Genomic DNA, 55,834 nt, shown 5'->3' with positions numbered 1-55,834 from the left:
CCGTTGTGCCAGCGCCTCGGCCTCTTCCAGGTAGTGGGTGGTCAGCAGCACACCGCAGCCTTCGGCCACCCGCTGCCGGATCGCCCGCCACATCGCCTGCCGCGCCTGGATGTCCAGACCGGTGGTGGGCTCATCGAGGAACAGCACGCGCGGGCGGCCACAGATGGCAATGGCGAACTGCACGCAGCGCTGCTGCCCGCCGGACAGCTGGCCATAGCGGCGCCGGGCAAGGTCCTGCAGGCCCACACGCTGCAGTACGTCCTTCAACGGCAGCGGATCCGGATAGCAGGCGCTGGCCTGCGCCACCAGTTCATCCACCTGCAGCATCGGCGGCAGGCTGGTGCTCTGCAGCATCACGCCAAGGCCGAGCCGATGATCGCGTTGCTGCGGATCGCCGCCCAGCAGCTCGACCTGGCCGGCGTCGGCGCGGCGCAGGCCCAACAGCACGCTGATCGCGGTACTCTTGCCGGCACCGTTGCGGCCCAGCAGGGCCAGTACCTGGCCAGCGCGGACCTGCAGGTCGATACCGTGCAGGGCGGTATGGTCGCGGTAACGCACCTGCACCTGCTGCAGGCGGGCCAGCGACGGAGCGATCGGATCCATGGGCAGTACCGGTAGCGGGGACGTTGCCATCCTGTGCTGCCGTGGTCACGTTTCGCAGTTGCTGCCGTCAATGACATCGGATGACAGCTGTCACTGCCATCGCCGATGCACCTGCCTTCATGCTGTGCCGCACGCTCCACCGCCGGAACCGCCGCAGTCTGCCCTTCCGGTCACACCCGCCCGAACGCCTGTGATGGAACGAATGAACGCTTCTGCCGAGCTGTTGAAGGAACTCCGTATCGACCGCAAGTCGCCGCCGCCGGCCTCCAGTGGCGGCAGTGGTGGCAGTGGTGGCCACCGCTGGCTGTGGATCGCCGTGGTCGTGATCATCGTGCTGCTGGCCAGCGGTGCGTTCGCACTGTTCGGCCGCGCGCCCACCGTGGAAGTGGACACCGCACCCGCCGTGGCCATCCAGCAGGGCAGCGCCAGCAGCTCGGTACTCGATGCCAGCGGCTACGTGGTCGCCCGGCGTATGGCCACGGTGTCGGCCAAGATCACCGGCAAGGTGCGTGAGGTGATGATTGAAGAGGGCATGCGGGTGGAGCAGGGGCAGGTCATGGCCACCCTGGACCCGATCGATGCCGACGCGCAGCGCAGCCTGTATGCCTCGCAGCTGCAGTCCGCGCGCAGCCAGGTGGTCGGCCTGGAAGCCCAGCAGAAGCAGGCCGCCGCCGAGGCCAGCCGCCTGCAGGCGCTGGTCGGACAGCAGCTGGTCTCGCGTTCGCAGTACGACCAGGCCGTGGCCCAGCGTGACAGCCTGCGTGCGCAGCTGGAAACCGCACGGCGCAACGTCAAGGTTGCCAACGACCAGCTGTCCATCGCCGACCTCGGCGTGGACAACAACATCGTGCGCGCGCCGTTCTCCGGCGTGGTCACCGCCAAGGCCGCGCAGCCCGGTGAGATCGTCTCGCCGCTGTCGGCCGGTGGCGGCTTCACCCGTACCGGCATCGGCACCATCGTCGACATGGAATCGCTGGAGATCGAAGTCGAGGTCGGCGAAGCCTTCATCGGCCGCGTGCAGCCGAAGATGCCGGTGGAAGCTACGCTCAACGCTTACCCGGACTGGAAGATCCCGGCCGAGGTGATCGCCATCATTCCCACCGCTGATCGCGGCAAGGCCACGGTGAAGGTGCGGGTGGCGTTGAAAGTGAAAGACCCGCGCATCGTGCCGGAGATGGGCGTGCGGGTCAGCTTCCTGGAACAGGCGCAGCCGCAGACGGCAACCAGGCCGCAGGGCGTGCGCGTGCCGGGCGGTGCCGTGGTCCAGCGCGAGGGCGCGTCGGTGACCTTCGTGCTGGGTGATGACACCCGCGTGCAGCAACGCACGGTCGAGGCCGGCCAGGCGATGGGCAAGGACCGCCAGATCCTCAAAGGCGTGAGCGCCGGGGAGTCGGTGGTGGTCAATCCGCCGGACACCCTGCGCGACGGCACCAAGGTCAAGCAGAAGCAAGCGCAGTAACGGTCCGGCGCCCGCGTGGCGCCACCGGCAGTACCGCTCGACGGCACCACCCTTCGGTTACGCCCGGCCCACGGCCGGCGCGATGTCCCGTTTCCCGCCTTTCGTGGAGAACCACCCATGTCGACCCTGGTTTCACTGCGCAACATCACCAAGACCTACCAGCGTGGCCCCGAAAAGGTGCAGGTGCTGCACGGCATCGACCTGGATATCGCCAGCGGCGATTTCGTCGCGCTGATGGGCCCGTCCGGTTCCGGCAAGACCACCCTGCTCAACCTGATCGGCGGCCTGGACAACCCCACGGGCGGCGAGATCAACATCGAAGGCGAGCGCATCGACCAGATGAGCGGCGGCCAGCTGTCGACGTGGCGCAGCCATCACGTCGGCTTCGTGTTCCAGTTCTACAACCTGATGCCGATGCTGACCGCGCAGAAGAACGTGGAACTGCCGTTGCTGCTGACCCATCTCAACGCGGCGCAGCGCAAGCGCAACGCCGAGATCGCACTGACCCTGGTCGGCCTGGCCGACCGCCGCAGCCATCGCCCCAACGAACTGTCCGGCGGCCAGCAGCAGCGCGTGGCGATTGCCCGCGCGATCGTCTCCGACCCGACGTTCCTGATCTGCGACGAACCGACCGGCGACCTCGACCGCCAGTCCGCCGAAGAGATCCTGGGCCTGCTGCAGCAGCTCAACCGCGAACACGGCAAGACCATCATCATGGTCACCCATGACCCGAAGGCCGCCGAGTACGCCACCCACACGGTGCACCTGGACAAGGGCGAGCTGGCCGACGCCCCGCTGGCCCACTGACGGAGGCCACAGCGATGAAATACTTCTCGTTGGTATGGGCGCAGCTGTTCCGCAGCCGCACCCGCACCCTGTTGACCCTGTTGTCGGTGGTGGCCGCGTTCCTGCTGTTCGGCATGCTCGACTCGGTACGCGTGGCGTTCTCTTCCGGTGGCAGTGTGGAAGGCGCCAACCGGCTGGTGACAGCCTCGCGCCTGTCGATCACCCAGTCGCTGCCGATCCGCCTGGAAGCGCAGATCCGCCAGGTCAGCGGCGTGCGCGATGTCACCTACGGCATGTGGTTCGGCGGCATCTACCAGGACCCGAAGAACTTCTTCCCCAACTTCTCGGTGGCGCCGAACTACTTCGATGTCTACCGCGAACTGCAGATCGACCCGGCGCAGCTGCAGGACTGGCAGCAGACCCGCACCGGTGCGATCGTCGGCGAGACGCTGGCCAAGCAGTTCGGCTGGAAGGTCGGCGACACCATCCCGCTGCAGGCGACCATCTTCCCGCGTGGCGGTAGCAACGACTGGCCGCTGGAACTGAAGGGCATCTACCGCTCGAAGGATCGCGCGTTGGCGGCCAACGAAGAACGCCAGTTGATGATGAACTGGAAATACTTCGATGAGTCCAACGACTACATCAAGAACCAGGTGAGCTGGTACACGGTGACGTTGGACAACCCGGAGCAGTCGTCGCGGGTGGCACAGGCCATCGATGCGATCTCGGCCAACTCCGACCATGAAACCAAGACCCAGACCGAGTCGGCGTTCCAGCAGGCGTTCGTCAAGCAGTTCGCCGACATCGGCATGATCGTCACCTCGATCATGGGCGCGGTGTTCTTCACCCTGCTGCTGTTGACCGGCAACACCATGGCCCAGGCGGTGCGCGAGCGCGTTCCGGAACTGGCCACGCTGAAGACGCTGGGCTTCAAGGACAGCACGGTGCTGACCCTGGTGATGGTCGAATCGGTGCTGCTGATCGGCCTCGGTGGACTGCTCGGCATGGGCCTGGCGGCGCTGATCCTGCCTGCCATCAGCCCGAAGAGCATGGGCATGCTGCCGCCGCACGTACCGACGCCGACCTGGCTGGTGGGCATCGTCCTGATCGTGGTGATCGGCATCGTGGTCGGGCTGCTGCCCGCACTGCGCGCCAAGCGCCTGAAGATCGTTGACGCGCTCGCCGGCCGCTGAAGAGGACACCGACATGAACAAGCTCAAGAAGTGGCTGGGAAACGCGGTGACCGTGCTGTTGCTGGCCGTCGGCCTGGCCGTTTGGATCGGCCTGCCGTGGATCGGCGTGCTGGTGATCGCGGTGCTGGTGGGATTGTGGCTGGCGCTTACCCGCAGTGGACGGCTGGCACTGGCCGCCACCCGCATCGGCATTGCCAGCCTGCCGCAGCGCTGGGGCGCATCCTCGGTGATCGTGGTCGGCATCGCCGGCGTGGTCGGTGTGCTGGTGGCGATGCTGGCGATGGGCGAAGGCTTCCAGGCCACGCTCAACAACACCGGCGATGACACCACCGCGATCGTGCTGCGCGGCGGTTCGCAGGCCGAGACCAACTCGGTCATCACCCGCGAACAGGTGCCCACGCTGTCCACCCTGCCCGGCATCACCCGCGATGCGCAGGGGCGGCCGCTGCTGTCGCCGGAACTCTCGCAGGTGGTCAACCTGGTGTCCAAGGCCGATGGCACCGACGTCAACGCGCAGTTCCGCGGTGTAGGCCCGCAGGCGTGGGCCGTGCATGACAAGGTCAAGATCGTCGAAGGCCGCCGGTTCGCCGCCGGCCTGCGCGAGATCGTGGTCGGCCAGGGCGCCAAAAGCCAGTTCCGCGACATGGACGTTGGCAAGACGCTCACCCTGGGCAACCAGACCTGGACGGTCGTGGGTGTGTTCGCTACCGGCGATGCGCATGACTCGGAACTGTGGACCGACGCTGACACGCTGGCCACCACCTACCAGCGCAGCGCCTGGCAGTCGATCAGCGTGCGCACCGACGGCAAGGCCGGCTTCGAGCAGTTCAATGCCGCTGTCGCCGCCGATCCGCGCCTGAAGCTGGACGTGGAAACGACCCGCGTCTACTACAGCAAGCAGGGTGGCGGGTTGACCAAACTGATCGACATCCTCGGCAAGGTGATCGGTACCATCATGGCGGTAGGCGCGGTGTTCGGTGCACTCAATACGATGTATGCCGCCGTGGCCACGCGCGCACGCGAGATCGCCACCATGCGTGCGATCGGCTTCCGTGGCCTGCCGGTGGTGACTGCAGTGATGCTGGAAACCATGCTGCTGGCCCTGCTCGGTGGCCTGCTGGGATGTGCGGTGGCGTGGCTGCTGTTCAACGGCTACAGCGTGTCCACCATCGGCAGCAACTTCAGCGCGGTGGTGTTCAAGTTCCATGTATCGCCGGAACTGTTGTGGAGTGGGTTGAAGTGGGCGCTGGGCATCGGCCTGGTCGGCGGTTTGTTTCCGGCACTGCGCGCGGCGCGGCTGCCGATCACCACGGCGCTGCGCGAGACCTGAGCATCACGCATTGATTGATTGAGCGTTGTGCAGGGGACGGGGCGAAGGCTCCGTCCCTTTTTTTGTTTGTGCGCCATCCACGCATGGCGTGGATCTACCGATGCGGCACGTGCGAGATCCAGTAGATCCACGCCATGCGTGGATGGATGCATGCGCACTCGCATCACTACAGATTGCGCAAACACCGCCGCTATCGATGCCTCTGCCCATCGCAGACACAGCACGCGTGACGTTGCGCACAGCACACCTGTGGATTGTTGGTTGCGATTCATTTTCGCGGCGTTACAGCGCACGCGGACAAACAGTTACCAATGAAAACACTCTAGAATCCGGCCCCCACGTTGGTTTGCAGCACCCCACGCGTCCATAGAACGGACGCATGTTTTTTCTGAAACACGAGATTTCACGGATGTCCCTGAAGACCACCCCGCTGCGCAACGCGATCATCATCGCGCTGGCCGCCAGCTGCACCACGCCCGCCTTCGCACAGGAAGCCGGCGATACCCCCACCAACCTCGACCGCATCGAGATCACCGGCTCGCGCATCCGCCAGGCCAGTGTCGAGACCGCGCAGCCGGTGGTGGCACTCAACCGCGCCGACATCGAGAAGAAGGGCTACGTCAACGTCGCCGACATCCTGCAGGACGTCACTGCAGCCGGTGCACCGAGCCTGAGCCGTTCGTCCTCGCTGAGCTCCTCGCGCGATTTCGGCGGCATGTATGTCAGCCTGCGCAACCTCGGCCCGGAACGCAGCCTGGTGCTGATCGACGGCCGCCGCATGGGCGTCAGCGCCGGCGGTTACTCCGACCTGGCCTCGATTCCGTCCGCCATCGTAGAGCGTGTGGAAGTGCTGACCGACGGCGCTTCGGCGCTGTACGGCTCGGACGCCATTGCCGGTGTGGTCAACATCATCACCCGCAAGAACTTCGACGGTGGCGAAGCCAGCGTCTACGTCGGCCAGTACGGTGAAGGCGACGGCCAGAAGCGCTCCTACAGCGCCACCTTCGGCAAGACCTTCGACCGCGGCTGGTTCAGCGTCGGCGCCGAGCGCACCAAGGAAGACGAAATCCTCGGCGATGCGCGCGAGTTCAGCCGTTACCCGGGTGGCCCGCGCCACGCCGACGACGTCGACGCGCTGAGCCCGACCACCCAGTGGGGCACCGTCACCGTCGGTGGCAAGCCGCTGACCGTTGGCCCGGGCGGCGACCCGAGCAGCGCTGGCAACTTCCACACGCCGAACCCGGCCGATGGTGCCAACGCCAAGACCAACATGAGCCTGCTGAGCGGCCTGGAGCGCACCTCGGTGTTCGCCAACGGCGGCTTCTCGATCACCGACAATCTGCGCATCGTCGCCGACGCGCTCTACAGCAAGCGCGAGTCGACCAAGCACCTGGCCGGCTACCCGTACTCGGTCTCGGCCGCACAGTCCCGCAACGGCACCCGCGCTGCGCTGTCCAAGGACAGCACCTTCAACAAGTGGGGCCAGGACGTGCTGTTCTCGCACCGCACCGAAGAGCTGCCGCGCGGTACCGAGAACACGCTGGAAACCAAGCGTGCCAGCCTCGGCCTGGAAGGCAGCTTCGAAACCGGTTCGCGTTACTGGGACTGGAACGTCAGCTACATGTACAACCGCAATGAAGGCGAGCGCGTCGGCACCGGCAGCATGTACCAGCCGCACGTCAACCTGGCCGTCGGCCCGTCCTTCATGGACGGCGGCGTTGCCCGCTGCGGTACCCCGGGTGCGGTGATCGCCGGCTGCGTGCCGTGGAATCCGGCTGCACCGATGGGCTACACCGGCCCGGGCTCGCTGGGCAACCAGGACGTGCAGGACTACCTGTTCACCCGCTTCGTCGACAAGATGCGCAGCACCACCAAGGTCGCCAGCGCCAACATCTCCGGCTCGCTGTTCACCCTGCCGGCCGGCGACATCATGGGCGCGATGGGCTTCGAGCATCGCAGTGAAGAAGCCAGCTACACCCCGGACCTGATGGTGCAGAAGGGCCAGATCGCAGGCACCACCGGCCAGCCGACCCGTGGCGACTACTCGCTCAACGAGGTCTACCTGGAAATGCAGGTGCCGCTGCTGGCCGACATGGCCTTCGCCCGCGAGCTGTCGCTGGACCTGGCCGGTCGCTACACCGACTACAACACCTTCGGTTCGACCACCAACAGCAAGTTCGGCCTGAAGTGGAAGCCGATCGACAGCCTGCTGGTGCGCGCCACCTACGGCACCGGCTTCCGTGCACCCACCGTGGACGATCTCTACGGCGGCGCAGTGTCCAGCCGCGATTCGTTCACCGATCCGTGCGATACGAAGTTCGGCATCGCCGCCAGCAGCTCGACCGTGGCAGCACGCTGCCAGGCGCTGAACGTGCCGGCCAACTTCCGTCAGCAGACCGGTTCGGACGGCAACCTTGCCAACCGCCCGGGCCAGCAGGCCACCTCCGATTTCAACTCTGGTTCCAACGCGGAACTGAAGCCGGAAACCGCCAAGACCTGGACTGTCGGCCTGGTCTACAGCCCGGAATTCGTGCAGGGCCTGGACGTCAGCCTGGACTGGTGGAAGATCCGCATCGACAACGCCATCGTCGGCGAGTCGGCCACCGACATCCTCAACCAGTGCTACGTGCAGGGTGTGGATTCGGCATGCGGTCGCTTCACCCGTTCCACCGCTGCGGCCACCCGTGGCCAGGTCTCGGCGCTGGATCGCTCGCTGGTGAACGCCGGCTACCGCGAAACCGCCGGCTATGACATCGGTGTGCGTTACCGCCTGCCGGAAACCGCGTACGGCAAGTTCGCCATCAACTGGAACACCACCTACACCGACTACCTGGAGCAGCGCAACGACAGCGCCGCCACCACCCCGGTGGAACAGCGCGTGGGCTGGGCCGGCGACTTCCGCGTACGTTCGACCTTCAACCTGGATTGGCAGTACGGCAACCTGGGCATCGGCTGGACCGCCCGTTACTACTCGGGCATGAAGGAAGCCTGCTCGTACGATCTGGGCGGTGGCCCGGACTGCAACATGGCCGACTTCGTTTCGCCGTATACCGATGCACAGCCGAGCCGCAAGGTGGGTTCCAACACCTTCCACGACCTGCAGGTGCGTTACAGCCTGCCGTGGGATGGCACCGTGTCGCTGGGCCTGAACAACGTGTTCGACCACCAGGGTCCGATCATGTACAGCCAGCCGAACAGCAGCTTCACCTACTACGGTGGCTTCGATATCGGTCGTTTCATGTACATGAAGTACCAGCAGCGCTTCTAAGCCTGCAACCGCGTTCCCGCCCCGGCCAACTCTCTCCTGGCCGTGGATGGAAGCAGAACGGCGCCCCTCGGGGCGCCGTTCTTTTTTGCGGGGGTCAGAGCCCTGCGCGTTGCGCAGGGATCCGACCCCGCGCCGCGCGCATCGCACGCACGTTGTCTGCGACGAACAGGATCAACCCGGCCCAGATCGCCGCAAAGCCGATCGCCTTGCCGGTGTCGAAGGCCTCGTGGAAGAAGAACACGCCCAGCAGCAGCTGCAGGCTCGGTGCGATGTACTGCAGGATGCCAACCAGCGACAGCGGAATGCGCTTCACCCCGTAGGCGAAACCGATCAGCGGCACCGCCGTGACCACGCCACCGAAGATCAACAACAGATCGTTGCCCCAGCCCCAGCCACCGAAGAAGCCGCCGCCATGGCCGTTCTCGGCCCACAGCGCAAAGCCCAGCGCCGGCAGGAACAGATACAGGCTTTCCACGCCCAGCCCGGCCACCGGATCGACCGACACCAGCTTGCGCAGCAGCCCATACAGGCCGAACGAGCAGGCCAGGCCCAGCGCGATCCACGGCGGCGTACCCGCATCGATGGTCAACCAGGCCACGCCCACCGCAGCGATGGCCACGGCCACCCATTGCACGCGGCGCAGGCGCTCTTTCAGCACCAGCACGCCCAGCAGCACGTTCACCAGCGGGTTGATGAAGTAACCCAGGCTGGTCTCGATCACGTGACCGGCATTGACCGCCCAGATGTACAGGCCCCAGTTGAAGGCAATGGTCAGGCTCGATACCACCAGGATCGGCAGCGCGCGCGGTTGCGCGGCGATCTTCTTCCACCAGCCGAAGCGCGAGGCGATCAGCAGCCAGGCCACCACCAGCACCGTGCTCCAGATGATGCGGTGGGCGATGATCTGGAACGACGGCACCTCGTTCAGCAGATGCCAGTAGACCGGCACCAGCCCCCACAGCACGAAGGTGGACGCGGTAACCAGCAGACCGCGGCGCTGTTCTTTCTCGTCCATGCTCATCGCTTGCGTGTCCTTGCCATTGTCAGTACCACCACACCCAGAAGTATCACTGCCATGGCCAGGAAGTCGCGCCAACCGAAACGTTCGCTGTTCAACGCCGCACCCAGCAGCACCGCGATCACCGGATTGACGTAGGCATAGCTGCCGGCCAGCGCCGGGCGTACGTTCTGCAGCAGCCAGACGTAGGCGGTGAACGCCACGATCGAACCGAACACGCACAGGTAGGCCATCGCCAGCAGGCCACCGGTATCGGGCAGCGTGGTGGGGCGCTCGCCGACGACCAGGCCGATCAGCACCAGCAGCACACCGCCGCAGATCATCTGCCCGGCGGCCGTCATGAACGGGCCCGGCAGGTCCTGCCCGCGTGCCCACACCGAGCCGAACGCCCAGCCGACCGGTGCGATCAGCAGCAGCACCAGCCCGGTGGGCGATGCAGTCAGGCTGCTGCCGGCGTTGAGCCAGACCACGCCGACGAAGCCGACGGCGATGCCCAGCCATTCGCCCTTGCTGGCGTGCTGGCCACGCAGGGCCGAGAACAACGCCATCCACAGCGGCACCGAGGCCACCGCCGTGGCGGCCAGGCCGGATGACACCTCGCGCTCGGCCAGCACCACCATGCCGTTGCCCAGCACCAGCATGGTTACGCCCATGATGGCCAGGTTGCGCCACTGCCGCAGGGTCGGTTTCGGCATCTTCCAGAACAGGCGCAGCGCCAGGTACATCACGCCGCCGGCAATGATGAACCGGCTGCCGGAGACCATCGTCAGTGGCAGCGCGCCGCCATGCAGGGCCTTGGCGATACCCAGGTAGGTCGAGCCCCAGACCACGTAGACCAGCAGCAGCGCCAACGCGACAAGGCCACCCCGGGGGGCAGCCGTAGACGGAACGGGGGGAGCCGACATGACACACCAGGGAGCCGGGGGAAGACGGATTTTAGGACGTTTTGGTTATGGTCCGGCAGCCCATGTGATGGCACGCTGTCATCCACCCATGTCCCGCCCGCCCTTCCGGCACCCGGTGTTGACGTGGAATGCAGTACTCAGGAGGCTGGCCGGCAGCGCACTGCGCGCCCCTGGCACCGATCTTTCCCGCATGGACGCACCGCATCGAGGATCCCCACCCAGATGAGCACCACGTCCCAACCCGCCGTACCCGCCAGCGATGGCGCCGCCCTGCGGCGTTCCATCTCCAACACCCTCAAAGGCTCCGCCGGCAACCTGGTGGAGTGGTACGACGTCTACGTGTACTCGGTGTTCGCCGTGTACTTCGAATCGCAGTTCTTCTCGCCTGAAGACAAGAACTCCACCATGTACGTGTGGGCGATCTTCGCCGCGACCTTCCTGATGCGCCCGATCGGCGCATGGTTCTTCGGCCGCTTCGCCGACCGTCACGGCCGTCGCCTGGCATTGACGGTGTCGGTCACGCTGATGGCCTTCTGCTCGTTCATCATCGCCATTACCCCCACCGCTGCCAGCATCGGCATCTGGGCAGCGATCATCCTGCTGTTCGCGCGTCTGCTGCAGGGCTTCGCCACCGGTGGCGAGTACGGTGCCAGCGCCACGTACATGTCCGAGGCCGCCATTCCCGGCCGCCGCGGCTTCCTGTCCTCGTTCCACTACGTCACCCTGGTAGGCGGCCATGTGCTGGCCCAGCTGACCCTGTTCGTGATGCTGACGTTCTGGGCCAAGCCGGAAATCTCCGAGTGGGGCTGGCGCATCGCCTTCGGCATCGGTGGCATCGCCGCTGTAGTCGTGTTCTGGCTACGCCGTGGCATGGACGAGTCGCTTTCGGAGTCGTCCATCGAAGCCGCGCGCGAGGGCAAGGACAAGAAGTCCGGCTCGATGTACGAACTGTTCGTGCACCAGTGGCGTCCGCTGCTGCTGTGCTTCCTGATCACCGCCGGTGGCACCATCGCCTTCTACACCTATTCGGTGAACGGCCCGAAGATGATCCAGAGTGCCTTCGCCGGCAACGATCCGATGACCGGCACGCTGATCAACCTGGGTGTGCTGGCCTTCCTGATGGTGTTGCAGCCGGTGGGCGGCTGGCTGTCGGACATCATCGGCCGCAAGAGCCTGCTGGTGTTCTTCGGCGTAGGCGGCGTGCTGTACAGCTGGTACCTGATCACCCAGCTGCCGCACCAGCACGATGCCACCCTCGCCTTCCTCACCCTGGCACTGGGCTTTGTCATCCTCACCGGCTACACCTCCATCAATGCCGTGGTAAAGGCAGAGCTGTTCCCGACCCACATCCGTGCGCTGGGCGTGGGCTTCGGCTATGCATTGGCCAACTCGCTGTTCGGCGGCACCGCGCCGCTGCTGTACCAGGGCGCATTGAAGACCGGCCACGTGGACTGGTTCGCCATCTACGTCACCGCGACGATCGCGGTATCGTTGGTGGTCTATGTGTTCTTCCTCACCAACAAGGGCCCCAACTGGCTCGACGGCACCCGCAAGTAAGCGCGCCGTAGTGATCGCGGCCACCGGTGCAATGCCGGTGGCCGCCGCTTCTCCTGCCATGCCGCTGGTGTGGCTCGCACTGGGTCTGGGCGCAGCAACCCTGCTGGCATGGCTGATCCGCCGGCCCGGCGCCCAGGCGAGTTGGCCACGTATCGGCTTCGGCATTGCCCTGCTGGCGTTCTGCGCTGCGCTGGTGCTGCAGCTGGCAGTGGATCTGGGCAGCGGTGCCAGCACCCTGCATCTGCGTCTGAGCCGGGGTAGCAATCCTGCACCGGTGGCCGGCCTGCGCACGATGGTGGTGTGTTACGTGGCCGCGCTTGTGGCCGCCGGCTGGGGTGCCTGGAAGCTGCTGCGGAAGACGTGGTAGCGCCGGCCGCTGGCCGGCATCTGCGCATCCCTTCGGAAGGTTCATGAGGTTGCCGGCCAGCGGCCGGCACTACCACGCGTTCAGAGGTTAACGGCCAGCGGCCGGCATTGCCCGCGCGTTCAGAGGTTGCCGGCCAGCGGCCGGCATTGCCACGCGTTCAGAGGTTAACGGCCAGCGGCCGGCATTGCCCGCGCGTTCAGAGGTTGCCGGCCACCGGCCGGCATTGCCCGTACGTTCAGAGGTTGCCGGCCAGCGGCCGGCATTGCCGTGCGTTCAGAGGTTGCCGGCCAGCAGAGGCCGGCATTGCCGTGCGCTTACCGGCGCGCGGCTTCGCTCTTCTCGCGGGCGCCGTGGAATTCCGATTCCTTTTCCCACTGCGGCCAGCGACGGCTGTTGGCCAGCTCTGCGCCCAGGTCATAGACCAGCAGGGTATCGGCCGCGTGACCCGCCGGATCCCAGCTCGGCGTCCATGCATCGCAGGCCTGGTGGTAGCAGTCGGCGAAGTACTTCTCGCGCAGCGCGCGGCCTGCGTCGACACCGCCGTCCAGCTTGTCCAGGCCCGGGCCGATGGTGATCGCCGGCACGCCCAGGCGGGCGAAGGCGAAGTGGTCGGCACGGTAGAAGAAGCCAGCTTCCAGATTCGGGTCCGGGCTGTAGCTGCGGCCACGGGCCTTGGCCACGCGTTCCAGGTCGCCTTCCAGCGACACCCGGCCCTTGCCCCACGACGCAATGTCACGGGTGGCACCATCCGGGCTGAACATCTCGATGTTCAGTACCGCAGCGGTCTTGTCCAGCGGCGCCAGCGGGTGCGCGGCGTAGTAGCTGGCGCCCAGCAGGCCCTTCTCTTCGGCGGTCAGGGCGACGAAGTACAGGGTGCGCTGCGGCTGCGGGCCAGCGGCGAACACACGGCCCAGTTCCAGCACGGTGGCCACACCGGTGGCGTTGTCGATCGCACCGCGGCGGATGCGGTCGCCCTTGGCGTCGGCCTGCCCAATGCCGAAGGCATCCCAGTGCGCCGAGAAGATCACCGCCTCGTCGGCGTGCTCGCCGCCGGGCAGCTTGGCCACCACGTTGCGGGTCACCACCTGCTCGCGCTTGAGCGCGAAATCGACGCTCAGCTTCGCGTTGTCCAGCGCAACCGGACGGAAGTCCGCGCTCATCGCCTTGCGCTTCTCGGCATCGAAATCCAGGCCGGCGTCGGCGAAGATCTGTTCGGCCAGCTCACGCTGCATCCAGCCACGCAGCGGCGTGTGCTGGGCCATCGCTTCAGCCTGGCCGCGCTCGATATCGAACAACGGCGAGGTGCCCGAACTCTTCACCGTGGCCCAGCCGTAGGCGGCCGGTGCGGTCTCATGCACGATCAGCACGCCTTCGGCACCACGGCGCGCGGCTTCTTCGAACTTGTAGGTCCAGCGGCCGTAGTAGGTCACCGCCTTGCCATCGAACGCACCCGGCGCATCTGCTTCAAAATCGGCGTCGTTGATCAACATCACGGCGATCTTGCCGTGCAGGTCCACGTCTTTGTAGTCGTTCCAGTGGCGCTCGGGCGCGTCGATGCCGTAGCCGACGAACACCAGCGGCGCCTCCTTGATCTGCACGCGCTTGCGCGGCTGCAGGCTCTGCAGGGTCACGTCCACGCCATTGGCCAGCACACGCTTGCCGCCCTTCAGGGCGAGACTGGCCTTGGCCGGGCCATCCAGCTGTGCGCGCACCAGCGGCACTGGCTGCACCCAGCTGCCGTCCACGCCACCGGGCTGCAGACCATAGCTGCGGAACTGCTCGATCAGGTACTGCACGGTGCGCTCTTCGCCTTCGGTGGCCGGTGCACGGCCTTCGAATTCGTCCGATGCCAGCACGCGCACATGACGCGACAGCGCCTGCGGATCGATGCCGCCGCCGGGCAGGTCATTGGCCGCATGGGCCAGGCCACCGACGAACAGGCAGGACGACAGCAGCAACACGCGCATCGGGTTCACGGCAGTACCACGGCAGGCTTGGGAATAGCCAGAGTGTAACGTGACAGTGCAATGACGGCGCGGGTTGCACGCGGCGTCATTCACACGTGGCGTGGATCTACCGCGACGCGCGGTCCAGCCAGCAGGCCAGGCCCTGTGCGTTGAGTTCGATATCCATCGCGAGTACCTCGGTTACCGCAGCTTGGTCCAGTGCGCAGCCATGCTGCTGTGCACGCTCCAGGTACAGCGCCTGCAGCGCGGCCAGCAGGCAGCGATGACGGTCGGGACGTCCGTCGCACTGGCGGCCGATTGCCGCCATTGCATCGATCTGTTCGAACAGATCTTCGGCCAGCTTTTCGACCTGTTCGACACGACCGTAGTGGGTGAGGTACATCGCCTGCGGCGCGTAGGCGAGCATGCGTTGGATCGACGTCTTCATCGCTTCCGGGTCGAACTGCACCGGCGATGAGGTGGGGAAGATGAAAGCGCCCTGCGCACTGTCCAGTTCGCGGTAGGAGATACCGAAAGTATCGCCGGTGAACCAGCTGCGGCTGCGCGCATCCCATACGCAGTAGTGGTGCAGCGCGTGGCCCGGGGTATGCAGCAACACCAGCTCGCGGCCTGCCAGGTCGATGCGCTGGCCGTCGTCAGCCACCACCACGCGATGCTCGGGAATCGCTTCGACGCGGCCATAGCTGCGCGCGATTTCCTCGGCGCCATAGACGGCGGTGGCGCCGGCGATCAGCCGGGTTGGGTCGATCATGTGCGGCGCGCCGCGCGGATGCAGCACCGCACGCGCATTCGGCAGCTGCTGCATCAGCAGGCCAGCGCCGCCGGCATGATCCAGATGCACGTGGGTCAGCAGCAGCCAGTCCACCGCCTCCACACCCAGCCCGTTGTCCGCCAGGGCCTGCAGCATCGCCGGCACTGACAGGCCGGTACCGCAGTCGACGAAGGCAGCACGGCCGTTTTCGATGATCAGGTAAGCGGCATCGAAATCAGGCCGTTGGAAACCGGTATCGATGGTGTGGATGCTGGGATCGGCGGTCATCGACGCGCACCTGGCAGGATCGGGAACAGATGCCCATGGTAGGCGCGCCGGCATGGCGTGATCGATGCGGCTTTGGTCGGATGGTGCCGGCCGCTGGCCGGCAACCTCGAGATAGCCATGGTGAATGCAGTTGCCGGCCAGCGGCCGGCACTACCGATCAGCCTCAGCGCAATGCGAACCGCGGGCGCAGCAACAGGGCGATCACCAGCACCGCCAGGAACGCGCCATAGGCATACAGCACCGCCAGCACCTGCGGCCAGATCGGTCCGGCGCCCGGCTGAACCAGACCGATGTGGTGGCCCCACAGCATCGCCACGATGCTCAGGGCGAGCGCAAGCGCCAGCGTGGTGCCATCGAACAGTCGCCGCCGCGCGGTACGCGGCTGGCGCGGGAACAGCCAGTACAGGCTGCCCAATAGAATGAACCAAGGCAGGAACAGCAGCAGCGACAACCAGGCCATTGCAGACTCCATGTCATCGCGCCAGGGGCGCGCGGACATCATGCCATGGCCGCTGTTCCCGGGTAGTGCCGGCCGCTGGCCGGCATCCCCAGCGCGCCGGGTGATTGCAGTTGCCGGCCAGCGGCCGGCACTACCTTTTTACGCTTCGCGCAGCACGGCCAGCGCCGCAAGCACCGCCTCGACTTCGGCTTCCAGCTTGAACAGCTCACTCTGCAGCTGGTCGCCCTGCTCGGCCTGCTTCAGCACGGCGATCAGCTGGCCGGCATCGCGCGGCGAGTCGAAGCCTTCGCTCTGGATCAGCAGCGTGCCGTCCCCTGCGGTCAGCTTGAAGTAGAAGCGGCCATCCTTCTCGCGGTACTGCTTGAACAGCGGCGGCGCGGCGCGAGCTTCACCGGCATCTTCGCTGGCGATGTCGCCTGCATCGGACAGATCACGCAGGCCCACCGCATGGCGCAGCTCTTCCAGCAGCGGTGCGGCCAACTGCTCACGCAGCTGCTGGCCACGGCGCTTGAGCAGCGCTTCGATCTTTTCCGGCTCGGCCATCAGCGCGTTGTAGCGCTCGCGCAGCGGCGACAATTCGCTGTCGATGCGCTCGAACAGCTGCTGCTTGGCATCGCCCCAGCCGATGCCGTCGGCGAAGGCCTTGGCGAATGCGGCGGTCTGTTCCGGGGTGGCGAATGCCTGGTACATCTGGAACAGCGCCGAACCTTCGGTGTCCTTCGGCTCGCCCGGTGCACGCGAGTCGGTCAGGATCGAGAACACCAGCTTCTTCAGCTCCTCGCGCGGCACGAACAGCGGAATGGTGTTGTGGTAACTCTTGCTCATCTTGCGGCCATCCAGGCCCGCCAGCGTTGCCACCTGCTCGTCGATCACCACGTCCGGCAGCGGGAAATACTCCTTGCCGTAGACATGGTTGAAGCGCTGGGCGAAGTCGCGCGCCATCTCGATGTGCTGGATCTGGTCACGGCCCACCGGCACCTGGTTGGCCTTGAAGATCAGGATGTCGGCGGCCATCAGCACCGGGTACATGAACAGGCCGGCGCTGACACCTGCGTCCTCGTCCTGGCCTTCCTCACGGTTCTTGTCCACCGCCGCCTTGTAGGCATGGGCGCGATTGAGGATGCCCTTGCTGGCGATGGCGGTCAGGAACCACATCAGCTCGGTGGTCTCGCGGATGTCGCTCTGGCGGTAGAACCACACGTGTTCCGGATCCAGGCCACAGGCCAGCCAGCTGGCAGCGATCTCCAGGGTCGCGCGCTGGGTGCGCTGCGGGTCCTGCGACTTGATCAGGCTGTGCAGATCGGCCAGGAAGAAGAAGCTCTCGATGTCCGGCGCGCGGCTGGCCGCAATGGCCGGGCGGATGGCGCCAACGTAATTGCCCAGGTGGGGCGTGCCGGAGGGGGTGATGCCGGTAAGGACTCGGGTCGTCATGACTGCGTGCGGAAACCTTCTATGAACGGAGCCAGTTTACCGTGCACACGGTCAACCCCGTCAGGGCCCCCGGCACGTTCATTCACCCAACCCCGCTGGAGACGCCCGATGAAACGCCTGCTGCCCCTGCTGCTGATCCTGCCCCTGGCCGGCTTCCGCCCGGCCCCGCTGCCCCCACCGGTGTACGAAGACGGCCCGGTGCGCGTGGCCCTGGTCGACCGCGACCGCGGCACCGAGTTGCGCAGCTACCCGGCCGACGGCCAGCGCTGGGTGGCCGGTGAGCGCGGCCATCGCTATGCGGTGCGCCTGTACAACGACAGCCCGCGACGCGTGCTGGTGGTGCTGTCGGTGGATGGGGTCAACGCCATCTCCGGCGAAGATGCCGATCCCTCGCAGACCGGTTACGTGCTCAACCCCGGCCAACGCGCCGACATCACCGGCTGGCGCAAGACCCAGGACGAAGTGGCCCAGTTCGTCTTCAGCAGCCCCAGCGGCAGCTACGCCAGCCGCACCGGCCGCCCGGACAACGTCGGCGTGGTTGGCGTAGCAGTGTTCGAAGAGGCGCGCCGCTGGTACCCGCGTCCGCAGCCGATCCTGCGTGATCGCGCCGGGCCGGCACCTGCGGCGGCCGAAGCCTCGGCGGCCGCCGACGCCAGCGCCAGCCGCATCGAAGGCTACTCGGCCAAGTCGCAGGCACCGGCGCTGGGCACCGGCCACGGTGCACGTGAGAGTTCCTCGGTGCGCGATACCGATTTCGAACGCGCTACCCGCAGCCCGGCACAGGTGCTGCAGCTGCGCTACGACAGCGCGCGCAACCTGCGCGCACGCGGCATCCTGCTCGATTCGCCATCGCGCCTGGACCGCCAGCCGCAGGCCTTCCCCAACCGCTACGTGCCCGACCCGCCGGCACGTTGATCGCCACACAGCGCAACGCCCGCACCTTCCGGCGCGGGCATTGTCTGTGGGGGCAGAACGTGGGCGTGCGTCGCCCGGTTACTTGTAGTCCGGATAGTCCTTGCTCACGCTGTCCTGGAAGTCGCGGACTTCTTTCTCCGCGCGATCCTTGGCCCAGCCATAGCGCTCCTGCAGGCGGCCCGCCAGATACTCGGCATTGCCCTCGGCCACATCGAAATCGTCATTGGTCAGATCGCCCCACTTCGCCTGGGCCTTGCCCTTGAGCTGGGACCACTTGCCGGAAATGATGTCTTTGTTCATTGCTGAGGCTTCCTTGGAATGCAACGGCGTTGTTACCGTGCATGCAGCTTCCCGCAATGGCTGTTGAAGCACGGTCAACCGACCATGAAAACGCTGCTCACCTGCTTGAATGGTTCACTACCCATCGACACGCGGCGTCCACACCTGGCAATCGCGCATGAAAAAAGGCCGGGAAGATCCCGGCCTTTTCCGTACTGCGCACCACCTCAGGCTCAGTTGCCCTTGGCAGCATCCTCAACCTTCTCACCAGCCTTCTGCACGTCCTTGCCGGCACCGGCAACGGTGTTGCAACCGGCCAGCAGGGCCACCGAGAACATCGACAACAGCATCAGGGCAACTACGCGCTTCATGGGCTTCTCCTTGGGTTTGCCGCTACACCGCTCAATCACGGGGTTCGGTTGTATTGATCGGGGCGGCAGGCTGGTTCGAAGCCAACACTGCCGCGTGAGGTGCAATCTGGCGGGAGGGGCGTGGAGCGCGTGTGAACGGTTCGTCCAACCGTTCAGGCTGGTCGCTCTCAGTCGCGCATCAGCGTCGATTTTCCGAACAGGCTTTCCACCAGGTCCACGGCCAGTTCGGCGGTGCTGTTGTGGTTGTCCAGCAACGGATTGAGTTCGACGATATCCAGCGAGCCCATGCGGCCGCTGTCGGCGATCATCTCCATCACCAGCTGCGCTTCGCGGTAGTTCACCCCGCCCGGCACGGTGGTGCCCACACCCGGGGCGATGCTCGGGTCGAGGAAATCGACATCGAAGCTGACGTGCAGGTGGGTGTTCTCATCGATGCCGGCCAGCGCGGCTTCCACGGTGCGCTTCATGCCGTTCTCGTCGATGTAGCGCATGTCGTAGACATCGACCTTGTGGGTCTTGATCAGGCGCTTCTCTTCCGGGTCCACCGAACGGATGCCGATCTGGTGCATCTGCGAAGGCTTGATGGCCGGCGAGGTGCCACCCAGCCTGGTCAGCGCATCCGGGCCGAGGCCGCACAGGCAGGCCACCGGCATGCCGTGGATGTTGCCCGACGGGGTGACATCGCTGGTGTTGAAATCCGAATGCGCATCCAGCCACAGCACGCGCAGGTCCTTGCCCTGCTCGCGGCACCAGCGTGCAACAGCGGTGATCGAACCGATGCCCAGGCAGTGGTCGCCACCGAGCATGATCGGCATGCGCCCGGCCTGCAGCTCGGCATAGCTGGCTTCCATCAGCGCGTGGTTCCACGCCACCACTTCGTCCAGATGCCGGTAGCCCTGCACCGGCGCGGTCCACGGGTTGCGCGGGCCGTCCAGGTTGCCGAGGTCGCGCACGTCCACGCCTCGCGCTTCCAGTGCTTCAGGCAGGCCAGCCACGCGCAGGGCTTCCGGCCCCAGCCGGGCGCCGCGATGGCCCGCCCCGATGTCGGTGGGGACGCCGATCAGGGTAACGGCGGGATGATGGGCCATGGGTGCCTCCTGCGAACGAAAAAGAAGCACAGTCTAGCCAGACGCATGTGACACCACTCGCGGCGGTGCAGCAGGGGATGGCGCCGCCATGGCGCACATGGACGACGGGCAACCACGGGTAGGTCTTCCCCAGCCTTGTGGATCAGAAGTTCTTCCGCCTGTGATGGGGTTCTCCCCTGTGACGCATACAGCTCTATCGCTTTCCCTTCTGCACAGCGAAGGTGCTCGCCCCAAATTGGAGGCAAGGATGTTCCTGCGTTGAATCGAAGAAAACCCTCACCCAGCTTCTCAACGCCACTCAGCAAGTGCTTGTGTATCGGCATGCTCACGGTGTTTACGGCGTCCTGCTCGGTATCCGGGGCCGACACCTCCTCGGCAAGGCAGGCGCGACTTCTGGAGTTGGAGGATGCGGCTTCAACCCATGAAATGGCCGATCCGAATACTGCAAGGACCGAGGCACAGCGGTCCACCGCGACGGTCAATGCGCGCATCGCATTGGGACCCAAGGCGTTCCTGATCGACATCAAGAGCCCCGAGTACAAAGGAGATGCCACAAACTACATCAACGAAAGAATACAGCGATCAAAAACAGGCGACAGCCAGGCAAGCTACGAAATACACGCAAGGGTTTCCAGCTGCAAACGCGCCCTCGATCCCGGTGACGACGGCGAGTACAAGGTGTACTCATCCATGGGTCTTGCCGAGCAGTTCTCGAGGCGTATCGAAGAAGAAATCGAGAACTGCAAGACGATTGCCGAACGAACCGACATTATGGGAGAAAACTGGCTTTCACTGGCAGCCACCCAAGGGTCGATTGAAGCCCGACTGATGTACGCCCAGAACCCTCGTGCGGCCATCGGCGATCTCACTGAAGTCCTGTCAGATCCCAGCAGGCTGATCGACTATCGCCGGAACGCTGTGGAGTATCTGAGTGAATCTGTTTCTTCAGGGAACGTAGATTCGATCGAAGCTCTCGCAAACATCTATGACAGAGGGATAGTCGCCGAGCGCTCTTACACCAGGAGTCTCGGCTACTGGATGGCCCTGCAGCGCGTGCATCCAAGCCAATACTCCGCGGAATCGATAAGCCGCCTGTCCAGCAGCATGCAGACAGAGCAGATCATTCGTGCACAGGAACTGTCAAAAGAAGTCTACCGATCATGCTGCGAATGAGCCGCGGCTGAAAGAGTTCACAAACCAAGAACAGACAGGCGGTTAACTTAGATGAAAGTAAAGATACTTATTGCAACAGCCGCAATCGTAGCGGCAAGCGTGGCACTTCCATTCGCCCATGCGACCTGGCCCATCGGCAACGCTTCATCCGTCTTCGGCCCAGCGTCATGCACGCAATGCCGTGGACAAACCCCACTTCCAGATACAGCTACCAGAGCGTTTCTGACCAGATATACGCAGGTGACGAACAAAAACAACTCTGGAACCTTCAAGGAATCCATCCAACCAGGATCCAAGGTCATCGTCTGCAACGCGTCCCACTGCGTGACTTACCAAATGACCGATAGCCAGGACTGGAATGGAACTTCGCGTGAGCCGATCACAACGAGCCCACCCCCTCGCGGCGGCGGGAATGGCAATGGCGGTGGAGGAGGCGGCGGCGGAGGTTACACCGGGCCCATCAGCGGCGGCAGCTACGGCGGCGGCGGCGGCGGGTCCGGCAAAGTCACAGTCGGGCCGGCCAAACCGTCCCGCCCCACACACGAGGATTGATGGAACTACGTGATAGCGTCATTGGCCTGCTTCTGCAGGCCAATGTACGCGCGAGCATCCACATGCCCGACCGCCAATCATGGGACGCAGACTCAACGCCGCTTGATCGGCGTCACGCTCTGCACCCGGCCGTCGTTGCGCATCATGCACAGGAAGCGGCCATCGGGATAATCGATGATCAGCTCCTGGTAATCGGTTCCGACCGGCACCTGGGTCACCAGCGTGCCCTGCGCGCCTTTGCTTGCGTTGCACGAACCCAGCGCAGTATCGCCCGCTGGCGCGTTGGCTGCGGCCTTGGACATGTTGCGGAACACTGCGCGGCAGCCACCGTTGACCCACACCGAATGCCGCGACAGGCCCCAGTTGCTGCCCTGCTCGCAACGGGTACGGCTGAGCTGGCGAACGATCTCCACAGTGCCACGCGTGTCCATGTCACAGGACACCTGGCGCTGGTCGGTGGATTCGCAGGTCACTTCCCGTGGCAGTGCCGCATCGTCATCGCGATCCTGATCCCGGTGGTGCCTGCCGCCTTCTGCGGCCGCAGGCGTGCCGCCGCTGACCTGGCAGATGCCGTTGGCGCCGCCGCGCCCGGTGTAGCTGACCTGCGGCGTGCCGTCGTCGCTGGTGCTGATCGAAAGCGTGGTGCCGCTGTTGGTATCGCGTGCCTCGAAGTAGCGATCGTTGAAGCGCTTGAGTGTGGCCTCGCGGCCCTGCACATAGACCGGCCCGCCTTCGTCGGCGTGCACGTCGATGCCACCCGGGCAACTGGCGTTGAAGAACGGCACGGCGGCCATCGCCGGTGCTACGAAGGCGCTGGAGAGTAGCGCGACGGTCAACGACAGGCGGTGGTGGCGCATGATCGGCTTCCTGGCAAGAGGGTGCAGAAAGCACCAGTATGGGGGCTGCCGGAGTTGCTCTGTCGTGAGGAACATCAAGCTACCGATCACCGGCCGCAGACCACCGCAAGCGGGCCAGCGCTATCATCGGGGCATCACATGGACGTCCGGTACACACATGACCGCCCTGCCCTTCGACCACGCGCAGCAACAGCTGCTGGCGCTGCAGCAACGCATCCATGCGTTCAATCTGGACAGCGCGGCCGAGCATGAACTGGACATCCAGGACCCGGCCAGCCCGCTGTGGGAAGCCCTGCAGGAACGGGTGACCGTGGCGCCGTTGTACGGCGGCCTGCACGTGGAGTTCTTCGGCAACCCATGGGAGGAACCGTTCGCGTGGACGCTGGCCTGCCTGTCCGATCCGCGCGTGGCCGATGCAGTCATGTCCCTGTCGTTCACCGGCCCGGACGAGGGGGCCAATGGCACGCGCGAGTGGGAGTTCACCGCGCTGCTGGACAGTGATGTGCGTTTCCCACGCCTGCGCTCGTTGTCGATCCGCCCCACCGAGCCGGCCGACCACAACATGTCGCTGGTGCAGCGCGCGGGCACCATCATGGAAGAAGACGGCGAGATCGCCCGCTTCGTTTCCAAGGCGCCGCACCTCAGCGAACTGGTAGTGCCGAATGCACCGGATCCCGCGTTCTTCGAGGTACCTCTGCCGCACCTGCACAGCCTGCGCATCGGCGGTGGCTCGGACACCCAGCGCTTCATCGACAACCTCGTCGCATCACGTAACCTGCCTGCCTTGGGCCTGCTGGATTTCAGTGAATCGACGGAGCTGCAGTTCTCCTGGGCCGACGCGCGCGAGCCTGATGCGGTCACGTCTTTCGCGGCCTATGAGCGCTTGTTCGCCAGCGACGCCTTCGATGCATTGCACACCTTCCGGCTGCGCAACAGCGCGTTGGATGTGGCGCAGCTGCAGACGCTGCAGGGCATGCGTCCGCGGTTGTCGTTCATGGTCATCCAGGCAGCAACGGGCGGCTATGTCAGCCATTTCGCCAGGGATGTCTTTCCGTGGCGGCACCTGGTGCCGGGTGATCCGGGGACGCGTTGATCGCCGCGCGGGTGCGTATGATGGTTGAGTTGGCCGCTTGGGGACGCGGTTAAGTTGGCTTGACACGCCACGCCGGCGTTACGCCGCACGATTGCGGCACTACGGCCTGTTTCAGGCTCCAACAGTACGCCGCGCAGAATGTCGTTTGTGCCTCGGGATTGGCCGCGACAAGCCAATTGCGATAATTCATTTTTCCTTTCAAACAGCGCGATGCCATCGGAACAATCGACTGGCAGCCCGTGATTCTGCCTGCGCATGATGAACTGCCACCGAAAACCAGTGGCCGGGACTTCCAAGCCCGTGCAATCGAAGCTGTTTACGCTTGTCAGCCGGCGTCGCCTCTTGCGGGTGGCGCCGGCTGGCAATCCGTCTGCTGCCTTATGGCGGGCGGTGCGTGGGGGCCTTGCGCCCACCGGCTCATCGATTCCCGGTCTTGGAAGCCACGCATCGCCCGCCACCCTCTGCCGGTGGCGCCTCCGCTGCACCCGAGGATGCCCACATGTCCGCTCCTGACTATCCCTACCTGACCGCCACGCTGGGCGACGCCGCCGAACGCCTGCCCCCCGAGCTTGCGCAGCCGTTGGAAGCCGCGTTCGCCGCCGCCGTCGATGTGCCGGACCCGATCACGTTGCAAGGCTGCCTGCAGCGCATCCGCAACGGCGATGGTGCCGACGGTCAGCCGTGGCGCGGGCCAACGCTGACACCCGGCCAGGGCATGGCCATGGCACGCGCAGACCGTGCAGCTGCCGGGCTGACCACCTTGCTGGAAATATTCCACGCCGCCGAACGCGTGCGGGTGGATGGAGAAGACGGACAGCAGATCGGCGACGGAACGCGCGAAGGGCTACTGCTGGCGTGTCGGGGGTTGGCGGAGTACGTGGAGCTGCAGCTGCATGCGGCGTAGGCACACAGGCGCGAGACTGCCCCAGGCAACAAAGGGGCAATTGGCGTTAGCCAGGAGGTGGTGCCGCTTATCCGAATCGAACGGATGACCTACTGTTTACAAGACAGTTGCTCTACCAACTGAGCTAAAGCGGCACAGGGTGAAACGCCGACGGCAGCGCCGTGGTGGGGGGATTCTAGCGCAGCCGGGTGCATTCCAGCGACCGTTGCTGCGCGGCGCCACTGCGCTGCTGCGCCTGGGCCGGTTCGGCCGCAGCCGCCAGTTGCGCTTCCAGCCACCATTGGCCGGCATCACCACTGGCGACCAGACGCGGCTGGAAGCCGGCGGCCTGCACCGCGGCCATGCGCCGTTCGGCGCCCTCGCGGTTGCGGTACTGGCCCAGCGCAATGGCGTTGGTCTCGTCGCCCTGGCTGATGATGTAGTAGTCGCTGAGGCCGGCGGCGACGATGCGCTTGACCGTGGCCTGCGCGTCATCGCGGCTGGCGGCGGCGGGCAGCAGCACGCGGTAACGGGCGCTGCCGCTGGCGGCGGGCTGCTCGCGCAGGCGTGCCTGGCTCAGCAGGCTGCCGGCACGGCTCTGCGCGGCCGTGGCGGCGGCACGGTCCGCAAACGGGCCCAGTGCCAGGCAGCGCGGCGGTGCGGCCGGGGCTGCGGGCTTCTCCGCCACCGGTTCCGGCGCTGGCGTGGCGACGGCGGCGACCGGCTCGGGCGCCTTCATCGGTTCGGCCGGCTTGCTGGCCGACGTCGGAGTCGCCGGTGCCGGTACAGGCGCAGGCGCAGCGGCCACTGCAGTAGCCGGTGCGGCCTCACGCTCCACCAATGCTTCCGTGGGTGCCGCTGCAGAGACCTGCGCTGCCACGGCGGCATCGGTCCCGCCGGGCAGCCAGCGCAGTTCGGCCACGCCGGTCGGGTGCGGCGGCAACGGCGCGCGCGCCGGCTCATCGCGCAGCAGCCACCAGGTGGCGACACCAAGATTGAGGATCGCCAGCACGACGATCAGGGCACGGGTCAGCATGCGCCGATACTAGCCTGCGGGCTGGTGCACCGCCCAGCGGGCGAGGCCATCCAGCACCAGCGACGGGTGATAGTCGGCGCCGTCCAGCAGCGGCATCAGCGCGGGCGCGCCACCGCCATGCACCAGCAGCGACGGCATCACGCCCAGCAGCGCCTGCGCTTGACGGGCACTGCGTTCGACCAATGCAACGGCGGCACCATCGCAACCGGACGCCAACGCATCGGCAGTGTCGTTGGCGAATTCGCTGTAGTCACCACCGCTGGCCGGCAGCTGCACCGCGCGCGCGTGCAATGCCTCGCGCATGGTGGTCGGCGAGGCGGAAATGCGGCCGCCGTGATGTTGTCCATCGGCATCAAGCAGGTCGATGGTCAGGGCGGTGCCGACACCGACCACCAGCACCGGCCGTTGTGCCTTGGCGGCGGCAAGCAGGGCCAGGAAACGGTCGACACCGAATTTTTCCGGCTTGGCGTAGGCAATGCGTACGCCTGCACACTGGGCGCTGGTGCGCACCACATGCACGTGCTCGAAGCGGCGCTGCAGCTGATCCAGCATGGCACTGGTCAACGACGGCGCGGCGACGCTGGCGACAAACGCGGTTTCACCACTGGGCAGGCTGTGCGGCGGTTGCCCGGCCATGCCTTCCGCACCATGCGCCCAGGCCTGTACGTCGCCGGCGCGATCGCCGTGCAAGGGGGCAAACTTGAAACGCGAATTGCCCAGATCGAACAACCAGTCGCTCATGCTTTTCTCACACTGACTTCGCCGGCATGCAGCAGGCGCTCGCGGCCATCGATGTCCACGCGCAGCGCGCCGTCATCGGCCAGGCCGAGCGCGGTACCGTGCTGCCACTGGCCATCCAGCTGCACGCGCACTTCGCGCCCGGCCAGCATGTCGAACGCTGCATAACGCGGCAGGAACGGGGCCAGCCCTTCGCGATCGAATTCTTCCAGCGCCGGCAGCAAGCGTGCCAGCACGGCGGCTACCACCGTGTTGCGATCCACCGATGCGCCGGCCAGCGTGTCCAGGTCCACCCAGGGCTGGGTGATCTGTTCGGCGAAGGCCGGCGGCATGTGCACGTTGATGCCGATACCGATCACTGCGCGCGCCGGGCCAGCGTATTCGCCACCGCCCTCGGCCAGCAGGCCGACCAGCTTGCGGCCATCCACCAGCACATCGTTCGGCCATTTCAGCTGCGCCTGCGCGTAGCCAAGGTCGTGCAGCGCTTCGGCCACGGCGACGCCGGCGACCAGGCTCAGGCCAGCCAGTCGACCCAGGCCACCCTCGAACAGACGCAGCACCGACAGATACACATGCGCGGCCAACGGCGAGGCCCAGGTGCGGCCACGACGGCCACGGCCACCGGTCTGGCGCTCGGCCAGCAGGACGCTGACACCGCGCTGGGGCGCGCTGCACCGCAGCAATTCGGCGTTGGTGGAGTCCACCGTCCAGGCCACCTGCAGGTCGTGCAGCAGCGCGGCGGCGTCCTTGGGCAGGCCGGCGCGGATGGTCTTGGCCTCCAGCAGGTCGACCGGCCGGGTCAGCCCGTAGCCCTCGCCTGCGCGCCCTTCCACCTCGACGCCGGCGGCCCTAAGCCCTTGAATACGCTTCCAAATGGCGGCCCGGGTCTGGCCCAGCTCACGGGCCAGGGCGTCGCCGGACAGGCGACCGGCAGCGAGTTTGGCCAGCAGTTGGCGATCGTCCACGGCAGCTTCCACAAGGTCAGAACGGAATTATGCGGGAAAGCCGCCAACGACGCCCGCCAGGCCCGGTTCCGGCGGGCTTCCAATCTGGCGCCGGGTTCGGGCTAGAATCGAGAGCTCACCCTCCCTTAACGTGGATGTCGTCAATGCGCCGTTATGCCCATTGCCTGATCCTGCTGACGATGCCCTTCGCGGCGTCTGCCACAGCAGCGCTTGATGACAGCCGTGGCGCCTGCGTCTACTCGGCGAGCGATGCGGCCTCGCAGCGCACACCGACCACGGCGCCTGCCGCAGCTGCCGCCAAGCCGGTGCCGGTACGCCCGGCCGCTACCAGCAGCGGTGGCGGCGGTGACGACGATGTACTGCAGCGCATCCGCGCGCCGAAGTGGCACAGCTACCTGCCGGGTATGTTCCGCTGATCAAGTCGTTGCTGCAGTGGTTGCGGCCCACGCCGCGGCCGATTGAAGACGCACACTGGAACGATGCCTGCCACCGCGCAGCGTGGTTACGCGGCCTGGACGACGAACGGCGTAGACGCCTGCGCGCGCTGACCACGCGCTTCCTGCATGAGAAGACCATCTCCCCGATCGGCGAGCTGCAGCTGCAGCCGGCCGATGGCGTACTGCTGGCCGCGCTGTGCTGCCTGCCGCTGCTGGAGTTCGGTGAGGTGGGGCTGGAAGGCTGGTCGCAGCTTATCGTCTACCCCGATGCATTCCGCGTGCATCGCAGCCACATGGATGCCGCCGGCGTACTGCACGAGTGGGATGACGAGCTGATCGGCGAGTCGTGGGACAGCGGTCCGTTGATTCTTTCGTGGGCCGATGTGCAGGCCGACCTGGCTGCACCGCACGAGGGTTACTGCGTGGCCGTGCATGAGATGGTGCACAAGCTGGATGGGCTGGACGGTGCGATGGACGGCACGCCGCCGTTGCCGCGTGCGTGGCAACGCGAGTGGGCCGCGGACTTCCAGAAATCGTACGACGCGTTCTGTGCGCAGGTGGATGCGGGTGTGGAAACGCTGATCGACCCGTACGCGGCGGAAGCACCGGAAGAGTTCTTCGCGGTGGCCAGCGAGTACCACTTCTCTGCGCCGGATCTGCTGGCGGAAGCGTTGCCGGAAGTGGCTGCGCATCTCAGGCGGTTTTACGGCGAGCCGCCGGTGATCGAAATACGGTAGTGCCGGCCGCTGGCCAGCAACCTGGCGATGCCACCGAAGATCATGAGGTTGCCGGCCAGCGGCCGGCACTACCGTTTGAAGGTGTCGGCGAGCGACCGGCACGGCCGTTTGAAGGTGTCGGCCAGCGGCAGGCAGTACCCGGTTGCGTGGGCTTACGGCCCTGGCGGCAGCTGCACTTCGAAACGGGCGCCGCCCAGCTCGCTGGAACGGGACACCTGCAGCTCGCCGCGGTAGTCCTTGATCAGGTCCTGCACGATCGACAGGCCGATGCCGTGGCCCTGCACGCGCTCGTCGCCGCGCACGCCACGCTGCAGCACCTTGCCGATGTCTTCCGGGGCGATGCCCGGGCCATCGTCATCCACTGCCAACAGCAGACCGGCGCGACGTGCGTTCGGCGCCGGCAACGGCTGCGCGGTCAGCAGCACGCGGCGTTTGGCCCACTTGAACGCGTTCTCCAGCAGGTTGCCCAGCAGCTCCTGCAGGTCACCCGGTTCGCCGTGGAAGCGCGCGGCCGGGTCGATGTCGAATTCGCACAGCACGCCCTTCGACGCATAGACCTTCTCCAGGCCGCGCACGATTTCTTCGGCGTTGGATTCGATCGGCAGCGGCGCCGAGAACAGCTTGTGGCCTGACGAGGCCGCGCGTGCCAGCTGGTAGGACACCAGGTTGTTCATGCGTTGCAGCTGCACGTCCAGTTCTTCGCGCAGCGCGCCATCGCCGGCACCGCTGTCCATCTGCGTGCGCAGCACCGCGATCGGCGTCTTCAGGCTGTGTGCCAAGTCGGCCAAGGTATTGCGCTGACGCTCGAGATTCTCACGCTCGCCCTCGATGAAGGCATTGATGCTGTCGGTCAGTGGTTCCAGCTCGCGCGGGTGGCGCTCACTCATGCGCTCGGTCTCGCCGCGCTGGACCTTGGTCAGCTCGGTGATCACCCGCCGCAACGGGCGCAGGCTCCACTGCAGAATGACCGTCTGCAGCAGCAGCAGGATCAGGCCGATACCGCCCAGGTAGAACCAGACCCGGCTGCGGAACACGCGCAGCTGCGCGCCCAGCGCGCGCGAGTCTTCCATCACGTAGATGGTGTACGGGAATTCGGTGGCCGGGTCGGCGTCGGCATCCCACACCAGGCCCAGGCCATAGCGGTACACCGAGCCCTGGCTGCCGTCGATCTGGATCATCGGCAGCGGGCCTTCGAATACTTCCTGGCGCGGAGCCAGCAGGCCGCCGCCAACGGTGGGCAGCATCGGGCCTTCGGCGGACATGGAATTGCCCTTGCCGTCAGGCATCACCACCTGAAGGTACAGGCCACTGCCCGGCACGTCGAAACGCGGATCCGGTGGCTGCTCGCGGATGTACAACGAGCGGTCGCGGGTGAAGTCGATGCCGGCCGCATAGGCGGTGGCGTAGTTTTTCAGGCGCTCACGCAGGTTCGCCTTCGCCGTATCGGCGAAGGCGGCATCGAGCGCGTAACCGGCCAGGGCCAGGAACGCGACCAGACCCACAGACGCGGCGAACATCTGGCGCGCCTGCAGAGAGCGCGGCCGCCAGCGTCGGAAGAACCACAGACGGCCGGACATCGTTTATCGCCTGCTGAAGGCCTCAGCCCTCGTTGCGCGGAATCGCGAAACGGTAGCCACGACCGCGCACGGTCTCGATCGGCTTCAGTTCGCCATCCGGGTCCAGCTTCTTGCGCAGGCGGCCGATGAACACTTCCAGCACGTTCGAGTCGCGGTCGAAGTCCTGCTGGTAGATGTGCTCGGTGAGGTCGGCCTTGGAGACCAGTTCACCGGCATGCATCATCAGGTACTCCAGCACCTTGTACTCGTAGCTGGTGAGGTCGACATTGCTGCCGGCCACGCTGACGGTCTGCGCTGCCAGATCCAAAGCAACCGGACCGCATTCCAGGGTCGGCTTGCTCCAGCCGGCGGCGCGGCGCAGCAGCGCGTTGACGCGAGCCAGCAGCTCTTCCACATGGAACGGCTTGACCAGGTAATCATCGGCGCCCTGCTTCAGGCCCTCGACCTTGTCCTGCCAGCTCGAACGCGCGGTCAGGATCAGCACCGGGAACTTCTTGCCTTCGTCGCGCAGGGCCTTGATCAGCTCCATGCCCGACATCTTGGGCAGGCCAAGGTCGATGATGCCGACGTCGAACGGTACTTCGCGGCCCATGTACAGGCCTTCTTCGCCGTCCTGCGCTGCATCGACGGCAAAACCTTCGCGCTTGAGCCGGGCTGCCAGGGTCTCACGCAGCGGGGCTTCGTCTTCGACCAGAAGGATACGCATGAACTCTCCCTAGTGTGCTGGGTGCGGCCCGGAGGCCTGTGGGTACGGGTTGATAGCGACAACTATCCCTGTTCAGGGGTTATCGCCGCGTAGTGATGACATATCCGACCGCGGCGTGCGCGGTTGTGAACGTGCCGGGGCGGGGTCGTCCATGTAGCGGACCCGACCGCGGTCGTCCATGTATTTGACCCGGTTGATGTCACGACCATCGAACGGGACCCGCTCGGCGCCCAGGATGTGGCCACCGGTGGTGCGCTGTACGCGGCGCACGGCATCGGACAGCGAGCGCTCGTTGTTGGCCGCACGGCCACCCCGCTCCATCATTTCAGCACGCCCCTGCTCCCGCTGCGGATCCTGCGCCAGCGCCGAAGACAGCGGGGCAGCCGCCAGGACCACGCAGGTGGCCAGGGCAAAACAGCGGTGGAAGGGAGCGGAAGACATCGATGCGATCCTAGCCGAGCACGGCGATTCGTTCAAAAGTCGTAAATCCGGGCACCGGAATGGAACCCGGCGTTTTACAAATCTTTTGCAAATTCTTGGTTTCGGGCGGTGAATCCGGTCTGAACTTTTCCAGACGCTACGACCAGTTGTTCAGCTAAGTGAACATTCGGGACGAAACGGACGCCCTTGTCAAGTCAGGAATGTGACTGACGTCACGCAGCGGCGCGATCGGCTTCGCGCTCGGTGACCGACAGTGCCTGCTCGATGAGCGTCCAGTCGGCGCCGGGGCGATGGGCGCCCTCGCTCAGCACCTGGCGGAATGCGCGGCCACCCGGCTGGCCATGGAACAGGCCGAGGATGTGGCGGGTGATGTGCTTCAGGGCCAAGCCCTCGCCCAGGCGGGCTTCGATGTAGGGGCGCAGGGCGCGCAGCAGTTCACCGCGCGGTCGCAGCGGCGCGCCGGTGTGCAGGGCCTCCAGCTGATGCAGCAGGTAGGGGTCGTGGTAAGCCGCGCGGCCGAGCATCACGCCATCGACGTGCGCAGCCTGCGCCTGCACCGCCTCGATGCTGGCCAGGCCACCATTGAGCACCACTGGCAGCGCCGGGCGCTCCTGCTTCAGCCGATGGGCCCAGTCGTACTTCAGCGGCGGAACCTCGCGGTTCTCCTTCGGCGACAGGCCCTTCAGCCAGGCATTGCGGGCGTGCACCACCACCATCGCGGCGCCGGCATCGACCTGACGGTCGACGAAGCTGGCGAATACGTCGTAGTTGTCATCCTCGTCCACGCCCAGGCGGCACTTCACCGTCACCGGGATGTCCACCGCCTCGACCATGGCCGATACGCACTCGGCCACCAGCGCCGGCTCGCGCATAAGGCAAGCGCCGAAACGGCCGGCCTGCACGCGGTCGGACGGGCAGCCGCAGTTGAGGTTGACCTCGTCGTAGCCCCACTCCGCGGCGATGCGCGCAGCCTGTGCCAACAGGGCCGGATCACTGCCACCCAACTGCAACGCCAACGGCTGTTCGCTGGCATCGAAACCGAGCAGGCGCTGGCGATCGCCGTGGATCACCGCGTTGGCGTGCACCATTTCGGTGTACAGCCGCGCACCCGGTGCCAGCAGGCGATGGAACACCCGGCAATGGCGGTCGGTCCAATCCATCATCGGGGCGACGGACAGGCGCAGGGAATCAGCGTAACGGGCGGTGGCGGACGTCATCGGGCGGTTGATCGTGGAGACTGGCATTGCCAGTGAGATCAATAGTTTACACCGGGCGGATGAATGGCGGCGGGCAGCCGGGAATGCCGCCCGGGTTGCTGCTGCCGGCCTTGGGTGGGGATACTCGGTGCGCGCGTTCCTGCTGCACCGAACCTGTTGGAAGGGAAGCCACCATGAAACCAACTGCATCCTCGCTGGCAGGCGTTGGCCTTGCCTGCCTCACGCTGCTGGCGGCACTGGCCCTGGGCAGTGGTTGCAGCAGCGTCCGCGACGCGCGCATCGCCGAGATCAAGCCCGGCCCACGATGCGACTTCACCAAGGGCGCCACCTTCGACAACCGGCCGTCCTACCTGTCGGCCGGACAGGAAAATGCGCCCATTGGTGCGCTTTCCAGGCTCTTTGGCGTCTACGACAAGGGCATCCACCAAGTCACGATCCGCCAGGAGGCCAGCCGGCTGGTGGCCCGCTTCCATGCCACTGATGGCACCGGCATCGAGGCTGCAGGCAGCGCTACGAGCAGGAACTACAGCACCGAAAGAGAACAGCCGGTCATCAACCGGTGGTCATCGTGCAAACCCGGCGAGGCCGGTGCCGGCTGCGTCTGGTCGCGCGTGGAGCTGTCCTGCACGGTGGACAACGATCTGGTGGTGAAACAGGTGGGCGGAGGCGCAGTCCTGCTGGCCCTGATCATTCCGATGGGCCAGCGCAGTACCCAGTTCGGGGTGTACCGGCGGGTCTTCCCTGCAGAGTGAATCTGCAGAAGGCTCCGGGTTCGACCCGGAGCCCCTGGGCACAGCGCGGCAGGCTTACAGCCCGCGGTTGCGCACCTGTTCCTGCTGCTGTTCCTGCACGCGCTGGTTGAACTGGATATCCAGGTCCTCGGTCTGGCGGGTGCTGGCCTCGACCGACTGCGACACGGCCTGTCGGCTGTCGACGAAGGTGCGCTGCGCGGCCGGGTCGCCGACATTGCCCTGCACGGCGAACAAGCCGCTGCCATCCGGGCGTGCGACCACATGATCGATCTGGTGCATGCCGGCGACCTTGCTCTCGTAGGCCAGCTGACCGGCGGCGCGTTCGGTTTCCTGTGCATTGGCGAACAGCGGGCACAGCCCGGCCTGCACGCGCTGCTGCTGCAGCTCCTGCAGTTTCTCCAGGGCCTGGTTGAAGCGCGGATTCTCGGCATGCGAGGGGTCGCGCATGCTGGGGGCTACAGGCGACGCCGGTTCTGCTTTTGCCGGCGCAGCAGGCTGACCTGCGGCTTTCACTGCGGCCGGGTCGTCCAATCGGCCCAGAGTCTGGCGGCCGGCCTTGCCATCCTGTTCCAGGCCGTTGTTGGCCTGGAACTGCTTGACCGCCGCGAAGGTGTCCTTGCCATAGATGCCATCGGCCGCCAGCGGCTTGCCATCAGCGCCCACGTGGCCCAGTGCTGCCAGCTTGCCCTGCAGCGCTTTGACCTCGTCACCGCGTTCGCCCTTCACCAGCATGCCATCAGCCATCGGCGCCTGCTGCGTGGCACGTGCGGCCTGCGCGGCTTCGGGCCCCTGCGCGTGTACCTTGCCGCCGAGGGTGATGCGGTCGTTGAGCATGTCGCCGAGGTAGCGGCGGAACTGCGCTGGCTCTACTTCGATATGCGCGTGCACCGCGCCGGGTGACCCCACATCGGACTGGCGCACCAGCGGCGCACCGTACTCGACGAAATCGCCGGTCTTGTACGGGATGGAGCCGACGGCCCCGTGCAATACCTGGCCCACCAGTTCGCGGCGGGTATCGCCGGCCGGGTGGCTGAAGATGCTGATGGAATTGGTGCCGTCCTTGTTGAGCTGGACGTAGCCAGCCACCGGACTGGGAATCATCAGGCTGCGCCCGCCGGCACGGTCGGTCAGGATCAGGTCCTTCTGCACCAGCGGAATGCCGTTGGTGTCGCCACGCTTGCGCACGGCCTCCAGTTCACCGTCGACCATGTCCGCGGTGCGGTCAACCTTGCTGGCATCGCCAGCGCGCACAGCGGCGGCATTCGTTTTGGGGTGGTGGATCTTCAACTCACGGAACGCGTCCTCGCCGCTGATGCCGTGGCGAAGGACGCGGTTGCTGCTGCCGTTGCCGAAGGGTTCCACCACGGAAATGCGCCCGCCACCGGGCGCAGCAGCGCCGGCAGGAGCGGTGTGCTGCTGCGCTGCGGGTGGCGCAGCCCTCGCCGGGGCTGTCGGCGCAGCCGGCGCGGTGGGGGTAGCAGGCGAAGGTGCGGCAGGGCGATGCTGTGCGGCCTCGGCATTGATCGCGCGGCGCGTCTGTGCGTCGGCCATGCCGGTGGCCGGCAGATGGTGCTGCTGCTGGAATACATTGATGGCGTGCTGGCTGCCGGCCCCCAGGTAGCCATCGGCGGTGATCGCTTTGCCCTGTGCATCGGTCAGGCCCAGCGCGGCCATGTCACGCTGCAGCGCGCGTGCCTCGCGGTCGATCGCACCCAGCGTCGCAGGCCCCACCTTGCCATCGACCGGATTCAGACGGTGGTCGCGCTGGAAGGCCTCGACGGCCTGCCGGGTGCTGGCATCGAACTGGCGGTCGGGGTGCATCGCCTGTGCGCCTGCGGCGCCGTAACCCAAGGCATGCAGGTTGTGCTCCAGCTTTTCCACCGCGCGGCCGCTGCTGCCTTCCTTCAGCACCTGCGAGCCGCCGCCGGCGTGGTGCGAGCGTGCCTGTTCCAGCGCCACGCGGATGTCCGGGTCGCTTGCTTCGTTGGCCGGCGCGAAGTCACGGCGACCCACCTTCAGGTGCGCGCGATCCATTTCGGTGGAGTGCCTGGCATACGCATCCTCGTAACCGGCGGCGACATCGGCGGCGGCCAGCCCGGCATAGGAAGGGGTGCGCTGGCGGATGGCAGCGGCCTGGTCACGCAGGTCCTGGTAGTCACCACCGCGCTTGAGCACCGCTTCCAGGTTATCCAACCGGCCCGGCAGCTGGTTGGCGGTCTTGGCGATCAACGCGATGGCCTCGAAACGCTTGTCCTCGGCAATACCGTTGCCATGCTTGTCCAGCATGGTCATGGCAACCTCCGTGGCATTGCGCACCTGCGGGTAATCGATATGCGTATGGATCCACTGCTTGCCTTCCGGCGATCCGGCCCAGGCATTGATGCTGTCGCGGGTTGGGGCATCGATGAAGCGGATGGACGAGCGCTTTCCCTCGCCATTGCCGTGGCTGAGCAGGTCCGCACGCAGGTCGGCGCGGTCATGCGTGAACGGCAGCTTGTGTGCCCTGGCGTAGGCACTGGCCTGGTCGATGACGCCATCGACATATGTTGTTTCGCCTGGCCACAACGCACGACCTGTGGTCTCGCCCAGCGGCCACGTGCCACGCTGGCCCAGATCGACCTGGATGGTGCCCAGCGAATAGCCACTGTTGTCTCTCACCGCGCTGACGGTGCCCCACTCCGGCTCGCGCAGCCCTCGGGTGATACCGGCGATCGACAGGTGATACGACGATCCACCACCTTCGGTGCCACGTCCCACGGTAAAGAACACGGCGCCGGCCGTGGCGTCCAGGTTACGGGTATCGATGTTGTTCGGCATGGCTCTCTTCCTTGTCCTTGGAGGGATGACCGGGGTGCGGTTGCCTGCGGTGCGATCTGTGGATCAGGGGGCCAGCTCGCGCGCGTGCAGCTCGGCGGCGCGGTTGGCGTAACGGTTGAGGCGGCACAACTGCGCGTCCATCATCGGCCCGATGCGGTCACTGGTCGTTGCACAGCGCTTGTCGGTGTCTTCGGCCCAGTGGGCCTGTTCGTCCATCCAGCGGTCCTTGGCCGGACCGTCGGGGCCGTTCATCAGGCGCGCCACTTCGGCCTGTACCTGCGTCTGGTGGTAGGCCAGCTCGGTATCGCCGCAAGCCCGGATATGGTCGTTCATGCCACGGGCTTGCTGCACACAGCGGATGAATTCCGGGCGAAGCGTTGCCTGGGTGTAGGAGGTATCGGGCGGGCCGCTCTGCGCCAGCAATGCGTCGGCGCGGTTGGCCACACGGAACAGGCGGCACTCCTGTGCCTTCTGCAGGTCATCCACACCGGCATTGGCCGGAGCGGCGCAATGGCGATCGGTATCGCTGCGCCAGGTCGCCTGGGTAGCCAGGAACGCATGCTTGGCAGCAGCGTCGAGCCCGGTCACGGCTTTGCTGGCACCTTCTTCCAGGCGCCCCTCCTGGTAGGCCAGTTCATCCTTGCCGCAGGCCTGCAGCTTGCCCGCATCCTCCACGCCATCCACGCACCAGCCATAAGCCGGGCGCAGGCGACCGTCCGTGTAGGACGCGTCGGGGTACCGGGAGGGATCACCGGTCGCTGGGCTGGGGGTGGTTGCCGGCGATGCCGCAGCCAGTGGTGCCGGTGTGGCTGCCGCTTCGGCCGATGCAGGGGAAGAAGGCGCTTGGCACGCGGTGAGCGCCAGGCACAGGGCCAGCACCTTCCAGTACCGACGGCCGGAGACGATCTGTTCATTGCCCCGACGGGCATCCATTGCCTGCATTGCGTGTATCTCCCTTGCGTGTCGCCAGCGGGTGCCGGCTGGGAGGGGCCGTCCATCGGCCCCGATCACGGTGCAGATCCTACGACAGCGGCGGTTTCAGATGGCTGACTGGATTCAGCTTGCGCGGATGGCGTCGCAGAAACCCGCCTTGCCAGAACGAGGCATGGCGGGCGCGCGGTCAATGCGCGCCGCCGCGCCCTCCCACCTGTTCGATCAGCGTCTGGCTGGCGGCGTTGAGTCCGACAACGCTGACTTCGGCACCGTGCGCGGCCAGTTTTTCCTGCGCGCGTTCCAGCGCGGCGACGGCAGTCAGATCCCACAGGTGGGCGTCGCGCAGGTCGATCTGCACCTTCGGTGCCACGTGCTGGTAATCAAACGCCGCACCCAGCTGTCCGGCGGAGGCGAAGAACACCTGGCCGCGCACACGATAGACCTGCATGTCCGCAACGTCTTCGCGCTGCACGTCGAGCATGCGGCCCACCTTGCGCGCAAAGAACAGTGCCGACAGCAGCACACCGCTGAGCACGCCCTTTGCCAGATCGTGGGTGGCCACGGTGACCACCACCGTCAGCAGCATCACCGCCGACGAACTGCGTGGATGCGTGCGCAGGTCGCGCAGCGAGCGCCAGCTGAAGGTGCCGATGCTGACCATGATCATCACCGCCACCAGTGCGGCCATCGGAATCTGCCGCACCAGATCGCTGCCGTACACCACCAGCACCAGCAGCAGTACGCCGGCCACCAGGCAGGACAGGCGCCCGCGGCCACCGGAGGTCACGTTGATGACCGACTGGCCGATCATCGCGCAGCCGGCCATGCCACCGAGGAAACCGGTCACCGTGTTGGCCAGGCCCTGGCCGACGCATTCGCGGTTGCGTTCGCTGGGCGTCTCGGTGATGTCCTCGACGATCTGCAGGGTCATCATCGATTCGAGCAGGCCAACCACCGCCAGCGTCGCCGACACCGGCAGCAGGATGCGCAGGGTGTCCCACGTCAACGGCACGTCGGGAATGAAGAAGTGCGGCAGGCTGTCGGGCAGCTGGCCCATGTCGCCCACCGTGCGCACGTCGATGCCGAAGCCGATCACTACAGCAGTGAGCACGGTGATCGCCACCAGCGGCGACGGCACGGCGCGGGTGATGCGTGGCAGCAGGTAGATGATTGCCAGTGCCGCCGCACACACCACATAGACCGCGGGCCCACGGCCGAGCAGTTCCGGCAACTGGGCCAGGAAGATCAGGATCGCCAGTGCGTTGACGAAGCCGGTGATGACCGAGCGCGACACGAAGCGCATCAACGAACCGAGTTTGAACATGCCGGCCACTACCTGCAGCAGGCCGGCCAGGATGCTGGCGGCGAACAGGTACTGCAGGCCGTGATCACGGACGAGATCGACCATCACCAGCGCCATCGCGCCGGTGGCGGCGGAGATCATGCCCGGCCGGCCGCCGGCGATGGCGGTGATCACGGCGATGGAGAAGGCGGCATACAGGCCGACTTTGGGGTCGACGCCAGCGATCAGCGAGAACGCGATGGCTTCGGGAATCAGCGCCAGGGCAACAACCGCACCGGACAGCAGATCACCACGGAGGTTGCCGAGCCATTGCTGGCGCAGGGGATAGGACGTTTGCATGGAAAAGCTCCGCGCACACGCGGGCGAGGCCACGTGGCGCTGCAGTGGAAAGACACGGATTCCTGAGCCGGATGGGCCGGCTGCCGATGGGCGGCAAGGGTCAGGGTGGCGTGATCACTGCAGTGCGTCGTCGGGGAGCGTGGGAGGGGCGGAGTTTACTGCAGCCGATGAGCCGGAGGTAGGCCAGACTGCGTGAAAGGCGGCGGAGCATGGCTCCGCTCTACAATGCTGCATGGTCATGGCCCCGCCCCGCTTCTTCGATCCACGCACCGAACAAGGCGTGCTGCGCCTGTCCATCGTCGGCTCGCTGCTGTTGGCTGCAGCTGCAGTGGTGTTCGGCCTGCTGGCCAATTCTTCGCTGATCATCTTCGACGGCATCTACGGCCTGATCGACGTGGTGATGACCTGGTTGTCGCTGCTGGTCGCGCGGCTGATCGCCCTGTCCACGCAGACCGATGCCGTGCAGTCGCGGCTCAATCAGCGCTTCACCATGGGCTTCTGGCACCTGGAACCGATCGTGCTGGGGGTCAGTGGCACGTTGATGATCGGTGCGGCGTTGTACGCGCTGGTCAATGCGGTCGATGCGCTGATGTCGGGTGGGCGGCAGATCGCGCTTGGCCCGGCGATCATCTTCGCTGGCCTGTCGATCGTCGCCGAGAGCGCATTGGCCTGGTTCGTGCTGCGTGCGAACCGGCGCATCGGCTCGGAATTCATCGCGCTGGATGCGAAGAACTGGGTGATCGCCGCGAGCATGTCAGCCTGCTACCTGGCGGCCTTCCTCGGCGGTGTGCTGGTCCACGGTACGTCGTTGGCATGGGTCGGACCGTACATCGATCCGGCCATCCTGGCGTTCGTCTGCGTGCTGGTGATGATCGCGCCGCTGGGCACGGTGCGGCGCGCGCTGGCCGGCATCCTGCTGGTCACGCCGCCGGAACTGCAGGCGCATGTGGATGCAGTGGCGCGGGCGATCGTTGCAAAGCACGGCTTCGTCGAACACCGCAGCTACGTGGCCCAGGTCGGCCGTGGCGAACAGATCGAACTGTTCTTCGTGGTGCGTGAGGACGACCCGCCGCGGCCCTTGCTCGAGTGGGATCACCTGCGCGACGAAATCGGTGATGCGCTGGGCGAATCATCGCCGGATCGCTGGCTGACCATCATGTTCACCACTGACCGGGAATGGACGATCTAGGCTGACAGGACGTTCAATCAAGTTTTTCGGACGTGTTGTAACCCAACGTGCGGAGAATCCGGGCAAAGTAGGCTCCAACGCACCAACCACCCACTGATCAGGAGCATCCCGATGTCCATCGAAAAGGTTCTGTACACCGCCCAGGCCACCTCCACCGGCGGCCGTGAGGGCCGTTCCGTGTCCTCCGACAACGTGCTGGACATCCAGCTGTCCACCCCGCGCGAACTGGGCGGCGCGGGCGGCCCGGGCACCAATCCGGAACAGCTGTTCGCTGCGGGCTATTCGGCCTGCTTCCTCGGCGCGCTGAAGTTCGTGGCCGGCCAGGCCAAGGTCGCGCTGCCGGCCGACACCACCGTGACCGGCAAGGTCGGCATCGGCCAGATTCCGACCGGTTTCGGCATCGAAGCCGAGCTGACCATCAACGTGCCGGGCGTGCCGCGCGAGCAGGTGGAAGAGCTGGTGCAGAAAGCGCACATCGTCTGCCCTTACTCCAACGCTACCCGCGGCAACATCGACGTGACGCTGATCGTTGCCTGATGCGGCCGGGGTCGGACCCCTTTGCCACCGGCAAAGGGCTCTGACCCCGTTGCGGGCCATCGCGGAGCATCAGGGTCAGAGCCCTTGCGCGCTGCGAAAGGGATCCGACCCCTGGCAAAAAAATGGGCGGATGCCGGTCGAAACCGTGCATCCGCCCATCCCACCTTCGTTGTCCCGCAAGGGGGCATGAGGTTGCCGGCCAGCGGCCGGCACTAACGGGTCACTTCTCGCTCGTAATGAGCTGCACGACGCTGGAGAAATCCAGCTTGCCGCGGCCGGCCTGGTGATTCATCGAATACAGGTTGCGGGCCACTTCGCCCAGCGGGATCGAGGCGCCGACACTCATCGCCGCTTCCACCGCCAGGCCCATGTCCTTCAGCATCAGATCGCTGCCGAAACCGCCGCTGTAACCGCGCGAGGCCGGGGCGTTTTCCAGCACGCCCGGCCACGGGTTGCACACTTCGGTGGCCCAGCTGCGGCCGGTGCTGACCGCCATCATCTGCGACAGCACCTTCGGGTCCAGACCGTGCGCCACGCCCAGAGCAATGGCTTCGCCGGTGACGGCCATGATCACGCCCAGCGCCATGTTGTTGCACAGCTTGGCGACCTGGCCGGCACCGCTGGCGCCCACGTGGAAGATGTTCCTGCCCATCGCCTGCAGCACCGGACGGGCGCGCTCCAGCGCGTCCTCCTCGCCACCGACGATGAAGGTCAGGGTGCCGGCCTGGGCGCCGGCGGTACCGCCGGACACCGGCGCGTCGATCATCTGCAGGCCACGTGCGGCGGCTGCTTCAGACACCTTGCGGGCGCTGGCCGGTGCGATGGTGCTGCAGTCGATGACCAGTGCGCCGGCCGGGATCGCGGCAAGGATGCCGTCGTCGCCCAGGTACACGCCTTCGACATGACGGCTGGCCGGCAGCATCGAGATCACCACCTCGGCATCGGCCAGGGTTTCGCGCGCCGATGCGGACGCGCTGGCGCCTGCATCGACGGCGGCCTGCACCGCGGCCGGGACCAGATCGAACACGCGCACGGTGTGGCCGTTCTTGACCAGATTGGCGGCCATCGGGCCACCCATGTTGCCCAACCCGATGAATGCAATGCGGCTCATGCAAGGCTCCTTTCAACAAGGGGAGTGCCCAGGTCGGCCAGCGGATGCGCGGCATCGGCCCAGGGGGAAGCGAAGAAAGTGTCGGCCCACGTGCCGGTGGCCTCGGCCAGGGTGGCCGGGTTCCACTGCGGATTGCGGTCCTTGTCGATCAGCAGCGCGCGGATGCCTTCGGCAAAATCGCCATGCGCAGCGCAATGCAGGGCCGTGATGTACTCCAGCCGGTACACGCTCGCCAAGTCCTGTCCGGCGCTGCGGCGCTGCAGTTCGAAGGCCAGCCGTGCCGAACCCGGCGCACCGGCGGCGAGCGTCTTCTGTGCGGCCTGCAGCCAGGCATCATCGGTCTGCAGGGTGCTGATGCGTTCGACGATGGCGGCGAGATCATCGCCTGCGCACAGCGCATCGACCTGCGCGGCATTGGCCAGCAGCGGGCCGGTAACTGCATCGCTGGCAAACGACAGCAGCAGCTGTGACAGGCGCTCGTGGTTGCGTGCGGCATCGGCCGACCACGCGACCTGCAGCAGCGCATCGAACACCGCGCTGCGGCGTTCCTCGGCTACGTGCACGTCGGCCAGGCCGGCGTAGATCGCATCGCCCGGGTTGAGCAGCGCACCGGTCAGGGCCAGGAACAGGCCACCGTTGCCCGGCACGCGCGGCAGCAGCCAGCTGCCACCCACGTCAGGGAACAGGCCGACAGTGATTTCCGGGAAGGCGAGCTTGGAACGCTCGCTGACCACGCGATGGCTGGCGCCGGACATCAGGCCGATGCCGCCGCCCATCACGATGCCATGGCCCCAGCACAGGATCGGCTTGGCGTAGGTATGGATCAGGTAGTCGACGCGGTACTCGACGTCGAAGAACTCGGCGGCATAGTCGTTTTTGCGGATATCGCTGCGGCCCGCCTCGCGGAAGGCGAGCATGCTCTGGTACAGGCTGTGCAGGTCACCGCCGGCGCAGAATGCCTTTTCGCCCGCGCCCTGCAGCACCACCAACGCGATGCCGTCGTCGTCGGCCCACGCGTTGAGCTGTTTCAGCAGCAGGTGCGCCATCGGCAGCGAGAAGCCATTGAGCGTGCGCGGTGCGTTGAGCGTGGCGATGCCGATGCGCGTGCCGTTGCCGGCCGCGCGTTCTTCGAACAGTACCGGTGCTTCGGCAACGTTCGGGTCAGCGGCGGTCATGCGTTCTTCCACTGCGCGGCGCGCTTTTCAAGGAAGGCACTCACGCCCTCGACCTGATCGGCGGTGTCGAACAGATCGACGAAGGCTTCGCGCTCGGCCACCAGCGCCGACGCATGGGTGCCGGTGCGGGTGGACTGCACCAGGGTCTTGCAGGCGGCGATGCTGGTCGGGCTCTGCTTGCCAGCCTTCTTCGCCCATTCCAGTGCGAGTGCCTTGGATTCGCCCTTGCCGACCTTTTCTTCGGCAAGACCAATCCGCACCGCCGTCTCGGCATTGATGCGCTCGCCGAGCAGGATCATGCGCTTGGCCCAGCCCTCGCCGACCAGTCGCGGCAGGTTCTGGGTACCGCCGGCGCACGGCAGCAGGCCGACGGTGGCCTCCGGCAGCGCGACCTGGGCGTGGTCTTCGATGATGCGCAGGTCGCAGGCCAGCGCGCATTCCAGGCCGCCGCCCATGGCGTAGCCGTTGATCGCAGCGATCGACACGCCGCGGAACGCGGACAGCGCCTCGAAGGCTTCACCGAAACGGCGCGCGGCTTCGCGTGCAGCGGCCTTGTCGCCGGAGGCGAACTGATTGAGGTCGGCACCGGCGGAGAAGAACTTCTCGCCGTCACCGGTGATCACCAGCGCGTAGATGTCGCGGTCTGCGTTGAGCGCGCCCACCAGGTCGCGCAGCGCCGACAGGCTGTGCACGGTCCAGGTATGCGCGGGCGGGTTGTTCAGGGTGACCACGGCGGTGTGGCCATCGGCCTCGACCTTCAGGCCCACGTGCTCCTGGGTACGCCAATCCTTCATCGCAGTTCCTCTTCGGTGTTGAGCAGGTGACGGGCAACGATCACCCGCATGATCTCGTTGGTGCCTTCCAGGATCTGGTGCACGCGGCTGTCGCGCAGCAGGCGCTCGATCGGATATTCGCGGATGTAGCCGTAGCCGCCGTGGATCTGCAGGGCTTCGTTGCAGATGTTGAAGCCGGCATCGGTGGCGAAACGCTTGGCCATCGCGCACCACACGTTGGCATCGCTGGCACCGGCATCGAGCTTGCGCGCAGCGGTATGCACCATCTGCCGCGCCGCGACCAGCTCGATGGCCATGTCGGCCAGCTTGAACTGCAGCGCCTGGAATTCGGACAATGCCTTGCCGAACTGGCGGCGCTCGCCCATGTAACGGCGTGCTGCATCCAGCGCACCCTGCGCAGCACCCAGCGAGCACGCTGCAATGTTGATGCGGCCACCATCGAGCCCCTTCATCGCCAGCTTGAAGCCGCCGCCTTCCTCTCCCAGAAGGTGGCTGACCGGCACGCGGACGTTTTCGAAGGTGATGCCGCGGGTGGGCTGGCTGTTCCAGCCCATCTTCTCTTCCTTGCGGCCGTAGCTGATGCCCGGCAGATCGGCTGGCACAGCAATCGCGCTGACCCCGCCTGCACCAGCACCGCCGGTGCGCGCCATCACCACCAGCAGCTCGGTGGCACCGGCGCCGGAAATGAAGGCCTTGGAGCCATTCAACACATAGAAATCGCCATCGCGCATGGCGCTGGTCTTCAGCGAGGCCGCATCCGAACCGGCGCCTGGTTCGGTCAGGCAGTACGAGGCCAGCTTGCTGCCCGACGACAGGTCATTGCCCCAGGCATCGCGCAGGGCCGGCTGGCCCCATTTGGACACCATCCACGAGGCCATGTTGTGGATGCTGATGTAGGCCGCGGTCGACGGGTCGACGTTGGCGAGCTCCTCGATGACGACGGCGGCGTCCAGTCGGCTCAGGCCGCTGCCGCCCACTTCCGGGTCCATGTACAGACCGCAGAAGCCCAGTTCACCGGCCTTGGCAATCGCCTCGCGCGGAAAGATGCCCTCCGCATCCCATCGCGCGGCGTGCGGCGCCAGTTCGGCCTGTGCGAAGTCACGCGCAGCCTCACGATAGGCCTGCTGCGCTTCTTCCTGCTCCGTCGTCATCGAGTGGCTCATGGCTGCTCCTGCCCTTACTTCAGGCTGATGGTGGTGTTGACGCCGTGGCTCAGCGTCTCGTCGTCGAACCAGCGCGCGGTGACGGTCTTGGTCTGCGTGTAGAACAGCACCACCTGCTTGCCGTACGGGCCCAGGTCGCCCAGCTTGGAGGCGCGCGAGCCGGTGAACGAGAACAGCGGCACCGGCACCGGGATCGGCACGTTGATGCCGACCTGGCCAACGTCGATGTCTTCCTGGAAACGACGTGCAGCGGCGCCGGACTGGGTGAACAGTGCGGTGCCGTTGCCGTTCGGGTTGCTGTTGACCATGGCGATGGCCTCATCCAGCGTTTCCGCTTCGAGGATGACCAGCACCGGCCCGAAGATTTCATCCTGGTAGATGCGCATGTCGGTGGTGACACCTGCAAAGATGGTCGGGCCGACGAAGTTGCCCTTCTCGAACCCATCGACCTGCGGCTTGCGGCCATCCAGCACCAGCTTGGCGCCCTGCTCCACACCCGACGCGATCAGGCCTTCGACACGCTCACGGGCGCTGCAGGAAATGACCGGACCGACGTCGGTGCCGGCAACCGTGCCACCGCTGACCTTCAGGGTCTTGGCCTTCTCGACCAGGTCCTGCACCCAACCGCGCGCTTCACCGACCAGCACCAGGGTGGAGGCAGCCATGCAACGCTGGCCAGCCGCACCGAAGGCAGCGCCGACCATCGCGTTGAGGGTCTGCTCCTTGTTGGCATCCGGCAGCACTACGGCGTGGTTCTTGGCGCCCATCATGCACTGCACGCGCTTGCCGGCCAGCGAGGCGCGGTTGTACACGTGGGTGCCGACGCGGGTGGAACCGACGAACGAAACGGCCTTGATGTCCGGGTGGTCGCAGATGGCGTTGACCACTTCTTCGCCACCGTGGACGACGTTCAGCACGCCCTTCGGAATGCCCGCTTCCAGCGCCAGTTCGACCAGGCGCATGGTGACCATCGGGTCCTGCTCGGACGGCTTGAGGATGAAGGTGTTGCCGGTGGCAATGGCCATCGGGAACATCCACAGCGGGATCATCGCCGGGAAGTTGAACGGGGTGATGCCTGCGCACACGCCCAGCGGCTGCATGATGCTGTAGGTGTCAACGCCATTGGCCACGTTGTTGGCCAGTTCGCCCAACTGCAGGTTGCCGATGGCGGCCGCATGCTCGACCACTTCCAGGCCGCGGAACACATCGCCTTCGGCGTCCGGCAGGGTCTTGCCCTGTTCGGCGGTGAGGATGTGCGCCAGCTCGCTCATGTTTTCGCGGATCAGCTGCTGGTACTTCAGGAAGATGCGCGCGCGGGTACCGATCGGGGTCTTGCGCCAGGTCTTGAAGGCTTCCTTGGCGGCGGCCACGGCGGCGTCGACTTCACCCGTGGTGGCGAACGGCACCTGGGCCAGCACGTCCTGGGTGGCCGGATTGATCACGTCCTGCCAGTGGGAGGTGGCCGATTCAACGAACTGGCCATCGATCAGCATGCGGATACGGGGCGCTGCAACAGTCATGACGACAATCCACGGGGTGCGAAAGATGCTTGGCATTATTCACAGCAGCCAACTCGATTTCCGGCCTGAATCCGCTTAATCTGGCCAATGCCCGCCACGATTCCTGTTAATTCTGTGAATTATTCAGCCCCCCAGCGCCAACTTGGTCTGCGTCTGCTGCGCCTGCGCGAGCAGCGCGGCTACAGCCAGGCCGACCTTGCCCGCGCGTTGGGGCTGTCGGCCAGCTACCTGAACCAGATCGAGCGCAACAAGCGCCCGCTGACGCCTGCGGTGCAGAAGAAGCTGGGCGAGGTATTGGGCGATGTTTCCGCCCTGTTCGACGACAATGAACCCGCCGCGCTGCAGGAGTCGCTGGGTGAGACCCTGCGCGACCTGGGCCTGGCCGACGTCAGCGCCACCGAACTGCGCGCGCTGGCCGGCAACCTGCCGCAGGTCAGCCGCGCGCTGCTGGACCTGCACCGCCGGCACTTGGCGCTGCGCGAACATGCCGCCGCGCTGGAGTTCCAGCTGGGCGAGCCGGGCGCGGGCAGTACGCTGCCGGCCGGTGACCAGGTGCGCGAGTTCTTCAACCGGATGCACAACCACATCCCCGAACTGGACGAACTGGCCGAGCAGCTGTTCGCCGAATGGGGGCTGGCGCCGGGACACGTGGCACCCCGGCTGCGCCAGTTGCTGGCCGACCGCCATGGTGTGCTGGTGGAAGTGGCCGCGCTGCAGGCAGGCCGAGAGAAGCGCCAGTACGATGCTGGCAGCCGCACGTTGTGGCTGCCCGATTACCTGGAGCCGGGCCAACAGGCGTTCCAGATGGCGGTCGAGCTGGCACTGCGCGGCTACCTGCCGCAGATCGATGCGGTGATCGCGCGCACCGGCTTCACCGACGAGGCCCGCATCGCGCAGGCACGCGTCGGCCTGTCCAACTATTTCGCCGGCGCGCTGGTGATGCCGTACATGCGCTTCCTGCGTGCGGCCGAGGCCAGCAGCTATGACATCGAGCTGCTGGCACACCAGTTCGGCGTGGGATTCGAGGCGGTCTGCCATCGCTTGAGTACGCTGGCACGCCGCAGCGCCCCGGGCCTGCCGTTCTTCTTCATCCGCGTGGACCGCGCCGGCAATGTGTCCAAGCGCCACTCGGCCACCGATTTCCACTTCTCGCAGGTCGGTGGTTCGTGCCCGTTGTGGATCGTCTACGAGGCGTTCAACCAGCCCGGACGCATCCTCACCCAGACCGCGCGCATGCCTGATGGCCGCCGTCATTTCTGGCTGGCACGGCAGGTCAGCAGCGGCCCGGTGGGCCACGGCCAGCCACGCAAGACCTTCGCGGTGGCACTGGGCTGTGACCTGCAGCATGCGGACAGGCTGGTGTATTCGCTCGGGCTGGACGTGCAGAGCCCGGGCAACTCGGTGTCGATCGGCCCGGGTTGCCGGGTGTGCCCGCGCGAGGACTGCATGCAGCGCGCGTTTACCCAGTTGCCGGGAAGGTAGGGGTTGGTTCGGCAGGGCTGCGCCCTGCACCTGCTTCAATCCAAGGCAACAGCAAAAGCAACAGCGGGCATTCCGTGGGATGGCGGGGTGGGTCCGGTTGCGGGGGACGCCGTAAGCCCATCCCTGGGGGCTTGGCCGCGGCATCCATGCCGCGGACACCCCCGCAACCGGACCCACCCCGCCTTCGACAGGTTCCCGCCGCTGTTGGTGGGTGTCGACCTTGGTCGACACGGTAGATCCACGCCATGCGTGGATGCTCTTTGATGAATTGTCGACTATTCGATTTCGATGGAGATTCATCCACGCATGGCGTGGATCTACTAAACCTCCCGCGCGTAGGCTGCATCCCATTGCAATGCCTGCCTTGGAGATGCCCCATGTGCCTGTTGCGTTCCTGCCTGGCTTTTCTGCTCGCTGCTGTCGCTGCACCGGCATGGGCGACCTTTTCGATTGCCGCCTGCAACGACGCTGGCGACTGCGGGGTGGCCGTCGCCACCCACAACCTCGCTGTCGGCGGTGTCGGTGTGCTGTGGGCGCAGGCGAAGGTCGGCGCCGTCGCCAGCCAGTTCGAAACCAATCCGACCTATGGCTCGAAGGGGCTGGCGCTGCTGGCCAAAGGTCGCACGCCGGTGCAGGTACTCAAACAGCTGCTTGACGAGGACGGCGACTTCGATGGCACCACCATCGCCGAGCGCCAGGTCGGGCTGGTCAGTGCGCGTGGCGGCAACGCGCAGTACACCGGCGCCACCGCACAGCAGGCCGATTGGGCGGGTACCGTTGGCGAGGGCAAGGTGAGCGTGCAAGGCAACGGATTGGCCGGGCCGGACGTGCTGGCGGCGATGCAACGCGCGTTTGCGGCCACCCACGGTGAGCTTGCCGCGCGGCTGTTGGCCGCGTTGGAAGCAGGACAAGCGGCAGGCGGACAACGCAGCGGGCAATGGTCAGCGGCGCTGCTGGTGCGCACGCCTGGAGGCGACTGGCAGGACACCGACCTGCGTGTGGACGCCGACCCGCGCGCGGTGGCACGCCTGCACGAGCTGTACGACATGCGCCTGTCCAATGAGGCGATCATCCGCGCCGAGCAACGTTGGGAGAAAGGCGATGTGGCAGGCGCGCGCGCAGCGCTGGCGACTTCGTTGTCGCTGGCCCACGGCTGGGACCGCACCTGGGCGCGTGCCGCGCGGCTGGCGATGTCGCACGGTGAAACCGCATTGGCCCGCGAATATCTGGCGGGATTGCGCGCGCTCAACCCGGGGTGGGTGAAGCAGGAGTTGGCCCTGCCGTTGTACGCGCCATTGCGCGGCGATGCAGTGGTCGGAGCGTGGCGGTAGTCGTTAGCGCCGGGCCATGCCCGGCGAGCGCAGCGGTACGAAAGGCCGCCGGGCATGGCCCGGCGCTACCGGACAGCGATCAATAGATCGGCGTCACCTTCATCTGCGGCAACGGTCGTGGCGAGCCGTCAGTGAGGTCGGGGCCAAGGTCATCCCAACTGCGCCCCTGTTCCACCATCAGCCCCCACAGCTGCTGCGATGCCAGCCGCTTGTCTTCCGAACCCAGCTTGTACGACGGCGGCGACGGCGTGCCGGTGGCCACCATCGCATAGGCGGCGCGATAGGCCAGCACCTGCTGCGCCGGATCGTCGGTGCGCGAAATCTCCAGCGTGTAGCGCTGGTAGGCCGAGGCCAGGTTGCGCCACCGGATCCAGTAATGGTTCTCGAACGAGAACGAGCAGAAGCGCGCACCGGCCAGGCTGCCCTTGTCGGCGATGCGGGTCAGCACCTCCTGCGGCATGTCCAGGTTCATGCCCCCTTCGTCGCCCTGCAGGCTCACATGCACGATGCGGTCGCGATACCCTGGCGCACGCGCCTGCAGCAGGTCACGCCAGTTCTGCATCGTGGCCACCACCGCAAACAGGAAGCGGCCCAGTTCGCCGGCCGCCAACGGCGTGGCGATGGACTGGTAATGCCGCTGCCATCCATGACGGTTCTCGGTGGGCAGGAAGACCGAGCGTTCCAGCGCCTGGCGGCTGTCGCTCTCGCGCACCACCGGCTCGGGGCGTTGCGGGTAAACCAGGTTGATGGCGAAGGTCGGCCAGCGCGGCAGCGCCGCATCGAACAGGTGGATCGGGAAGTTGCTGCTGATGCCACCATCGGAGAACCAGCAGACCCGGAACGCAGTGATCACGGGACCGCAGGCCTGCCCGGCGCTGGTCAGCCCCTCCATGCTGTCGGCTACGTTGTGCCCGGCCTCGCCTCCCGCCGTCGACGTCGGCTCGCAGCGCCGCTCGCGACGCGAGGGCTCATGCAGCGGCACCGCGCTGATCAGCAGTGGGAAACTGAGGCTCATGCGCGTGGCCACCAGAACCGGGAGCGACGCGCCCTGCGGCAGGTGGTAATAGCTGCGGCCCTCGACCTCACGCGGTGGACCGGCATGGTCGACCATCCACTGCACCACGCTGGCCGGGAACAGCTGCTCGAACTCCTCGCGCAGGAACCAGAACTGCGCACCCCCCAACGGCAGCGTGCGCGGTTCGTTGTGCGATACGCAGGTGGTGATCATCTGCAGGGTGATCGCGTGCGGGCTGTCTGGCTCGTCTGCGTAACGGGGGGCGTCGTGCAGGTCGGCAAAGGTCAGCGGTGCAGCCATCGGCTTGCCCGACAGCTGCTGCAGGCTCTCATGCAGCCACTCGGTCAGCGCCGGCTTGTCCGCATTGCGGCTCAGCCCGCTGCACAGGCCCAGCAGGTTACGCCGCGCCACGCGTGCCACCCGCAGCGCAGCGGCGGCCACGCCTGCGCCGTAGGCACACAGCAGCGACGGCAGCAGGGTCGCCGCCACGCCGCTCCAGCCACCGCCCCACCAGCCCAGGGCGAGCAACAGTGCCAGCGACACCAGCACTTCCAACGGCGCGATCTGGAACACCGCGATGGCCAGACACAGCAGCTTGCGCGGCCAGCCGGCGTTGCCGGTCAGCACCACCAGCAGTCGATATGCCGCGCGTGCGCCATTGGCCGGTTGGAACAGGCTGTAGATGAACCCGCGCCGCGACAACTGTGCCGACACCGCCGACAAGCCACCGTACCCGGCGTCACCGGGCAGGGTTTCGCCTGCCTGCTGGCGCCGGTCGCCGTATGCCGCAGCGGCCGCCACGGCAGCGGCGATCGCGCCGGCCGAGGTGCCACCGATGCTCTTGAAGCGGTATTCGCGGGCCAGCGCGAGCACCGCGTTGGGATACACGATGCCGCTGGTGATGCCACCTTTCATGACCAGATCGCAGTACTTCGCCGCCACGAGCCACCTCCCGTCTGTCGATGTGCAGTATGGCAAGACGCGCTCTCACAGCCTGAGAAGGCAGCCACAGCTTCGGCGTGTGATGGCGTCCCTTGACCGTTACTGCCAACGGGTCCACCTTGCACCTGCCGAAGGTATCCATCCTGGCGTTCACGCGCGGGGATGGATTTAAACGGGAATCCGGTGAAGGCGCCTCGCGCGCCCATTCCGGAGCTGCCCCGCAGCGGTGAATGGAAACGAATCCTGCCAACAGCACTGGGCTCGCGCCTGGGAAGCGGCAGGTAGTAGGTGGGCTGCGGCCCGTGTCCATCAGCCCGAATACCGGCCCCGGCCGGGGGACTCGAACGTCCCCTGACTCGACCTGGAATCTCCGCGGGGAGGTTGCCGGGGCCATCGTCGTCCTGCGCGTGCAGGCTGCGTGGCCGCGCGCGTCCTGTTCACGGTTTCCGGCCAGACCCGCTGCTGCCCACGCCCAGATGCACCCGACGATGACCGAGCTCCACCGCCCCACCCTGACCCTTCCCGACAACGGCCAGCGCCTGCTGCTGCACTCGTGCTGCGCGCCGTGCTCGGGCGAAGTGATGGAGGCGATCACCGCCTCCGGGATCGACTACGCGATCTTCTTCTACAACCCCAACATCCATCCGGTGAAGGAATACGAGCTGCGCAAGCAGGAGAACATCCGCTTCGCCGAACAGCACGGCATTCCCTTCATCGACTGCGACTACGACACCGACAACTGGTTCAGCCGTGCGCGTGGCATGGAGAACGAACCCGAGCGTGGCATCCGCTGCACGATGTGCTTCGACATGCGCTTCGAGCGCACCGCGCTCTACGCGCACGAACACGGCTACGACACCATCAGCTCCTCGCTGGGCATCTCGCGCTGGAAGAACATGGCGCAGATCAACGACTGCGGCGTGCGCGCCGCCTCGCACTACGAAGGCCTGCAGTACTGGGACTACAACTGGCGCAAGGGTGGCGGTGCCAGCCGTATGGTCGAGATCAGCAAACGCGAGCAGTTCTACCAGCAGGAATACTGTGGCTGTGTGTATTCGCTGCGCGATGCCAACCGCCACCGTCGCGAGAACGGCCGCGAGCGCATCAAGATCGGCCTGCTGTATTACGGACAGGACAACGACGCCGCCACCGGCGATTGACGTGCGCGCGAGGGGCGGCCACGCTGGTCGCCCTTCTTCTGTTGTGCCGGACCTGCCATGACCGCCCTGCCCGCTGATGTCGCCCTGCTGGTGATCGACCTGCAGCCGGACTTCATGCCTGGTGGCGCCCTCGCCTGCGAACAGGGCGATGCGCTGGTGGCGCCGATCGCGGCGTTGCTGGCCGAGCGCCGCTACCGGACCGTGGTTGCAACCCAGGACTGGCACCCGGCCGACCATGCCTCGTTTGCCAGCCAGCATCCGGGGCATCTGCCCTTTGAAGCGATCCTGCTGCACGCGCAGCCGCAGACCCTGTGGCCGGACCACTGCGTGCAGGGCAGCGCGGGCGCCGCCCTGCACGCGGGCGTGGACTGGGCCGTGGCCGACCTGATCCTGCGCAAAGGCACGCGCCAGCAGGTGGATTCGTACAGCGCGTTCCGCGAAAACCACGGCCCCGAAGGCACCCGCCCGGCGACCGGACTGGCCGGCTGGCTGCACGAACGTGGTATCCGCGAGGTGCACGTGTGCGGGTTGGCACGCGATTACTGCGTGTTGTGGAGCGCGCAGGATGCGGTGAAGTCCGGCTTCCGGGTGAAATTCCTGTGGGAGCTGACCCGCCCGGTGACCGACGCCAATGACGGCATGGTGCGCGAGGCCCTGGCGAAGGCGAGGATTGCGGTCGCCTGACGCGTGGCGGTAGTGCCGGCCGCTGGCCGGCAAACCCTGGATCCCCGCAGTTGCCGGCCAGCGGCCGGCACTACCGGAATACGACCGTGCGGTGCCCGTTGAGCAGGATGCGGTGCTCGACATGCCGGCGCACGGCACGCGCCAGCACCTGCGATTCGGTATCGCTGCCAAGACGCACCAGCTCGCGCGGCGTCATCGCGTGGTCCACGCGGGCCACGTCCTGTTCGATGATCGGGCCTTCGTCCAGGTCTTCGGTGACGTAGTGCGCGGTGGCACCGATGATCTTGACCCCGCGCGCGTGCGCCTGGTGGTACGGCTGCGCGCCCTTGAAGCTGGGCAGGAAGCTGTGGTGGATGTTGATCGCCCTGCCCGCCAGCGCACGGCACAGCGTGGGCGAGAGAACCTGCATGTAGCGCGCCAGCACCACCAGGTCGATGCGCTCGCGCTCCACCAGATCGACGATCTGCTGTTCCTGCGCCGCGCGCGTGTCAGCGTTCACCGGCAGGTGGTGGAACGGCACCTGGTAGGACGCCGACAGGGCGGCGAAGTCCGCGTGGTTGGAAGCCACCGCTGCGATGTCCACCTTCAGCTGGCCGCTGTGTGCACGGAACAGCAGGTCGTTCAGGCAATGGCCCTGCTTGCTGACCAGTACCAGCAGGCGTGGACGGCGGCGCCCGTCATGCAGTTGCCAGTCCATGCCGAAGTCCGCTGCCAGTGCGGCCATCGCGGCGTGCACGGTGTCCAGCGGCAGGCCCGCATCGCGGTCGAAATGCACGCGCAGGAAGAAGCGACCGCTCTCCTCGTCGCCGAACTGCTGGGCGTCGAGGATGTTGCAGCCGTGGTCGAACAACAGGCCCGATACGCGGTAGACGATGCCGGTGCGGTCGGGACAGGAGAGGGTGAGGATGGAATCGGGGCGCATCGCCCGAGTGTAGGGCAGCACCGTTGCGCCGTGGACGATGGTCACCGATGCAACCGACTGCTTGGTACAGACCCAAGCGATACTTGGCATTCCACATGGCAAGCTGGTCGGTCATGAACCTGTTGCAGCTCATCCGCAGCTTCACCCGCACCGCAGAGACCGGCAGCATTGCCGCTGCGGCACGCACCCTTGGCATCAGCGCCACCGCCGTGGGCCAGAACATCAACCGTCTGGAAGCCCACCTGGGCGTGCGCCTGCTGAACCGCAGTACGCGCCAGCTGGCGCTGAGCGAGGCCGGCACGGTGTACCTGGCACAGGTGCGGCATCTCGAAGCCGATCTGGCACGCGCGCAGGCCATGGTCACCGGCGACGTGGAACCGGCCGGGCCCCTTCGCATCGCCAGCAGCAGCGCGTTCGGCCGGCACGTGCTGGCACCGCTGCTGCCTTCACTGCAGCAGCGCTATCCACACCTGCAGCTGGAACTGCGCCTGACCGATCGCGCCGTGCAGCACGGTGCCGAGGCGGTGGATGCAAGCATCCGCATCGGTGCGCAGCTGGAGGACGGGCTGGTAGCGCGGCCACTGGCACGTATCCCGTTCGTGTTCTGTGCGTCGCCGGCTTATCTGAAGGCCAGCGGCACACCGCTGGAACCGGCACAGCTGGCCGCCCATCGCGGCCTTCTGCACCGCTTCCCCACCGATGGCCGGCCACTGCGCTGGGGCCTGCTGAAGGATGGCCAGCGGGTGGACGCGGCACTGCCGCCGAGCATGGTCTGCGATGACATCGATGCGCTGGCCGAACTGGCCGCTGCCGGAGCCGGCATCACCCGGCTGGCCGCGTTCGTGGCCGAGCCGTATCTGCGTGACGGTCGCCTGCAACCGGTGTTCGGGCCCGCTACCGACTGGAACCCGGAGCCGATGGAAGTCTATTTCTGCGTGAGCGACCGCCGCGATTTCACCGCCAAGATCCGCGCGCTGTTCGAGCACCTGCAGGCCGGCCTGCCGCCGGCCTGGCAGGTGTAGTGCTCAGCGCGGACTGAACACGCCGCGTGCGTCGCGCGGTTCGCAGCGCAGGTACTGCGGCGCCGGCACCACGCCATCGCCCAGCGCCGCAGCGGCGTGCCACGGCCAGCGTGGATCGTAGAGGATGCCGCGGGCCAGTGCGATGGCATCGGCCTGGTTGTGGCGCAGGATCGATTCGGCCTGCTCCGGCTCGGTGATCATGCCCACCGCGATCACCGGCATGCGCACCTTCTTGGCCTTGATCGCTGCCGCGAACGGCACCTGGTAGCCCGGGCCGACGCTGATCTTCTGACGCTCATGCAGGCCGCCACTGGAAACGTGCAGGAAATTGCAGCCACGCGCGTCCAGCACCTGTGCCAGCGCCTCGCTCTGCACGATGTCCCAGCCACCCTCGACCCAGTCGCTGGCGGAGATGCGCACGCCCACGGCGACCTTGTCCGACACCGCGGCACGCACCGCGTCGAACACTTCCACCAGCATCCGCAGCCGGTTCGGCAGCGAGCCGCCGTAGCCATCGGTGCGTCGGTTGCTCAGCGGCGACAGGAACTGGTGCAGCAGATAACCGTGCGCGGCATGGATCTCGATCAGCTCGAAGCCCAGGCGCTCGGCGCGCACCGCGCTGGCGGCGAAGGCGGCAACGATCTCGGCGATGCCGGCCTCGTCCAGTTCCTGTGGCGCCGGGTCCGCGGCATGGAACGGCAGCGGCGACGGTGCGACCGTGGTCCAGCCGCGCGCATCATCGGCCGGCAACTGACCACCGCCATCCCACGGGCGCGCCGTAGAGGCCTTGCGGCCGGCATGGGCCAACTGCACACCCAATGGCATCGGCGACCAGCGGCGAACGCTGGCCAGCGCCTGCGCCAGTGCCGCTTCGGTGCCGTCGTCCCACAGGCCCAGATCAGCCCAGCTGATGCGGCCGCGCGCTTCGACCGCGGTGGCCTCCAGGATCAGCAGGCCCGCACCGGACTGCGCCAGGTTGCCCAGATGCATGGCGTGCCAGTCGCTGGCGCGGCCGTCTTCGGCGGAGTACTGGCACATCGGCGCGACGACGATACGGTTGGACAGGGTCAGGGGGCCGAAAGAGATCGGCGAAAACAGCTGGCTCACGGCAGTGGGGGGTGTATCAAAGGGGGTACGTATTGCACCGCTGTACGGCCGATAGATCAACCGTGTGGGTAGATCGCTGTTTCGTGGG

Annotated in this window: 50 protein-coding genes, 1 tRNA gene and 1 riboswitch (1 of these 52 cut by a window edge); of the genes, 21 read left to right on the top strand and 30 right to left on the bottom strand. The window is 66.4% G+C overall.

Annotation, left to right across the window (positions count from 1 at the left end; genetic code table 11):
- Nucleotides 1–603: the 5' portion of an ABC transporter ATP-binding protein gene (locus tag ACQ5SA_RS17180; protein ID WP_499315174.1), read on the bottom strand. It extends 294 nt beyond the left edge of the window; 603 of the gene's 897 nt are visible here — the first part of the coding sequence; the start codon lies at nt 601–603; the stop codon falls past the left edge of the window.
- 202 nt (nt 604–805) lie between these two features.
- On the opposite strand from ACQ5SA_RS17180, the gene ACQ5SA_RS17175 reads away from it, so the two are divergent.
- From ACQ5SA_RS17175 to ACQ5SA_RS17155, 5 genes are all read left to right on the top strand, one after another.
- Nucleotides 806–2,062: an efflux RND transporter periplasmic adaptor subunit gene (locus ACQ5SA_RS17175; protein WP_499315172.1), complete on the top strand. Its 1,257-nt coding sequence runs from the start codon at nt 806–808 to the stop codon at nt 2,060–2,062.
- Nucleotides 2,063–2,179: 117 nt separating this feature from the next.
- Complete coding sequence (locus ACQ5SA_RS17170) at nt 2,180–2,869, top strand: ABC transporter ATP-binding protein (protein ID WP_499315171.1); 690 nt, start codon at nt 2,180–2,182, stop codon at nt 2,867–2,869.
- Between the two features lie 14 nt (nt 2,870–2,883).
- Nucleotides 2,884–4,041, top strand: a complete 1,158-nt coding sequence (locus tag ACQ5SA_RS17165) for an ABC transporter permease (protein ID WP_108268242.1) — start codon at nt 2,884–2,886, stop codon at nt 4,039–4,041.
- A 13-nt stretch (nt 4,042–4,054) separates the two neighbouring features.
- Entirely contained in the window at nt 4,055–5,371 is a 1,317-nt protein-coding gene (locus ACQ5SA_RS17160) for an ABC transporter permease (protein ID WP_499315168.1), read from the top strand.
- Between the two features lie 409 nt (nt 5,372–5,780).
- Nucleotides 5,781–8,639 (top strand): TonB-dependent receptor plug domain-containing protein, encoded by a 2,859-nt coding sequence (locus ACQ5SA_RS17155; RefSeq protein WP_499315167.1) that lies wholly within the window; start codon nt 5,781–5,783, stop codon nt 8,637–8,639.
- Between the two features lie 94 nt (nt 8,640–8,733).
- Here the strand turns inward: ACQ5SA_RS17155 and rarD are convergent, their stop codons facing one another.
- Both rarD and yedA read right to left on the bottom strand, forming a co-directional pair.
- Entirely contained in the window at nt 8,734–9,660 is a 927-nt protein-coding gene (rarD, locus tag ACQ5SA_RS17150; protein WP_499315165.1) for an EamA family transporter RarD, read from the bottom strand.
- Nucleotides 9,657–10,562, bottom strand: a complete 906-nt coding sequence (gene yedA, locus ACQ5SA_RS17145) for a drug/metabolite exporter YedA (RefSeq protein ID WP_499315163.1) — start codon at nt 10,560–10,562, stop codon at nt 9,657–9,659. Before yedA ends, rarD begins: the two co-directional genes overlap by 4 nt.
- 222 nt (nt 10,563–10,784) lie before the next feature.
- Between yedA and ACQ5SA_RS17140 the strand changes: the two genes are divergently transcribed.
- Nucleotides 10,785–12,119 (top strand): MFS transporter, encoded by a 1,335-nt coding sequence (locus ACQ5SA_RS17140; RefSeq protein ID WP_099819627.1) that lies wholly within the window; start codon nt 10,785–10,787, stop codon nt 12,117–12,119.
- Between the two features lie 31 nt (nt 12,120–12,150).
- Nucleotides 12,151–12,486 (top strand): hypothetical protein, encoded by a 336-nt coding sequence (locus ACQ5SA_RS17135; protein ID WP_499315215.1) that lies wholly within the window; start codon nt 12,151–12,153, stop codon nt 12,484–12,486.
- A 314-nt stretch (nt 12,487–12,800) separates the two neighbouring features.
- Here the strand turns inward: ACQ5SA_RS17135 and ACQ5SA_RS17130 are convergent, their stop codons facing one another.
- From ACQ5SA_RS17130 to ACQ5SA_RS17115, 4 genes are all read right to left on the bottom strand, one after another.
- Nucleotides 12,801–14,453: a M28 family metallopeptidase gene (locus ACQ5SA_RS17130; RefSeq protein ID WP_499315213.1), complete on the bottom strand. Its 1,653-nt coding sequence runs from the start codon at nt 14,451–14,453 to the stop codon at nt 12,801–12,803.
- 106 nt (nt 14,454–14,559) lie between these two features.
- Nucleotides 14,560–15,492: an MBL fold metallo-hydrolase gene (locus ACQ5SA_RS17125; RefSeq protein ID WP_499315161.1), complete on the bottom strand. Its 933-nt coding sequence runs from the start codon at nt 15,490–15,492 to the stop codon at nt 14,560–14,562.
- 163 nt (nt 15,493–15,655) lie between these two features.
- Entirely contained in the window at nt 15,656–15,952 is a 297-nt protein-coding gene (locus ACQ5SA_RS17120) for a hypothetical protein (RefSeq protein WP_499315159.1), read from the bottom strand.
- Nucleotides 15,953–16,090: 138 nt separating this feature from the next.
- The gene (locus ACQ5SA_RS17115; RefSeq protein ID WP_499315158.1) at nt 16,091–17,383 is read right to left on the bottom strand and encodes a tryptophan--tRNA ligase; all 1,293 of its coding nucleotides are present in this window, start codon (nt 17,381–17,383) and stop codon (nt 16,091–16,093) included.
- Between the two features lie 108 nt (nt 17,384–17,491).
- On the opposite strand from ACQ5SA_RS17115, the gene ACQ5SA_RS17110 reads away from it, so the two are divergent.
- A complete protein-coding gene (locus ACQ5SA_RS17110; protein ID WP_499315156.1) occupies nt 17,492–18,298 on the top strand; it encodes a hypothetical protein in 807 nt (268 codons plus the stop codon).
- A 78-nt stretch (nt 18,299–18,376) separates the two neighbouring features.
- Here ACQ5SA_RS17110 and ACQ5SA_RS17105 read toward each other — a convergent pair whose 3' ends face one another.
- From ACQ5SA_RS17105 to rocF, 3 genes are all read right to left on the bottom strand, one after another.
- Nucleotides 18,377–18,598, bottom strand: coding sequence for a CsbD family protein (locus tag ACQ5SA_RS17105; RefSeq protein WP_089241428.1), 222 nt, complete (start codon nt 18,596–18,598; stop codon nt 18,377–18,379).
- Between the two features lie 212 nt (nt 18,599–18,810).
- Entirely contained in the window at nt 18,811–18,948 is a 138-nt protein-coding gene (locus tag ACQ5SA_RS17100; RefSeq protein ID WP_019661832.1) for an entericidin A/B family lipoprotein, read from the bottom strand.
- Between the two features lie 167 nt (nt 18,949–19,115).
- The gene (gene rocF, locus ACQ5SA_RS17095) at nt 19,116–20,036 is read right to left on the bottom strand and encodes an arginase (protein WP_499315154.1); all 921 of its coding nucleotides are present in this window, start codon (nt 20,034–20,036) and stop codon (nt 19,116–19,118) included.
- 321 nt (nt 20,037–20,357) lie between these two features.
- Between rocF and ACQ5SA_RS17090 the strand changes: the two genes are divergently transcribed.
- A complete protein-coding gene (locus ACQ5SA_RS17090; protein ID WP_353098402.1) occupies nt 20,358–21,209 on the top strand; it encodes a hypothetical protein in 852 nt (283 codons plus the stop codon).
- A 644-nt stretch (nt 21,210–21,853) separates the two neighbouring features.
- Here the strand turns inward: ACQ5SA_RS17090 and ACQ5SA_RS17085 are convergent.
- On the bottom strand, nt 21,854–22,618 hold the full coding sequence (locus ACQ5SA_RS17085; RefSeq protein ID WP_353098403.1) for a DUF3011 domain-containing protein: 765 nt from the start codon (nt 22,616–22,618) through the stop codon (nt 21,854–21,856).
- 157 nt (nt 22,619–22,775) lie between these two features.
- Between ACQ5SA_RS17085 and ACQ5SA_RS17080 the strand changes: the two genes are divergently transcribed.
- Nucleotides 22,776–23,711 carry a hypothetical protein gene (locus ACQ5SA_RS17080; protein WP_353098404.1) on the top strand — a complete coding sequence of 312 codons (936 nt, stop codon included), beginning with the start codon at nt 22,776–22,778 and terminating at the stop codon, nt 23,709–23,711.
- Nucleotides 23,712–24,210: 499 nt separating this feature from the next.
- Entirely contained in the window at nt 24,211–24,615 is a 405-nt protein-coding gene (locus ACQ5SA_RS17075; RefSeq protein WP_353098405.1) for a hypothetical protein, read from the top strand.
- Nucleotides 24,616–24,673: 58 nt separating this feature from the next.
- Here ACQ5SA_RS17075 and ACQ5SA_RS17070 read toward each other — a convergent pair.
- The 4 genes from ACQ5SA_RS17070 to birA form a co-directional block, all read right to left on the bottom strand.
- Nucleotides 24,674–24,749, bottom strand: a tRNA-Thr gene (locus ACQ5SA_RS17070).
- Nucleotides 24,750–24,790: 41 nt separating this feature from the next.
- The gene (locus ACQ5SA_RS17065) at nt 24,791–25,630 is read right to left on the bottom strand and encodes an SPOR domain-containing protein (protein ID WP_499315151.1); all 840 of its coding nucleotides are present in this window, start codon (nt 25,628–25,630) and stop codon (nt 24,791–24,793) included.
- Between the two features lie 9 nt (nt 25,631–25,639).
- A complete protein-coding gene (locus ACQ5SA_RS17060; protein ID WP_089241444.1) occupies nt 25,640–26,371 on the bottom strand; it encodes a type III pantothenate kinase in 732 nt (243 codons plus the stop codon).
- Nucleotides 26,368–27,333: a bifunctional biotin--[acetyl-CoA-carboxylase] ligase/biotin operon repressor BirA gene (gene birA, locus ACQ5SA_RS17055; RefSeq protein ID WP_089242004.1), complete on the bottom strand. Its 966-nt coding sequence runs from the start codon at nt 27,331–27,333 to the stop codon at nt 26,368–26,370. Before birA ends, ACQ5SA_RS17060 begins: the two co-directional genes overlap by 4 nt.
- Nucleotides 27,334–27,476: 143 nt before the next feature.
- Between birA and ACQ5SA_RS17050 the strand changes: the two genes are divergently transcribed.
- Nucleotides 27,477–27,749, top strand: a complete 273-nt coding sequence (locus ACQ5SA_RS17050; protein WP_499315149.1) for a hypothetical protein — start codon at nt 27,477–27,479, stop codon at nt 27,747–27,749.
- Complete coding sequence (locus ACQ5SA_RS17045; protein ID WP_499315147.1) at nt 27,716–28,507, top strand: M90 family metallopeptidase; 792 nt, start codon at nt 27,716–27,718, stop codon at nt 28,505–28,507. Before ACQ5SA_RS17050 ends, ACQ5SA_RS17045 begins: the two co-directional genes overlap by 34 nt.
- A 152-nt stretch (nt 28,508–28,659) precedes the next feature.
- Here ACQ5SA_RS17045 and ACQ5SA_RS17040 read toward each other — a convergent pair whose 3' ends face one another.
- The 4 genes from ACQ5SA_RS17040 to dusA all read right to left on the bottom strand — a co-directional run bounded on the left by ACQ5SA_RS17040 (nt 28,660) and on the right by dusA (nt 32,475).
- Nucleotides 28,660–30,084, bottom strand: coding sequence for an ATP-binding protein (locus ACQ5SA_RS17040; protein ID WP_099819615.1), 1,425 nt, complete (start codon nt 30,082–30,084; stop codon nt 28,660–28,662).
- Between the two features lie 22 nt (nt 30,085–30,106).
- Nucleotides 30,107–30,790 (bottom strand): response regulator transcription factor, encoded by a 684-nt coding sequence (locus ACQ5SA_RS17035; RefSeq protein WP_004136763.1) that lies wholly within the window; start codon nt 30,788–30,790, stop codon nt 30,107–30,109.
- Between the two features lie 72 nt (nt 30,791–30,862).
- Nucleotides 30,863–31,231 carry a hypothetical protein gene (locus ACQ5SA_RS17030; protein ID WP_089241452.1) on the bottom strand — a complete coding sequence of 123 codons (369 nt, stop codon included), beginning with the start codon at nt 31,229–31,231 and terminating at the stop codon, nt 30,863–30,865.
- Nucleotides 31,232–31,443: 212 nt separating this feature from the next.
- Nucleotides 31,444–32,475, bottom strand: coding sequence for a tRNA dihydrouridine(20/20a) synthase DusA (gene dusA / locus ACQ5SA_RS17025; protein WP_353098435.1), 1,032 nt, complete (start codon nt 32,473–32,475; stop codon nt 31,444–31,446).
- A 146-nt stretch (nt 32,476–32,621) separates the two neighbouring features.
- On the opposite strand from dusA, the gene ACQ5SA_RS17020 reads away from it, so the two are divergent.
- Nucleotides 32,622–33,200 carry a hypothetical protein gene (locus ACQ5SA_RS17020; RefSeq protein WP_499315142.1) on the top strand — a complete coding sequence of 193 codons (579 nt, stop codon included), beginning with the start codon at nt 32,622–32,624 and terminating at the stop codon, nt 33,198–33,200.
- A gap of 54 nt (nt 33,201–33,254) precedes the next feature.
- Here the strand turns inward: ACQ5SA_RS17020 and ACQ5SA_RS17015 are convergent, their stop codons facing one another.
- The 3 genes from ACQ5SA_RS17015 to ACQ5SA_RS17005 all read right to left on the bottom strand — a co-directional run bounded on the left by ACQ5SA_RS17015 (nt 33,255) and on the right by ACQ5SA_RS17005 (nt 38,592).
- Nucleotides 33,255–36,017 (bottom strand): peptidoglycan-binding protein, encoded by a 2,763-nt coding sequence (locus tag ACQ5SA_RS17015; RefSeq protein ID WP_499315140.1) that lies wholly within the window; start codon nt 36,015–36,017, stop codon nt 33,255–33,257.
- A 63-nt stretch (nt 36,018–36,080) separates the two neighbouring features.
- On the bottom strand, nt 36,081–36,950 hold the full coding sequence (locus ACQ5SA_RS17010) for a lysozyme inhibitor LprI family protein (RefSeq protein WP_363734310.1): 870 nt from the start codon (nt 36,948–36,950) through the stop codon (nt 36,081–36,083).
- A 187-nt stretch (nt 36,951–37,137) separates the two neighbouring features.
- Nucleotides 37,138–38,592 (bottom strand): SulP family inorganic anion transporter, encoded by a 1,455-nt coding sequence (locus ACQ5SA_RS17005; RefSeq protein WP_499315137.1) that lies wholly within the window; start codon nt 38,590–38,592, stop codon nt 37,138–37,140.
- Nucleotides 38,593–38,830: 238 nt separating this feature from the next.
- Between ACQ5SA_RS17005 and ACQ5SA_RS17000 the strand changes: the two genes are divergently transcribed.
- Both ACQ5SA_RS17000 and ACQ5SA_RS16995 read left to right on the top strand, forming a co-directional pair.
- Nucleotides 38,831–39,781, top strand: a complete 951-nt coding sequence (locus ACQ5SA_RS17000; RefSeq protein WP_499315136.1) for a cation diffusion facilitator family transporter — start codon at nt 38,831–38,833, stop codon at nt 39,779–39,781.
- 111 nt (nt 39,782–39,892) lie between these two features.
- Entirely contained in the window at nt 39,893–40,318 is a 426-nt protein-coding gene (locus ACQ5SA_RS16995; RefSeq protein WP_004153735.1) for an organic hydroperoxide resistance protein, read from the top strand.
- A gap of 220 nt (nt 40,319–40,538) precedes the next feature.
- Here ACQ5SA_RS16995 and mmsB read toward each other — a convergent pair whose 3' ends face one another.
- The 5 genes from mmsB to ACQ5SA_RS16970 are packed head-to-tail and all read right to left on the bottom strand — an operon-like array spanning nt 40,539 to nt 46,081.
- Nucleotides 40,539–41,429, bottom strand: a complete 891-nt coding sequence (mmsB, locus tag ACQ5SA_RS16990) for a 3-hydroxyisobutyrate dehydrogenase (protein ID WP_430767045.1) — start codon at nt 41,427–41,429, stop codon at nt 40,539–40,541.
- Nucleotides 41,426–42,604 carry an enoyl-CoA hydratase/isomerase family protein gene (locus ACQ5SA_RS16985; protein WP_499315133.1) on the bottom strand — a complete coding sequence of 393 codons (1,179 nt, stop codon included), beginning with the start codon at nt 42,602–42,604 and terminating at the stop codon, nt 41,426–41,428. The genes mmsB and ACQ5SA_RS16985 overlap by 4 nt, the downstream gene beginning before the upstream one ends.
- Complete coding sequence (locus ACQ5SA_RS16980; RefSeq protein ID WP_100554433.1) at nt 42,601–43,398, bottom strand: enoyl-CoA hydratase; 798 nt, start codon at nt 43,396–43,398, stop codon at nt 42,601–42,603. Before ACQ5SA_RS16980 ends, ACQ5SA_RS16985 begins: the two co-directional genes overlap by 4 nt.
- On the bottom strand, nt 43,395–44,561 hold the full coding sequence (locus ACQ5SA_RS16975; protein ID WP_230110240.1) for an acyl-CoA dehydrogenase family protein: 1,167 nt from the start codon (nt 44,559–44,561) through the stop codon (nt 43,395–43,397). The genes ACQ5SA_RS16980 and ACQ5SA_RS16975 overlap by 4 nt, the downstream gene beginning before the upstream one ends.
- A gap of 14 nt (nt 44,562–44,575) precedes the next feature.
- Complete coding sequence (locus ACQ5SA_RS16970; protein ID WP_100554431.1) at nt 44,576–46,081, bottom strand: CoA-acylating methylmalonate-semialdehyde dehydrogenase; 1,506 nt, start codon at nt 46,079–46,081, stop codon at nt 44,576–44,578.
- 114 nt (nt 46,082–46,195) lie between these two features.
- Here ACQ5SA_RS16970 and ACQ5SA_RS16965 point away from each other — a divergent pair, with 114 nt between their 5' ends.
- Both ACQ5SA_RS16965 and ACQ5SA_RS16960 read left to right on the top strand, forming a co-directional pair.
- Nucleotides 46,196–47,563 (top strand): helix-turn-helix domain-containing protein, encoded by a 1,368-nt coding sequence (locus ACQ5SA_RS16965; RefSeq protein WP_100554430.1) that lies wholly within the window; start codon nt 46,196–46,198, stop codon nt 47,561–47,563.
- Nucleotides 47,564–47,940: 377 nt separating this feature from the next.
- Nucleotides 47,941–48,894: a DUF1028 domain-containing protein gene (locus tag ACQ5SA_RS16960; RefSeq protein ID WP_499315130.1), complete on the top strand. Its 954-nt coding sequence runs from the start codon at nt 47,941–47,943 to the stop codon at nt 48,892–48,894.
- Nucleotides 48,895–48,973: 79 nt separating this feature from the next.
- Here the strand turns inward: ACQ5SA_RS16960 and ACQ5SA_RS16955 are convergent, their stop codons facing one another.
- The gene (locus tag ACQ5SA_RS16955) at nt 48,974–50,824 is read right to left on the bottom strand and encodes an RpoH suppressor (RefSeq protein WP_499315128.1); all 1,851 of its coding nucleotides are present in this window, start codon (nt 50,822–50,824) and stop codon (nt 48,974–48,976) included.
- Nucleotides 50,825–50,966: 142 nt separating this feature from the next.
- A riboswitch (cobalamin riboswitch) is annotated at nt 50,967–51,195 on the top strand.
- 144 nt (nt 51,196–51,339) lie between these two features.
- Here ACQ5SA_RS16955 and ACQ5SA_RS16950 point away from each other — a divergent pair.
- Together ACQ5SA_RS16950 and pncA are read left to right on the top strand one after the other, a co-directional pair.
- Nucleotides 51,340–52,011 (top strand): epoxyqueuosine reductase QueH, encoded by a 672-nt coding sequence (locus tag ACQ5SA_RS16950; RefSeq protein WP_353099908.1) that lies wholly within the window; start codon nt 51,340–51,342, stop codon nt 52,009–52,011.
- A gap of 57 nt (nt 52,012–52,068) precedes the next feature.
- A complete protein-coding gene (pncA, locus tag ACQ5SA_RS16945; protein WP_499315126.1) occupies nt 52,069–52,695 on the top strand; it encodes a bifunctional nicotinamidase/pyrazinamidase in 627 nt (208 codons plus the stop codon).
- Between the two features lie 70 nt (nt 52,696–52,765).
- Here pncA and purU read toward each other — a convergent pair whose 3' ends face one another.
- A complete protein-coding gene (gene purU, locus ACQ5SA_RS16940) occupies nt 52,766–53,617 on the bottom strand; it encodes a formyltetrahydrofolate deformylase (RefSeq protein ID WP_499315211.1) in 852 nt (283 codons plus the stop codon).
- 113 nt (nt 53,618–53,730) lie between these two features.
- Here purU and ACQ5SA_RS16935 point away from each other — a divergent pair, with 113 nt between their 5' ends.
- Complete coding sequence (locus tag ACQ5SA_RS16935; RefSeq protein WP_499315124.1) at nt 53,731–54,639, top strand: LysR family transcriptional regulator; 909 nt, start codon at nt 53,731–53,733, stop codon at nt 54,637–54,639.
- 3 nt (nt 54,640–54,642) lie between these two features.
- Here ACQ5SA_RS16935 and ACQ5SA_RS16930 read toward each other — a convergent pair whose 3' ends face one another.
- Entirely contained in the window at nt 54,643–55,746 is a 1,104-nt protein-coding gene (locus ACQ5SA_RS16930; RefSeq protein WP_230110229.1) for an NADH:flavin oxidoreductase/NADH oxidase, read from the bottom strand.
- Between the last annotated feature and the right edge of the window lie 88 nt (nt 55,747–55,834).

Source organism: Stenotrophomonas indicatrix (genome assembly GCF_050573115.1).
Lineage (GTDB): Bacteria > Pseudomonadota > Gammaproteobacteria > Xanthomonadales > Xanthomonadaceae > Stenotrophomonas > Stenotrophomonas lactitubi_A.
This window is presented reverse-complemented; position numbering and strand designations above follow the sequence as displayed.

Bases quoted from the DNA above. Each gene is read 5' to 3' on its own strand.
- ACQ5SA_RS17175 (WP_499315172.1), top strand. From the start codon at position 806: ATGAACGCTTCTGCCGAGCTGTTGAAGGAACTCCGTATCGACCGCAAG.
- ACQ5SA_RS17170 (WP_499315171.1), top strand. From the start codon at position 2,180: ATGTCGACCCTGGTTTCACTGCGCAACATCACCAAGACCTACCAGCGT.
- ACQ5SA_RS17165 (WP_108268242.1), top strand. From the start codon at position 2,884: ATGAAATACTTCTCGTTGGTATGGGCGCAGCTGTTCCGCAGCCGCACC.
- ACQ5SA_RS17160 (WP_499315168.1), top strand. From the start codon at position 4,055: ATGAACAAGCTCAAGAAGTGGCTGGGAAACGCGGTGACCGTGCTGTTG.
- ACQ5SA_RS17155 (WP_499315167.1), top strand. From the start codon at position 5,781: ATGTCCCTGAAGACCACCCCGCTGCGCAACGCGATCATCATCGCGCTG.
- rarD (WP_499315165.1), bottom strand. From the start codon at position 9,660: ATGAGCATGGACGAGAAAGAACAGCGCCGCGGTCTGCTGGTTACCGCG.
- yedA (WP_499315163.1), bottom strand. From the start codon at position 10,562: ATGTCGGCTCCCCCCGTTCCGTCTACGGCTGCCCCCCGGGGTGGCCTT.
- ACQ5SA_RS17140 (WP_099819627.1), top strand. From the start codon at position 10,785: ATGAGCACCACGTCCCAACCCGCCGTACCCGCCAGCGATGGCGCCGCC.
- ACQ5SA_RS17135 (WP_499315215.1), top strand. From the start codon at position 12,151: ATGCCGGTGGCCGCCGCTTCTCCTGCCATGCCGCTGGTGTGGCTCGCA.
- ACQ5SA_RS17130 (WP_499315213.1), bottom strand. From the start codon at position 14,453: ATGCGCGTGTTGCTGCTGTCGTCCTGCCTGTTCGTCGGTGGCCTGGCC.
- ACQ5SA_RS17125 (WP_499315161.1), bottom strand. From the start codon at position 15,492: ATGACCGCCGATCCCAGCATCCACACCATCGATACCGGTTTCCAACGG.
- ACQ5SA_RS17120 (WP_499315159.1), bottom strand. From the start codon at position 15,952: ATGGCCTGGTTGTCGCTGCTGCTGTTCCTGCCTTGGTTCATTCTATTG.
- ACQ5SA_RS17115 (WP_499315158.1), bottom strand. From the start codon at position 17,383: ATGACGACCCGAGTCCTTACCGGCATCACCCCCTCCGGCACGCCCCAC.
- ACQ5SA_RS17110 (WP_499315156.1), top strand. From the start codon at position 17,492: ATGAAACGCCTGCTGCCCCTGCTGCTGATCCTGCCCCTGGCCGGCTTC.
- ACQ5SA_RS17105 (WP_089241428.1), bottom strand. From the start codon at position 18,598: ATGAACAAAGACATCATTTCCGGCAAGTGGTCCCAGCTCAAGGGCAAG.
- ACQ5SA_RS17100 (WP_019661832.1), bottom strand. From the start codon at position 18,948: ATGAAGCGCGTAGTTGCCCTGATGCTGTTGTCGATGTTCTCGGTGGCC.
- rocF (WP_499315154.1), bottom strand. From the start codon at position 20,036: ATGGCCCATCATCCCGCCGTTACCCTGATCGGCGTCCCCACCGACATC.
- ACQ5SA_RS17090 (WP_353098402.1), top strand. From the start codon at position 20,358: ATGCTCACGGTGTTTACGGCGTCCTGCTCGGTATCCGGGGCCGACACC.
- ACQ5SA_RS17085 (WP_353098403.1), bottom strand. From the start codon at position 22,618: ATGCGCCACCACCGCCTGTCGTTGACCGTCGCGCTACTCTCCAGCGCC.
- ACQ5SA_RS17080 (WP_353098404.1), top strand. From the start codon at position 22,776: ATGACCGCCCTGCCCTTCGACCACGCGCAGCAACAGCTGCTGGCGCTG.
- ACQ5SA_RS17075 (WP_353098405.1), top strand. From the start codon at position 24,211: ATGTCCGCTCCTGACTATCCCTACCTGACCGCCACGCTGGGCGACGCC.
- ACQ5SA_RS17065 (WP_499315151.1), bottom strand. From the start codon at position 25,630: ATGCTGACCCGTGCCCTGATCGTCGTGCTGGCGATCCTCAATCTTGGT.
- ACQ5SA_RS17060 (WP_089241444.1), bottom strand. From the start codon at position 26,371: ATGAGCGACTGGTTGTTCGATCTGGGCAATTCGCGTTTCAAGTTTGCC.
- ACQ5SA_RS17050 (WP_499315149.1), top strand. From the start codon at position 27,477: ATGCGCCGTTATGCCCATTGCCTGATCCTGCTGACGATGCCCTTCGCG.
- ACQ5SA_RS17040 (WP_099819615.1), bottom strand. From the start codon at position 30,084: ATGTCCGGCCGTCTGTGGTTCTTCCGACGCTGGCGGCCGCGCTCTCTG.
- ACQ5SA_RS17035 (WP_004136763.1), bottom strand. From the start codon at position 30,790: ATGCGTATCCTTCTGGTCGAAGACGAAGCCCCGCTGCGTGAGACCCTG.
- ACQ5SA_RS17030 (WP_089241452.1), bottom strand. From the start codon at position 31,231: ATGTCTTCCGCTCCCTTCCACCGCTGTTTTGCCCTGGCCACCTGCGTG.
- dusA (WP_353098435.1), bottom strand. From the start codon at position 32,475: ATGCCAGTCTCCACGATCAACCGCCCGATGACGTCCGCCACCGCCCGT.
- ACQ5SA_RS17020 (WP_499315142.1), top strand. From the start codon at position 32,622: ATGAAACCAACTGCATCCTCGCTGGCAGGCGTTGGCCTTGCCTGCCTC.
- ACQ5SA_RS17015 (WP_499315140.1), bottom strand. From the start codon at position 36,017: ATGCCGAACAACATCGATACCCGTAACCTGGACGCCACGGCCGGCGCC.
- ACQ5SA_RS17010 (WP_363734310.1), bottom strand. From the start codon at position 36,950: ATGGATGCCCGTCGGGGCAATGAACAGATCGTCTCCGGCCGTCGGTAC.
- ACQ5SA_RS17005 (WP_499315137.1), bottom strand. From the start codon at position 38,592: ATGCAAACGTCCTATCCCCTGCGCCAGCAATGGCTCGGCAACCTCCGT.
- ACQ5SA_RS17000 (WP_499315136.1), top strand. From the start codon at position 38,831: ATGGCCCCGCCCCGCTTCTTCGATCCACGCACCGAACAAGGCGTGCTG.
- ACQ5SA_RS16995 (WP_004153735.1), top strand. From the start codon at position 39,893: ATGTCCATCGAAAAGGTTCTGTACACCGCCCAGGCCACCTCCACCGGC.
- mmsB (WP_430767045.1), bottom strand. From the start codon at position 41,429: ATGAGCCGCATTGCATTCATCGGGTTGGGCAACATGGGTGGCCCGATG.
- ACQ5SA_RS16985 (WP_499315133.1), bottom strand. From the start codon at position 42,604: ATGACCGCCGCTGACCCGAACGTTGCCGAAGCACCGGTACTGTTCGAA.
- ACQ5SA_RS16980 (WP_100554433.1), bottom strand. From the start codon at position 43,398: ATGAAGGATTGGCGTACCCAGGAGCACGTGGGCCTGAAGGTCGAGGCC.
- ACQ5SA_RS16975 (WP_230110240.1), bottom strand. From the start codon at position 44,561: ATGAGCCACTCGATGACGACGGAGCAGGAAGAAGCGCAGCAGGCCTAT.
- ACQ5SA_RS16970 (WP_100554431.1), bottom strand. From the start codon at position 46,081: ATGACTGTTGCAGCGCCCCGTATCCGCATGCTGATCGATGGCCAGTTC.
- ACQ5SA_RS16960 (WP_499315130.1), top strand. From the start codon at position 47,941: ATGTGCCTGTTGCGTTCCTGCCTGGCTTTTCTGCTCGCTGCTGTCGCT.
- ACQ5SA_RS16955 (WP_499315128.1), bottom strand. From the start codon at position 50,824: ATGAAAGGTGGCATCACCAGCGGCATCGTGTATCCCAACGCGGTGCTC.
- ACQ5SA_RS16950 (WP_353099908.1), top strand. From the start codon at position 51,340: ATGACCGAGCTCCACCGCCCCACCCTGACCCTTCCCGACAACGGCCAG.
- pncA (WP_499315126.1), top strand. From the start codon at position 52,069: ATGACCGCCCTGCCCGCTGATGTCGCCCTGCTGGTGATCGACCTGCAG.
- purU (WP_499315211.1), bottom strand. From the start codon at position 53,617: ATGCGCCCCGATTCCATCCTCACCCTCTCCTGTCCCGACCGCACCGGC.
- ACQ5SA_RS16935 (WP_499315124.1), top strand. From the start codon at position 53,731: ATGAACCTGTTGCAGCTCATCCGCAGCTTCACCCGCACCGCAGAGACC.